This is a genomic window from Pseudomonas sp. SAR267, from assembly GCF_052077595.1.
Classification (GTDB): domain Bacteria; phylum Pseudomonadota; class Gammaproteobacteria; order Pseudomonadales; family Pseudomonadaceae; genus Aquipseudomonas; species Aquipseudomonas vlassakiae.
In genome coordinates this window covers 5,442,006-5,492,183 of sequence record NZ_JBQIHU010000001.1, presented here as the reverse complement: position 1 = coordinate 5,492,183, position 50,178 = coordinate 5,442,006, and the positions used below count along the sequence as shown (strand labels likewise).

Genomic DNA, 50,178 nt, shown 5'->3' with positions numbered 1-50,178 from the left:
CAGCGACTCATCAAGCGTGCCTATCACCTTCATGGCACTGTTTTCCATCACCTGGAAGGCACCGGAGATGGTGGTCTGCGAACGTGCGAACGAGTCGTCGATCGCCCTTGTCTGGTTGAGGATTGCAGCGAACACTTCCTTCGATGTCAGCTTGCCAGCCTCCCCCATCGAGCGAAGCGACTCACGGGCAACGCCAAGGCCGTCGGCAATCGCCTGGGCCAGGCCAGGAGCCTGCTCAAGGACGGAGTTTAACTCCTCCCCACGGAGTACCCCGGATGCAAATGCCTGACCCAGTTGCACCAAGGCGCCCTGGGCCGCTTCAGCAGAAATTCCGCTCGCAGACATCGCTTTACTGATGTTCTGCGTCACCTGGGCTATCTTTTCCTGGTTTGCGCCAAGCTGACCAGAAGACGCCGCGATTCGTTGATAGAGCTCCGCAGTTGCGTCCAGCGACGACTGCGAGTTCTGCGCGATCGAAAAAACTGCCTGAGATTGCTTGGAGAAGTCTTCGAAGGTGTCAGATACCTGCTTGATACGGTTTTGGACACCGACCCATGCCTGCGAGTACTCGACTACCTGTTGGGCCCCCAGATATGCAGCCGCCGCTCCAGCAATAGTCTTGAAAGACGCCATGACCGCCGCAGACGCTCGGTCAGCGTGCTGCTCAACCTGAGCCATGCTGCGCTGAGTTGATCTCGCTGCTTGATCCATGCCCTGCTGAAATCCGCCAATCCTGGCAATTAGATCGAGGGTCAGGGTGCCCAGGGAGCGACTCGCCATGCTTTCCTCCAGGCGAAAAAAAACCCGCCGAAGCGGGTTTCTATGTTGGTTTTTTTTACTGAGATAGCTTCCAGAGGATCAACAACACGGTAACGACAACGAGGATCCCAGCAATAGTTGAGCCAACTTGGTTCTTGTCGTTTTCGATCTTTGCAGCATCGGCAAAGAGTTTGTTGGAGTCCTGCTCCAGCTGGGATGCCCTGGCGTTAACCTCTTCCGTGTAGATGTTGAGGAAGCGCACTTTCTCTTCATCCGAAAGGTGTGCGATCAAGTCGGTCACCTCGTCCTGCTGGTCGAGCGCCTTCTGATGAACGTTACCGCCCTCTTGAGCAAACTCCAGAAGGATCTCACCTTTAATCCGTACGTAGTCTCGGATTTCTGCCCTGGTGGCGATAGCCGGATCCATGTTTAGCCTCCATGTTTTGGCTGCAATCTACCATCATGGAGGCCAGCATTCACACCCATTCCCTCATCGCCTGCTCTAGATCAGCACCCGGCCGGATGTGGTGTGGCAAGAAGTCGTAGAGGTCAGCCCTGCCGCCGCTGCCTCGGTTGACCTGCAGCGCGATCAGTCCGGCAGCAAGCTCGACCCGGCGAACCAGGTTGAGCGATCCATGCTTATCCCGGTAGGCGACCCAGGCCAGCACTTCCGCATAGGACAGCGTGGCCTTGGCCTCTGCGATCGTCGCGCCACCTATGCCGCTCAGCACCAGCTCATGCCACAGCTCGTCGGCCGGGGTCAGCTCTTTGCTGGAGGGTTGTTCACTTCGTTGACGGCATTGAGCAGGACGATGCCCAGGGCCGAGTCGAGGTTGACGGCATCATCGAACGGCAGCTCCTCGGTGCCGTCCTTGCCCAGCATGATCGAGGCGGCCAGGTAGCGGGCGTTCTTGAAGCGCTCGGCCTCGCCGCCGGCGAACATTGCCTCCATGACGCCGAAGGCGTGCCGGCGCACGTGCACGGTGAACTTGTCGGTGATGGGCTTGCCGTTCTTGTCGGCGTGCTTCCACTCGACTTCCTTCGGCACCAGGGCGTCGGCGATGACGCCCCCTTTCTTCTTCAGTTGCGCGAGATCCATGGTTACCCCTTAAGCGGTTTTCGGTACCCAGGCGGAGCCGCCCGAGCGCTGGATGGAAACCGCGGTGCTGACCACGGTGTTGGCGGCGAAGTCGAAGGGGAAGTCAGCGACATAGCCCTGGAACAAGAACCAGGTTCGACTCGCTGGCAACTCGAAGTCATCGCCGTCTGCGTTTACTGTCGGCAGCGCGGTCGGCTTACCTTCAGCATCCCGCGGGCCGTCGGACCAGCCCACTGCCCATTTCAAGGTGGTGTCACCATTTGCCTCGGACAGCTGATGCAGCCGGACATGGCTCGGGCTTTTCGGATCAGCGTTGATGGTCAACGAAGCCTGGCCCGGAGTACGAAGCCCCGGCTTGTAGGTGCGTTCGTCGGAGCTGAGGCAGGTATCCTCGATCTGCTCTTTGGGGGAGCCGCCGGGGTTGAAGGCGGTGGCGCACTCCACCTCCATCACGGTCATCGGGCCGGTACCAGTGGCAGGCGGTACCAGGGCAAAGACCTGGGTGCCTTGGGTCAAAATCGACATGGTGGTCTCCTGTCGGGTAAAAGAAAGCCCGCACTGGGCGGGCTCGGTTGGTTCATCGGGGGACTATCCAGTCCACGTCGAAACTTCGGTGGAAGTCCTTTGTATCCGGGTCGCGGTCAGTGGCTCCCCAGCGGACGACATAGGCGCGCGGCTCGATCGCTGCACACAGCGCCTTGGTGACGGCCAGCACCGGCGCGCCGGTTGCGGCATACACGTCCAACTGCAGGGTGAAGCCGTCGGCGTCAGGCCTGCCGGCCAGGTAGTTCTCAGGGCTGCCGGAAATCACGCTCCAGACGACATATGGCTTGAGCGGTTTTTCCGGGCCTTCCCCGAAGGAATACAGGCGGCAATCGATGCCTGAGCCGATGAGCGCGGCCACCCCGGGGTCTGCCGAGCAAACGGCGAAAATTGGCGCCTCCATGGGTTCCTCACAGTGCTGCGTCGATTTCCTGCCCGAACACCTGCACGAAGCGCTCGGTCACGGCGTTGACGTTCGTGGAGAACGCCGGCCGCATGAACGGGGCCGGCGGGTTGTGCTTGGTGCCGAATTCCAGGTAGCGCCAGTGGCGGGTGTCGCCGCCGGGGTTGCCGCTGGCGTCCTGGCTGTGTTGGTTGGAACTGGCGCCACCGCGAACACCGACCTTCATCACCACGCCGCCTTCGCGCCGCCCCTGGCGGGCAGATTCCTGGGTGATGATGTTTTTCCACACCTTCTCGGCGGTTTCCGGATCGTCGAGCGCCCGCGCCCGCGCCTTGGCGTCGTCCCTGACGATGTTCATGGCCTGCCGGGCAGCCTTGCGCAGGCCGCTTCGCCGCAGCTTGGGCGCCAGGCCGACCATCTTGTCAGTGGCAGCCTTCAGCCCCTGCAGGCGCACGGAGATCTCATCGGCCATCCTTCACCCCTTTTGAAACCAGGATCGTCAGGTACTCCAGACCGGAGTTGGGGTCAGCCAGCGGCGGCCCCTCGATGCTGTAAGCCTCGTTGCGGTAAACGATGCGCATGGTGGGCAGCACGCCGGCCCGGTACCGGATCACCATTCTCGCAGTCGCCTCAGACTGGGCGGCCTGAGCGGCCACCAAATCGCGGGCCGATAGCGGCTCGACACGCGCCGGACACTTAGGCCAGCGGGCCACCCACTGGGGTTCGCCGTACTCACCGGTCACCGGATCTCTGGGAGTGGTCATTTCCTCGATGTCGATGCGGTGCCGGAGCCTGCCGGCCTGCATCACACACCCATCCGGATGCGGTACGGCATCAGCAGGTGCTGGGACGCCAGAGGCAGCTCGACAGCGGTCGTCCCAGTGACCACTTCCTCACGGTTGGCGAACAGATGGCCCAGCTTGAGCAGACAGGCCGCCTGAATCGCAGGGTTGAGCACCATGCCGTAGGCGATGGCGTCGGCCTGATCGTAGGCGTCGGCCAGAGCCTGGCGGGCGTGCTCGAGCAGGCGGCAACGCAGGGTGTGATCCTGCTCGGCTTCCGCAGCAGCAACCGCCGCCGCGTTCGCCTCCCTGGCTTGCTGCATGGAAGCCGGCACGCCGGCGCGGGCCTGGTCGAGGGCCACCTGATCCAGGTAGAAGCGGCGATTGAGGAAACTCATCGCCGCATCTTCCGCTGCACCAAGCTGCGCCTCGACGAGCACCTGGTCTTCTGGCTCTGCCAGCAGGTGATGCATGGCCAGATCGATGGAGATCACGGGCATGGTTTACTCCTTCGACTGCTTCGATGCCGGCGGCTTAGCGGCCTTGTTGGCAGGCTCCGGGGCCTTCTTGTTTTCCGGCTCTTGGGCTTTCTTCAAGTCGTACTCCTCGATGAGGCCGTTGCGAAACAGGTCGCGGGCGCGCTGCTCGTCCACCGTGATGGTCGAGCCGCGCTTCGCGTAAACACCGTCGTTGTTGAAACCCTTGATGGTCTTGACACTGACTTCTGGCATGGCCTGCCGCGCCCCGTTGCCGAGGCGCGCTCCGGTGATGGTTACGGGGCGTCGAATTCGCCGTGAACGAACGACTCTTCGCGGTACACCGCCAGCGCCAGACGCTCCTCGGCGCGAATGGTGACCATGTTGGTGCGGAAGTTGTCGCCGTCTTCGGTGGAGACCTCGACAGCCGCTTCCTCGCGGTCGAACACCTGGGCAGCAATGTTCATCGCGCCGACCAGGAACTCGCCTTCCGGAACGGCATTGCTGTCCACCACCGGCAGTTTCCAGAGGCGCTGTACGCCGCCTTCCTGCACGTTCACCCAGATGTAGGAGCCGTTGGCGTCCTTGGTGAGCTCGATGTCGGCCCAGTCGACCGGGTTGAGCGCGATGGCCGAGGCGCGGTACTCGGCGACGCGAACCTGCAGGATGGCGCGGCGCAGGGTGTCGATCTTGGTATCGCCGGTTTTGCGCAGGGCGTTGTTGAACGCGGTCGCCTGTGGGATCAGGCCAAGCAGGTTCTGACCAGTGCCGTCGCCCGCCAGGATCTGCTCTTCTTCCTTGTACTTCAGGCCGTAGATGGCGCGGCCGTTGATGTAGCTCTGCAGCAGCGGAATGTCCGACAGCACCTGCTTGGAGGCCTTGAACCAGTGGGCGATGGTGCGAACCGGCGTGGTCTTGAGCTCGAAGGACAGGTCCGACTGGGCCTTCAGTGCGCCCTCGCCGGCCTGAGCGGCGGCCATGTTTTGGAAGCCGCTCTCGCGCACATACTCGATGGCGTTGGACGACGTGCGCCCCGGCATGATCAGGTCACGGATGGTGAACTGGCGTTCCGGCTCAGTGATGATCCCTGGCAGGCGGGTCGGCTGGATGGCAACGCCCACGCCGCCGGTGCCAGTGGTGGCGCTGGTGATGTTGGTCACAGCCTTGCGGCCGATACGCGCGATGCCGCGGCCACGGGTTTGCAGAGCCTTGAACTCTTCGGTTTCGGACAGCTCCTCGCCCACCGACTTCACGTCGACAGGATCGTTTGCCGCGAAGCGGCGGGCCATCTTCTGCTCGATTTCCTGCAGGCGATCTTGCAGGCCCAGGCCATCCTTCACCAGGCCGTCGAGCACGGTCTTGGTCTCTTCCAGGATGGTGCCGTGTTCCTTGATCTCGGCGGCCGCCTTGCTGGCGAAGGCCTTGATCTCCTGATCGCGCTCGTCGAGGAGGTCGTTGACCGCCTTCAGCTGGATCTTGTCGTCGGCGTGCTCCTTGCGCTGGAACTGGCGTTGTTCAGAGCGAGCCTGGTTGCTCATGGCGTTATGCATGATGAATCCTCAAAACGATGGGAGAGAAAGTGCCGGGCGCGACTTCAACGCCTCGACGATTTCGATTGCTGCCAGGTCGCCCTCGGACTCGCTCCGGAGCAGGTGCTGCAGGCCACGGTTGGCAATCACCGCGGACTGAGTTTTCGAGAAGCCTGCCTCGCGCAGGAGCAGCTCAAATTCAGGCATCGAAGGCAGGCCGCCATGGGCCAGCTTCGACTTGATGGTGTCGGTTCGCGCCTCGTCGTTGGCCGGCACGGTGACAATGGAGATCTCGATCAGGTCCAGCTTGGTCAGGGTGCGAATGCGGGTCTTCTCGTCGAAGCTCGATTCGCGGACGTAGTAGCCAATCGACAGGCCGGTGATGGAGCGCGTCTGCATGCCGCGATACGCGATACGTGCATAGGGCGCGTCCTCCAGCCAGAGCTCGCCGGCGCCGAACAGCCCTCGCTCGTCTTCCTTCAAGCTGCTGATGTCCCAGCTGCCGATCGGCTCACCGGTACGGTGCTGCCAGAGCACAGGGAAGGTCCGAGACTTGGCCTTGGCGTCCTCGATAGACTCGAGGAAGGCGCCAGGCGCGACCACCTCGTTGTAGCTGTCGACCACGCCGAACACTGATCCGTAGCCAGAAAAAAGGCCGTCGTCACCGACAGCCTTCACGTCATAGTCGAAAGAGCGGTACTTGACTGCCGCTGCTCGATCCTTGTGTCCCGCCTTAACGCCGGGCCCAGACCACCAGCTGGTGGGTGCGGTTTTCATTCAGATTTACCTCTTGGCTGGTCGTTGAGCCAGTCGAGCAACGCTGCCTTGGCCTGGTTGGCGCCACCGGGGTCTTGGCCCAGCTTGTCGATCGGCAGCATGTTGGATTGCACTGTGAGCTTCGCGGCGTTGCCGCCCTGCGGGGGCAGGTTCTCTTTGCGCCGGCAGTCGTCCCGGGTGTAGATCCCGTTCTGCGTCATCGAGCTGTAGAAAGCTGCCCGCGCCGCGCTGTCCATGCGCAGCAGACCTTCAGGGTTGAACTTCACGTAGAAGCGACGGCGCTCATCAGGGCGCAGCAGGCGCCGGTTGGCGCACATCTCGATGCGCTTGATCCAGGGCAGCAGCGTGAAGGACAGGAAGCCGATCATCTGCTGCTCCATGCCGGTGCCCCAGCTAGTGGAGTTCTGCGTGTGCCCGACCATCCACGGCGGCACCCGGAACCAGCGGCAAATTTCCTCCACGTTGAACGCCCTGGTCTGCAACATCTGGGCGTCTTCGGGCGTCATGGATACCTGCTGGTACTTCATGCCCGCCTCTAGAACCATGGTCTTGCCGTGGTTCGTCGCGCCGGAGAACTGCTTGATCATGTCCTCGCGGATGTCCTTCCGCTGGTCCGGCTTGAGGATCTGGTCAGTGGACAGCACTCCACCCAGCTTCATGCCGTTGGCAAACATCTTGGCTGCCGACTCATCAGCGGCCATGGCCGAGCCCAGCACCTGCCGTCCGTAGGCTAGCGGCGACAGGCCGCAAAGCGGGTCCACCCCGAAGGCTCGAACGTGAACCATCTGATCCTCGGTCAGCGTGTGAGGCTTGCCGAAGTTGTCGGTATAGCGGTACTCGATGGAGCCGTCCGCCAGGCGGCGCGGTGGTGACATGTTCTGCGGCAGCAGGAACTCCAGGCTCGTCAGAGTTCGGCCGCTCAGGTGAGGCTCGCAGAATGCGTTTCCCTGCAGCAGCAGGCTGGCCATGACGTTCTCCCAGAACTCCACCGGGGTCTGGTCAGCGTTTGGCTGCTGACTGATAACGGAGTTGACCGGGTGGGAGCTGGCCACCACCGGCGCGCCGTTCTTGTCCTCGTACAAGGCGATCGGCAGCGTCGCGATGGTTTCGGCGATCAAGCGCACGCATGCCCACACCGTCGAGAGCTGAAGCGCCGTTTGCTGGCTGACCACCTTCCCAGATGCCGAGTCGGTGCCGTAGTAGGTGTTCCAGAACGCGGAGTCGGTGAGGCCGATCTTGCGGCCAGCCCAGCCCGCCAGGCTCGATGCCACTCCCGGCTCGGCCGATTTCACCAGGGCCTGGCCGAGGATTTGCGTGAGTGATTTAGCCACCGATCAACCCCTTGCGAATGAAGCCCGCAGCGACCAGTAGCGAACCGGCAGCGGCCAGCAGCGCGTAACCCAGGCCGGCCAGCACGTATACGCCAGCAACGCCCAGCAGCAAGCCGCCGGCGGCAAGCACCAGAAAGATGATCAGGCCAGTTTTCATAGGTTGTTCCGTTAGCCAACCACGATCGGGCTGGCAAGAAAGTCATCGAAGTGGCCGGAGTCGTCGATGCCGAGCTTGATGGCCACGGCGCAGCCGGTGATCAAGCTCACCATGCCGTCGATCTTGTTCTCCGGGCGTTCCTTGTTGGGGTAGATGTTGTCCTTCACGTCCAGCTTCGCCACGACGTTCGAAGCCATCCAGGTCAGTACGGGGCAATCGCCGTGGGCCAGCTTTCGCTGCAGGACCAGAGCTTCTACCTCTTTCATGGGCTCGCTCAGGTTTTGCACCGTCTGGCGCAGCTCAACCATCGGCAGTCCCTCGGCATCCATCTCCTGGGCAAGCTGCGTGGCCTGCCATGGGTCGTAGGCATAGGCTCGAATGTCGAACCGGCCGGCAAACTCGCGCATGTCCTCCTTGATGACTTCGAAGTCGGTGACCTCGCCGTCGGTCAGGGTCAGCAACCCGAGTGCATCGAACTCGCGGTACCGCGCGGTGTTGCTGTCCAGTTCCTCAAGCACACGCGCCTCTGGCAGGTAGTACCTGGCATGGATGTGCCAGTACGGATCGTCGCCATGAGGCGGGAAGATCAGCAGGTTCGCCGCGATGTCGATCTTGCTAGCCAGGTCGAGGCTGCCGTAGCACGGGCGCCCCTCCAGGTCCGCAAGACTCTTCCTGGCCGGAGCCTCTTTCCAGCGCAGCATGTTGAGCCAGGCATTCTTGGCGCCAACCCACTCGTTCAGGTGCTTCGTGCGGAAGGTGGCCTGTTTTGTTGCCGACTGCATCGCGTCACGCTGGCGGGCCAGCAGGAAGTCCTCGCCGACCGAAATCCCGAAGTTCGGATTCGCCTTGCGCAGCGCCAGTTCGCTGGTCCAGTCGTCGCCCTGGTCGATGGTGTATAGCGCGGGCCAGAGATCCGGACGCTCAATGACGCCTTCCAGCATCCGCTCCGAGTCGCGGATCAACTGGTGGCAGGGGCCGCCGATGCTTGAGCCTGCGGTGGTGATCACCAGCATGATGGGCTGCTCGCGAGCGCCCATGCCTGTTTCCATGGTGTCGTATAGCGTCGAATCTTGGTGTTCGTGGTATTCGTCCACCACCGAGCACGACGGCGACGAACCATCCCCAGGTTTGCCAATGACTGGTTCGAAGCGCGAGCCGTCGGCGAGGACAACCATGTTGGAGGCATTCACGTCGACGCCGTAGTGCTCCCGCAGATCATCAGTCCGCTCGACCATCAGTTTCGCCGGCCTAAACACCTCCCACGCCTGCTTCTCGGTAGTAGCGCCCGAGTAGACCTCGGCGCCGAACTCTCCGTCGGCAACGAACATGTACAGGCCGACGCCACCACCGATGATGGACTTGCCGTTCTTCCTGGGAACGAACACCAGGATCGTGCGGTAACGCCGGGTGCCATCCTTCTTGCGGACCCAGCCGAACGGTACGCATACCGAGAAAAGCTGCCAGGGCTCCAGCTTTATCAACTGCTTCTTGCCACCCCATTTGCCCTTGGTGTGCGGCAGCAGCTGAAGGAACTTGGCGACCTTTTCCGCCTTGGCCGGATCGAATTTGTACGGGAAGTCCTTTCGCTTGGACGCGGCCAGGTCGTCGAGGTGACGCTGGGCCAGCAGCATGATCCATTTGCAAACGAGGATTTTCCCAGCGACGACATCCTTGGCGTACTTCTCAGCCGCCTTCATCAGCGGGAATTTCGTCTTTGCCATCACAGCTCCGCGAATGCATTGCCCTTCGGCTTTTCTGACTTACCCCCTCCGACTTTGGATCGGTCGGCCGGCGTCATGCCGAACTTGCCGAGCATGGTTTCCAGCCGCACCAGTTTGGCGGCGGGGAAATCGAGGGGGGCGTTGCGGAACTGAGCCAGCAGGTTGGCGGCCAGTTCCAGGCTGAGTCGGTCGGAGTTGGTGAGCACGTCCCGGGGGGCGTACTTCGCGATCTCCTTCCAGGCGTGGAGCACTGCTCCGTTGATGTGAGCCGGCGGTGCGGTCAGCTCACCCACCGGTTCAGCATCCTCGCGGCGTCGCTGTGGGTCTTTCTTGAACGCACCGGTCAGCTCAAGCACGTTGGTCGGCTTGCGCGGTCGGGCCATTTTGAAAACCTGAATTTTGCGGAAGTGGAAAAAAAGCTGAGGGCGCGGTGTCCGAGCGGAAAGGCCTGAACTTTTGACCCTCCCCCTCCCCGCCAACGATATTTCGTCTCATTTGAGCCGTTTTCGATCATTTTTTGATCGTTTTCGACTCCCGCTGCGTCTTCGCCTTGTGGCAGTCGCGGTTGATCGCCCGAAGGTTGTCGTCATCGTCGGTACCGCCGTGGGCCAGGGCCACGATGTGGTCAACCTCGTGCGCCTCACGGATGCGACCAAGCTGGACGCAGTCATCGCACCGGCAGAGGTACTGGTCTCGCTTCAGGATTCGTTCACGCTTGCGGCGCCAGGGGCGACCACCACGGCCCGACCCCTTACGGGTCGCCCAGGCCTTGGCCTGCTCAGCAGCCAGTTCTGCATGGCCATCGCAGTAGCCGTTGGCATTGCGGTGCAGAGCACGACAGCCCTGGGCCCGGCACGGCCGCTGAGGTCTCAACGGCATGGCGCGCCACTCAGGTAGGTCTGCGGTGGCGCATCAGGATCGGCACCGCCTTCATCCGCCAGGGCTTCGATCAGTGCTAGGTTCTGGCTTGCGATCGTCTCCAGCAGGCCGGCCTGCTTCTGCTGCTGCTCCAGAATCTGCTGGAGCAAAGAGATTACTTGCTCGTTCACGGGCCACCTTCATCCATTTATTGATCCATTCGCGCCGTGCGGCGCATCCACTGCAGCTCATCAGCCTTGGGCCTTACGCGACAGGAACAGGTCGGAGTAGCCGCGCAGCTTCTCCACTCCCATGAAGCCGACCATCCCGCCGGCGAAGGTGGCCATGCCCTGTGGCAGGCCCATCCATTCAAGTAGCGGCACCAGGGCCAGGGTGATGAGGCCGCACAGGGCGCCCTCCAAGAACATCTGTCGACGGGTGCCGCCGCCATACACCACCCGGAGGACGGCGATCGCAACGGACAAGCCGGCGGCACCAAGCTGGGGCTGATGGGCAATCACCCAGGTGAGCACAGCGGCCCACAGGCCAGGATCCTTCTCGGGCATGTTTGGCATCTCGGTTCCTCCCTTTTGGGGAGCGCAATAGGTTCGGCCCCAACAGCACTCCCAGCTCGGAGCGATGGGCGTGGTGGAGCCGAAAACGCAAAAGCCCCGGCGAATGCCGAGGCTCTTGAAGGAGGCTGCTGGTGATGGCGAGTTTGCTCTCGCGCACCTACCGCAAAGTAACATGAAAGATACGGGCGAGGACCGGGGATGTCAAGCGGCCTCGCGACGAATATCCAGCGCACCATCGACCCAGGCCACGCCGGCCTTCCACAGCTGCCGAGTCTTCTCCTCGCCGAAGCCAAGCTTCTTGCCCACATCCCGGAGCGCGGTGTCGCGGGAACTGTAGTACTTGATGATGACCTGGCCGCATTCGGGGTAGCGCTTGTTCAGGCGCCCGACCAGCCCATCGATGAACAGGGCATCGTCGTCGGTGATCATCGGATCGAGAATGGTGTTATCCCGCGATGCGCAGCACGACACGCCTGATCCCAGCACCACCCAGCGGCCCCAGTGCTCCAGCAGGTACTCGGCCGTTTTCTCTAAGTTGCTCATGTCCTTCCCCCTCAATCCCCGGTGTGGTTGGTGCCGCCGGCGCCGCGCCGGTTGCTTCCCTGATATGTCGCCTCAGGCCCGGATGCCTGAGGGTTCTTCAACTGCTCGATCTGCCGGAGCGCTGCCCGAAGCCTCATGCTGAGCTGGGTCACCAGTTCATCCAGGGCCAGAGCCTCGCCGGTCGCGGCCGCCACAAAGCCCGAGGCATGGCAGTGGTCGCATGGCAGTTCGTGAAACAAGCCCTTGGTGACCGCTCTCCCACGGCACAAAGGGCACTCGTCCAGCTCGATCACGGCCTTCTTGAAGGCTGGGCCGTGGCTTTTCCTCATGCAGGCACCTTGAACAAGTGACAAATCTCCTCAGCGTGAAGCTTCGGCGCCTCGTCGCCGCGCAGTGGGCGCAGGTGCTGCGGGTCACAGCCGGCCAAGTTGCTGATCACCTTGCCGCCCTCGGCGTTACGCACCAGGTCTTCGCCGGTGACGATCCAAAGGCCAGGGGCATCCGCGTCGAAGTAACCGTCCTGGCGGAACACGGAGCCGAACGGCGAAACGAACTCCACCAGCTCCACCGAACGACCGATGTTCTCGGTGACGCTGAAGGCTCCGGTGATCAGGGCGAGGTCGCCCGGCTTAAGGTTCTGGGTCATTTCAAATCCTCGCTTATGGTGGATACCGGAAGTCCGTCGAAACCCGCGCGCTCTGCGGTCTTCGAGAGAATCCATGAATCCATTGATCTATCACCGGTCAAGCCGTGAACCGACTCGAAACCCTTCTGGTCAAGGTGTGCGTGCCACTTCTCCAGTGCTTCGCGCTTGCGGGCCATGACGTCGGACTGGATGTACACCTTCACGTTGTGGCCCATGGCATGGTTGATCAGCAGCTCACCCACCAGGTGGTCAACGCCCAGATCCGCCCAGCCGGTGCGGGCCAGCTTGCGCAGGTCGTGACTGGTCCACTCGCCCTGGCCCATGACGGTGAACACGGCAGATGCCTTGGCCTCGCTCATGGGCTTGCCATTGCGGCCCGGGAACACGAACTCGCCCTCGTAGCCCTCTTTGATCTGGATCTCGCGATAGGCCATCAGCAGGAAGCGCACCTGGTCGGTCAGTGGCAGACGGTGCTGTACACCGGTTTTGGTGTGCTCGGCAGGAATGAACCACTCCCGTTCGGCCAGGCTGATATGGCTCCAGCGGGCCATGCGGGTTTCGCCCAACCGGGTTCCGTGGCACAGCATCATCAGGGCCAGCAGGCCATGCTGCGGGTTGTGGGTCAGGGTGCTCTTCATGCGCGCCATCAGGTCTTCAAGGTGCACACCACGGAGCCGAGACGGCTTGACCGTAACCTTGGCCTTGGAGAAGTCGCCGAAGCGGATGCCGGCCATGGGGTTGGAGCTGATCAGGCCCAGCTTGAAAGCCTGGCGGAAGGCCAGGGCCAGCAGCTGGAAAACCAACCGCACATAGTCGATCGACAGCAACTCTTGCAGTGGCCACATCAGCTCGCGGTCGAGCAGTGCCTTGTCGACCTGGGCCAGCGGGATCTGGCCGAGGCGCGGCACCAGGTGCTGCTTGATCGCCGATGCAGCCGTGCTCTTGCGCTTGGCCGACAGGTTGCGGTCGCGGGACATGCGCTCAGCGAACCAGGCCAGCAACTCGCCGGTCAGCACCCAGCTGGACAGGCTAGACCCCTCGCCCGCTTCCAGGCGCAGGCGGATATCCGGCAGCGCCGCGGCCACCCTGGCAGCGCTCAGCTCAGGGTATGAGCCGATCAGGTTCCACTTGCCCTTGTGAATCAGGTACCAAGACCCGCGCTCTCGGGAACGGTGAAACCGGAAGTACAGACCGTGGTTGCCCAGGGCGCGCAGGTCACGCACCTGGCCGGCGGCCTGCCGGCGAATTTCTGCATCGCTGATTTTCACAGCGGCGGTATTGGTCATGCTGCGACCTCCGTTTTGGGTAGGGCCATGTACGCCCTGAGGCACTCCATGGCGTCGAAATGCCCCCGGCACACAACGGCCAGGTAGCCTTGCTCGTTCAGGCGGCCAATGCAGGCCAGCTGCTCTAGCGACACCGGCGCAGGCTTCACCGTGGCCTTGAATTCAATGAACAGCCCGAAGTACCCGCCGCGCGCCATGGTCAGCTGCAGGTCAGGGATGCCGGCCTTGGTACCTTGAGCCTTGAGCCGGCCAGCCTCGGCCTTGCTCCGGAGCCCACCGTTCGGGGTGTGATGCAGGTGCGCGAACACATCGGGATAGCGCAGTTCGATCTCTTTCATCAGCGCGGCCTGCTCCTGCCCCTCGCGATCAACGCGTTTGGCTCTAGGCTTTTTGGGCTGCACCGGCTTCATGATCGCGGGCTTCACTGCGCTGCCTTCCCAAGCTGGCCCTGGATCTTTGCGAGGCCTTCAGGCGAGACGAACGCCCGGCCTCCGAGCATGATCATCGTGTCGCAGTGGACTTCCTTCGCACGCTGGCGGTAACGAAGGGCCGGAGCGTTCTTCCAGTGGCACCACTTCCGCTCTGTCTGCCAGCGAACGGTCTTCGCCTTGGGCAGGCACTCGCTGACATAGATCGGGATACCGCTGAACATCATGGCTGGACTGGTCATGCGGCCACCTTCCCTTCGCTCACGAGGATGTCGAGCGTTCGCACCACGCCTTCCAGGTGCATGAGCCGCAGCTCTTCGTGACTGAACGTGGTTTTACTGCGCGAATCGACGGCGTCATGACAGGCGCTGCAAGACCAGGCGCCTTGCAGGTCGTTCGGCTTGATGCCCACGCCGCAGGTGCCCGCCAGGCGGTAGTGCGCCAAGACCGTGGTCTCGGGATTGCCGTTGCACACTCCAGGAATGCGCACCTGGCACTCCCGGCCGCGCGCGGCTTTGGTCAATTTGGTCTGCCGCATCTTCACAGATCCTCCTTGCCACGCTGCGACTCCCAGGTGAACGGCAGAACGATCACCCCACCCTCGCGGAGTCGATCGGCAGAGCGCTCACCCATCGCCGCGGGCAGTTCCTTGACGCCCAAGTTGGAGATCACGATGGTGGGCAGCATCTTCTCGTAGCGGCCGTTGATGATCGAAAACAGGCGGCTCAGCTCGAATTCGCTTGGGGTCTCTTTGCTCGCCCCAACCTCATCCAGCACCAGAAGCGTGGGCTTGATCAGACCATCGAGAATGCTGCCCTCGGATTGGCCGGAACTCCCGTCGAACGTCGCACGGATGGACTGCAGGATGCCGCCAAGGGTGCGGTACACCGCCGTGTGGCCGGTTGAAGCCATGACTGCCTGGGCAATGGATACACCGAGGTGGGTTTTACCAGTGCCGGGGTTGCCAACCAGGATCATGCAACGCCCAGCCTCCAGGTTCTGCTCGAACTCTTCGGCGTACAGATGGCATCGGGCCTTGGCCTTGATCTGACCGGGGTTGTTGGCCTGGTAGGCCGCGAAGGTTTTGTCCTTGAACCGCTTCGGGATCAAAGCGTCACCAAGTTTCCAGGCCAGCTCATGACGCTGACGCTCGACCGCCAGCGCAGTTTCTTTCTGCGTTTGCAGCCGCTTGCACTCCGGGCATGGCGAACGAAACGTGCGGCTCAGGACATGGGTAACGGTGGCCAGATATTCACCGTGGTCTTCGCACATGGCCATCGAAGTGGTTTGCGGCGTAGCCATGCTGGACAAATGAACAACCTTCTCAGAACGCATAGGAACCATCCTCCCGAGGGATCAAGCCGTCGGTGTAATCGCGGCCAGCGAAGCCGTGGTGGTTAGATTTGGCAGGGGGAGCCTTGCGGCGGTTGTCGTTCACGCGGTTGATCACCCAATCGGCCTTGAATCCCTGCCAGCCGGCGGATAGGGCCTCGGTGATAGCGGTAACCGCCGTGATCCCGGCCTCGGCGCACTTGGCCAACTCTTCGTTCACGGTCGCCCAGACTGTTTCGGAAACAGCGGCGCGCTTGGCTTTGCGCAGAGCAAGCCAGTCGACCAGGAGTTGCTTGGGGACCTGATGCGGGTTGTCGGCCATCAGCTGGGTGAGGCCGAATGGCGTCTTGCGATCAGGTTTCGCCTCCGGCTCGGGATCTGACTCGACCAACCCTCTGGGGGGGCATGTAATATCTTCCGAAGGAAGATTTACATAGGGGGTTTCTTTCTTAGAATAAAGAAGGGACTCGTCGGTTTTGGTCTGTTTCGACTCTTCGCCGATTCGGACCACTTTAGCCGAGTCGGCTGTTTTGGTCTGATTCGGATCGATGACATAGACCCAGTCTTTCGGGTCATTCACACCGATGTCGCCACGGGCACCGCCCTCGCGGAACAGTACGCGCCGACGCAACAGGCTGGAAATGGCCTTCGACACGGTGTCAGGGTGAGCGTGAATCGCCTTCGCGATGTCGGTAGCCGGGATGCGCTGGGCGCCCGCACCGAAGTTGATGGTGGCCTTGGCCACGTACAGCACAATCTTCATCTCCCGAGCAGGGAGATCGATAGCCAGCAGGCCATCCATGAGCTGGTTGTCCATCCGGGTGAACCCCCTGGACTTGTCAAGTGGGACGATGTTTGTCATGCTTAAACCCGTTATGAAGCTGTAGAGAAAGCCGCCCTGCCAGGCGGTTTTTTTTCGTCTGCGATTTGGGTACTGGATGAATTCGCAGGTGTTTTGGTCATCTACTGGCGCAATGCCAGACCGCTGATAATTCACTCACTTGCAAAGAGTCTGTATCTCAGGCCGCTCGGTTCTCGGCCTCGACTTCCTGCTCGCGCTGCTCCAGTAGTTTTTCGATCGCCTTGCCCAGCTCGTACCGAACTGCGGCGCCGTTCGAAGCGCGAGAAATAGTGGGTTGAGTAGTGCGGCAACGCTTGGCCACGTCCGCCTGCGACAGCCCAAGCTGGAACAAACGGCTCAACATCTCTTGAACTGTCATGGGAATTTCCTATGAGTTTCTGCATGAGTGATCATACGAACAAGCATAGATCTATGCAATAGAATTACCTACATACGTCTACGCATATTGGGAATGGTTATGAGCGTTGCCGACCGGCTTCGGACCAAAATGAAAGAGCTGAACCTCAGCGAAAGCGAGCTAAGCAGGCAGTCCAAGGTTCCTCAGCCCACGATCAACCGAATCCTTTCGGGCGAAAGCTCAAGCCCGCGCCGCGGGACGATCGAGGGGCTTGGGAAAGCCCTCAGCGTGTCCCCTGATTGGCTGATGTTCGGCACCAACACCCCTGACGAGTCCAACATCACTGCTGCACTGCAACCCAATAGATCGTTTGCCTATCCAGAGATCAGCTGGGTGCAGGCTGGAAACGCAAGAGAGGCTGGTGAAGTGGGCAATATTTCCGCGTGCCCTAGGCATACGTCCGACGTGTGGGCGGGCGAGGATGCATTTTGGTTGCGGGTGGTTGGCAGCTCTATGACCAGCGCCAGCGGGCATTCCTTTCCGGAGGGCTTCTTGATCCTTGTGGCTCCTGACATTGAGCCCCGACCAGGTCAATTCGTGGTAGCCCGTATGATTGACACCAATGAAGCCACGTTCAAACAGCTAGTCAGGGATGCGGGGGAGCTCTTCCTCAAACCTCTGAATCCCGCCTATCCCATGAAGCCGATTGATGACGCCTGGGAAATCGTAGGAACGGTGGTCGACGGCAAAATGCCTAAGTCGATATTCATGGTCTGACCTCTCGCTGGCTTCAAAGCACGCCCGCCTATGCGGGCTTTTTTGTGCCTTGCATAAATTTATGCGGAATCGTATTGACTGGAATTATGAGGATTCGTATAGTTCATCCATCGAAACGCATAGCGCTCGATGAAACACCGCTCTTTAACAACCAGCAGATGAGCCACCAGGCGCCGAGTGAATCCGGCCGTTGAGCCCTGGTGGACAGTACGCAACACAGCAAGCTTCCTCGCTCGACATGTCGGCCCGCAGGTTTGCTGAGCAACACCGATTTCACTGGCTGGCCTTGGCGACAGGGCCAGACGGGAAATCAACCCCACGGAGCAACACCCCATGCTTGGAAAACTGTTCGGCAAGAAAGGTCGTGAAGCCCGCGCTGCGATGCAGGTGGTTCAGAACCGCGACCTGATGCAGGCGATCGTCTACGGCGCCTTCTACGTCGCAGCCGCCGACGGCGAGATCGGCGAGGACGAGATCAAGAAGACCGAGAAGCTGATCGCCAACACGCCTCAGCTCAAAGGCTTCGGGCCGGAGCTGTCCAACACCATGGACCGCGCCGAGAAGGACTTCCACGACGGCGGCCATCGCATCCTGCGCATGAACGCCGAGAAGGAACTGAAGGACCTGGCCCACTCGCCCGAGGAAGCGGCCATCGTTATCAACGTCATGCTGACCATCGCCGAAGCCTCGGGCGACATCGACGACAAGGAAATGGCCGTCCTTGAGAAGTCGGCGAAGCTGATGGGCCTCAGCCTGAAGGACTATCTGTGATCCGAATCGGATCGTTCGCGATCATGACCGTCGCCGTTGCGTGGCTGGTCATGCGCGGAATCGACTATGGGACCTGCGCCTGGTACGGCCATCAGACCGAGCGCGACACCCGCTACGCCGCATTCGTCGGCTGCATGGTAAAGACCAGCAGCGGATGGGTGCCCCGCAATGAACTGCGCACCCAGCAGTAGCACCGCGTCAGCCTGACGAAAACTGCCCGATCTACCTGGTTCCCCATCACCAGGCTGCATCGGTCGTGGCGCTCGCCCTCCCTTGATCCGGGAGGTTCACGGCAGCGAGTGTCACGACCAATGCAGCCCACCGAGGACACTTCATGGAAACGATCACTTGCGGCTCATGGATTGGCCAGCTCGGTAAGGCACTGGCTCCCCGTGAGCTCGAAGCACTGTTGTGGGTGGCTCAAGGCCTCACCACCAAAGAAATCGCCCGCCAAATGGCGGTCAGCCCAGGCACCGTTGCCAACCGCATCGAGAATGCCCTTTTCAAGCTGGAAGCCGGCCGCCGCATAGAGGCGGTCACCAAGGCCATGCGCCAACAGATCATCAGCCCGCTCTGCATCATGCTCGCCAGCCTCATCGCCATGCATGCAGTGATCGACGACGGCGACCCGATGCGGCGCGACCGCCGCGCCCCTGAGCGCCGCACCGCCCAAGTTCGAATCGTTCGCAAGGCCGAGGCCTTCGAATACCAAGCCTGACCCTACCGAGGATCCCCCCATGCAGACAGCAATGCACCCTGCTTTCGAGCAGAAGATTGCCGTGCTCGCGGCCCTGCTCGAGCGCAGCAAGTCAGTGAGGGCCGAGGCGCACGCCAAGGTCGGCCAGCCAGCTCCGCGCTACCAGGCTTCCGGCAAGGCTGGCACTTGGGATGTGGTCGAGATCGCCACCGGCGCGGTCCAGGGCTTTGCCTTCAGCTACCGGGCCGCGCTGCGGTTCGTGGATGCGATGGAGGCCGGTGCGGCGAGTAAGCGAGGTGGCCTGCAGTGAGCGAAGCACCGACCCAAGACCAGCGCGCAGCAGTGCTGACCCAGCTCAATGCGAGCATCGAGAGCTTCTTCGGCAATGGAGGATCGGTTCAAACGCTGCCAGGTGCTGGATACGTGCCGCCCCGGCCACGCCGTGAGCCAGAAACTAGAGCGGGAACCAACTTCATTGCTGAGCCGATCGGTAAAAGGGAAACGGCGCGCCAGAAACGCATCGCGGAAATTCGCGAGCTGGCAAAGACCATGACCTACAAAGAGGCCATGGCCCACACCGGCCACGCCCAATCGACTCTCGTCCGGGCTGCCAAACAAGGCAACTTCAAGTTTCAACGCGACCCGAATTACGGCATGAACAACCTGGGCAAGAAGTTCAGCGACCCAGTCGAAGACAGGGAAAAGGCTGAACGGATCATTGCCTGTCGCAATGTGGGGATGACCAGGGCGGACGTGGTCCGAACCTTGGAGATCTCCTACAAGCAGCTCGGCCGGATTCTTCGGGATTTCGGGATCGACTTCCCCACTACCGCAGAAAAACGAGCGAAACGCAGAGCATGAAACGCATCACCGCGCGCGTCCGGCACGGCCGGCGCCAGCAGCACATCAATCTGCCGCCCAGCGGCCTGGGAGGTACCGGCCATGGCCGAGGAGAAGACCGCAGCCGCGAAGCACTCAGCGGACTATCGCGACCGCGAGAAGAAGAAGGCCGAGAAGCTGGGTATCGAGAAGGTGTTCTTCAACATGCCAGCCGGGATCAAGTCGGCCATGGCTGCAGAGATCGAGCGCCACGGTTACGACCAGGTGCAGGAGCTGTGGCAGGACCTGGCTCTATCGTGGATTGCCCAAGAGCCAGAAGAGCGGGCGCGTCGACTTGAGCGACCTGACGCGCCAGCTTTTTACATCTCGCCAAAACTAGCGCGTCAGTTTGAGGAGGCCAGCTTGGCCGAGCTTAAGCGCGAGCCTGGTGACGATGTCTATCGAAACCAATTACCTGGCTGACGGTTTGTTGTTGGTGCAGAAGTCCACCCAGGCAAGCGATGCTGTGGTCGCCGCGTTGTAAAACTTCCAATACTCCTCGAACGCGCCTTCGGCGGAAAGTTCTGGGTCGTTTTCAAGAAGCTCTTTTGCTGCTCTCGAATTCTTGCCGACCTCGTCAGAGAAGGCACGGCACTTATCGTAATACTCGCGGTTGGTCATCAATGAAATTCTCTCGTGTGTCCGGCCCATGCCGGTCGCCCTTAATACCCCACCCCTAACTGAATTTCCACCATGCCGCATCCGGCCACGGAGGGCGGCGCATGCATGGAGAACGCCATGGCGAAGTTCTACTACCAGATCAAGGGACGCCGCCCGGCAAAAAGCGCATACGGCGAGGCTGAGTGGGCCTGGCCACCAGTGTTCAGCGGAATGGTCGAGGCGCCGGACCGAAAGGCGGCTAAGGCAGTGGTCGAGGAACAGTACGAACGCCAGTTCCCATCGCGTGTGCTGCGCAAGGACATGAACGCGCACGAGTATTTGCTGCACATCCAGCCGATCGACGAGAACGACAGCTACCTGCTGGGTCGCTTCGAGAACAGACCGTGCAAGGAGTGCGGCACCGTTTTCAAATTGATCGACAAGTACAACGACCCGCACACCGAAACGAAAAGCCACGACTACTGCACCGAGAAGTGCCAGGCGGCCGCAAAGTTTCGTGACCTTTCGGAGTTCCGCCTGGCCAGCGAAGGACGGTCGCCGCCAGTGATTTACCAAGTGCGGCAGAAGTCCAGCGGTCGGGTCTACGTCGGCCAGACTACCCAGCCGTTCACGCTGCGTTGGTGGCAACACCTGAGCAATCCAACCAGCTGCAAATTCCACGCAGCGCTCGGCGGCTCCGACATCACTGACTGGGAGTTCTCCGTGCTCGAGGTGATCGCCCACCCGGAGGGTTGCACCAATCGAGCGGCCTACATCACCCAGCGAGAAAGTCACTGGATCGAAAACCTGGCGGCGGTTGAGACAGGCTTCAACACTGTTCGCCCTGCCGGCGCCGCCGATCAGGCCCAGGTGCCGCTGCCTCTCGCCGATCCAGCCTGATCCTCCTGCGCTGCCCGTCAGCGCCTTCCCCTATTCAACGATAACGCCTCCCCGGCGAGGGCGGCGCCTGCACGCTAGGACAAAGACATGACCGAACAACAGCACGACGAAAGCAAGCTCGAGCGGGTCATCCGCAAGATCAAGCGCTGCCTGGCCCTTTCCAAAAGCTCGAACGAGAACGAGGCCGCGACAGCTATGCGCCAGGCCCAAGCGCTGATGCGCGAGTATCGCCTGAGCGAGCTGGATGTGCGCCTGAGCGATGTGGATGAGGTTCAGTCGGACAAATCCAGAGCGAACCGCCGGCCAACCTGGGATCGGCAACTGAGCGGGATCGTGGCCAGAGTGTTTGGTTGTCGACCTCTCTCGTATCGCCACTGGTGCGACACCTCCGGACGCATGGTGGAGCGGGCCTTGTTTGTCGGCGTCACGCCAGCACCCCAGATCGCGATGTACGCCTACGAAACCCTGCTTGCCAAGCTGACGCAGGCCCGGCGCGACTATGTGGCACGGGTACGATGCGGCAAGAGCCGCAGCGCCTACTCGCCAGAGACGGCCGGCGACCACTTCGCAATCGCCTGGGTTTCAGTGGTGCACGGCAAGCTCCATGAGCTGGTGCCTCGCGGCGAGGAAGATCAGGCCATAGAGCAATGCTCCAATGGGCGCGACCTCGTCGCCGTAGAGAGCCAGGACAATGCACTGATCGAGCAGTACCTGGCCGGCAAGGAGATCGGCAAGCAACGCAAGGCTCGCCCGATTGAACTCGACATGGCCGCCCAGATTGCAGGGATGCTGGCCGGCCAGAAAGTCAAATTGAACCCGGGCCTGGCCACAGGCGAAGAAGCACAGCTGCAGCTGTCAGGAGCGAGAGGCTAAACCATGCCCACAGAAAACCGATCCAGCAACACCGAGATGGTCAGCGAACTACTGCCCTGCCCCTTCTGCGCCCAGCAGGACTTCCTCATCGAGCGCCTAGACAGCGACGCTTCAGTGGTGATCTGCCAAGGCCTGACCGGTCCGCATGAGGCCTGCCTGGCCCGCGGCCCAGTGGGCGTAGCTCAGAGCGAAGGCGAGGAGCAGCCAGGTCGCGACAAGGCGGTCGAGCTTTGGAATTCGAGAGCCCCGCAGCCCCACGCCGAGCCGATAGCGTGGATGGTTGGTACTGCCTTCTGGTGGACCAAAGAAGAGGCTGAGCGGGATGCGGCGGCGATGGGCCTGCCGGTGGTTGGCCTGGGGCCGATGATAAGCGCAGTATCTGCCGAGCAGTACCAGGGCGAGCCGGCCGCCATAGTAGCTATCGGCGCAAACGACACGGCAGTAATTGAGTTTCTGTCGCATGACCTGAAAGTCGGGACCGAGCTCTACGCCCACGCCGATCCTGGCGAGGTTGAGCGTCTTTCCCAGATCATCCGCGACCTTAACGATGAGCGTGACGAGATTGGCGCCGAGGCTGGAAGACTTCGCACTCAGCTGGCCGAGCAGCGCGGGCTGCTAAAACAGGCCGACGAGTTCATGTACATCATGACCGGCCACGACAGCCATGGCCGCCTTGCCCATAAGTACGGCGAGAAGTGGTGGGACGCTATCGACAAGCTCCGCGGTAAGGTCTGCACCGCCATCTCCAGCGCAGCGGCGCAGGTGGAGTCGTGAAGACGCACTTCGCACCATTCACCGACCTGGAAGACCTTGAGCAAGCGCCGTGCGGCACCTGGCTAGGGGAATCCTCCGAGCTGTCGGGCGACTGGGCCATGGTCGATTGCCGACTGTGCCAGAAACGCAAGGAAAGGATCATCGCTGCCGCAGCTGATGAAGAGCGCTTCATAGTCGAGCAAATGGGAGACATGGCGGCCTTCATGCGCGTGGAAGACTCCCCCGCGAAAGAGCACATCTGTACCCCTACGCTGTAACCCCTCGCCCCTCTATTCACTGCCGCGATATGGGGCCAGATCGGAATGATATTGGCTGACGGAGGCTCTATTTCGGTAGGCTGAGCTAGCCTATGAGGCCAGGGAGACGTAACCACGGAGTGCTGATGGGTAGTAAAGATAAGCTGATCACCGTACCGCTCGACGTGCTGGAAGCAGCGCTGGAGGAACTACCGGAAGGAAGCGCAGCAGCGGTACGAATACTGAAAGCGCTAGAAGAAACACCGTCGAAGGAGCCAGTGGCGTACCTCGCCCAACGCCGAGACGGGAAGCAAGGCGGCAGGTTTTTTGCCACGCAGCCTGGGCGTCATTACGATCCCAAGTTCTATCGAGGTCCTATCCCAGTGTACGAAGGGCCTGTCAGGTGACGGGGCGGGTTGGTCCGTCGCTTCGGGCCAACCCTTGTAACATCTCACCCGGATGACACCGTCGTTCTCGCTGCAGACACACCGTCAACTGCGATTTTCCGCGCCCGCCCTACTCCCCAAGCCATCGCACGAGTCATCGACTCACCTGGTCGAGAATCGAAAGCCTCCTCATGGATGGCCATGCCGCTGGGTGCGTACACACCGATGAACATCTGGGTCATACCAGTTCGCGACAGGCGCACCTGCACGTCAATGAAGGTGCCGTCACTGAGCGTTTCGTCGTGAGTGCGATGGTGCAAGGTGGGGTCTGCCCAAGCCCAGAAAACATCCCCGCGAATTCTCATGCCGCCCTCCTACGACTTTAGTTGTAGTTAATGCTGTATTGCCACCATAGCTAACACCCATTTTTACGCAAACCTGCCGACCACGTCTGTGAGCTGAATCGGACAATCGGCAATCCCCTTCTCCCCTCTATTCACTGCCGCGATATGGCGGCCAGAGGATCAGCTGCGCACGCGCTTCACTGCGCCTGCAGCCATGAGGGCGGCGCCGGGTATCCAGAGGCCCGGCATTGAGGTGCCCAAGCCGACAGCAAGCAGCGCGATACCAACAGCAAACATAGCGTTCTCCTAAACAGAAAGATCCATTTCGAAACCCCGCCAATTTAAGCACAAGCAGGTCGCAGGAGCGGCCAAGGAATCGTCATGCCTGAAGAAATCAAGCTGATCCAGCCGGCGCCAGTCGTGCGCGACGAATACGGGATGTTCGAACATCCTGACCTGCCCGACTTCGACGAAGGCGACGGCGAGAAGTGCAAAGCCTGGATCGCGCAGCAGGGCCTGCAGCTCGTCATGGTCCATCTGGAGACGGACGCCCCGGAAGAGATCGCTGATCGCTACTTCCAGTCCGATGAGCCGCACTGCGGCTACTGGGAACCGGGCAAACCTGAAGGCGAAGGCTGGTTCTGCCTGGCCATCCACAACACCGACGACGGCCCTGTGTGCTGGTGGGCGCGCCGCGAGGTGAAGCCATGAGCCGCAGCGGATACAGCGACGACTGCAGTGGTTGGGGCCTCATCTGCTGGCGGGGCGCTGTCGCGGCAGCCATCCGGGGCAAGCGTGGCCAAGCCTTCTTGGTCGAGCTGCGCGACGCTTTGGACGCCATGCCCGACAAGCGCCTGGTCACCGACACCCTGGAGGCCGGCGGCGAGTTCTGCACCCTGGGCGCGCTCGGCGCCAAGCGCGGGCTCGACATGAGCCTGATCGACGCCCACGACCGCGAGAGCGTGGCACAGGCCTTCGGCATCGCTGAGGCTCTGGCGGCCGAGATCGTCTACGAGAACGACGAGAGCCCAGGCCAGTTTGTGCAGGACGATGTGGGTCGTTGGGTGTTGATTCGGGACACACCCGAAAGCCGATGGCAGCGCATGCGCAACTGGGTCGAATCCAACATTCAGCAGGTGCAGCCATGACCCGCCTCGCCCTCTGCCTCCTGCTGCTGGCCACCGGCGCCAGCGCAGAGCCCCTGCCATGGGGCGTCGAAACCTTCCACGACGACGAGCGTGGCGTCACCTGCTGGTACACCGCAACGGGGCTGAGCTGCATCCCTGACAGCCAGCTCAAGCGCAAGACCAGACAACAGGCCGGCTACGAGCGCCAGCTCTCCCCGCACGAAACACAACCCGAACCTACACCCGCACTGGCGCCTGGGCGCTGGATTGATGAGAGGTATGAGCTGTGAAAGCACTTTCAATTCGACAGCCATGGGCCTGGCTGATCATCAGCGGCGGTAAGGACATCGAGAATCGAACCTGGCACACGAAGTTTCGAGGTCGTTTCTTGGTACACGCCTCCACCGGCATGACCCGTCGTGAGTTTCTATCGGCCTTTGAGTTCATGGCCCGACAAGGGATCAAGCCGCCCTTCCCGGTGCCGCCTGACAATCTGTTGCGAGGCGGGATCATTGGCTCAGTCGAGCTTATCGACAGCGTCGATCACAGCGAATCGCCCTGGTACATGGGCGAGAAGGGGTTCGTGCTGCGCGATCCAAAGCCGCTCCCGTTTGTCCCGATGAAGGGGCGCCTAGGATTCTTTGATGTGCCCGACGAGGTGCTGGTATGACCGACCTGATCGAAGTGAAGACGGCCAGGCTGATCGGCGCGCAGCTGGACTGGGCGGTGGCCATGGCCGAAGGCTACAGGCAGGACACCGAGAATCACCTGACGATCATCAGCCCCCGGGGCGTCTTCACCAGTGTCAGCATCCGTGGGGCAGACGAGGGGTTCGGGTTCCGCCCATCCAGCAGCTGGGAGCATGGCGGGCCTCTGATCGACAAACACCACGGGAGCGCTCAGCACTCACCGGGCCTTGCTGGTGGCGTCTGCTACAGCGGCGGCCCGGCGGGCGCGGGCATCTTCTGCTACGGCCCCACAGCGCTGATCGCGTTCTGCAGGGGCTTCGTCAACTACAAGCTCGGCGATACCGTCCAGGTGCCCAAGGAGCTGATGCCATGAAAGCCCGCATGACCTACTGGAACGGCTTTTGGTGGTGCCGGCGGATGGGATGCACGGGCCAGGGCGCCACCATGAAAGAAGCTTGGGACGACATGTGGAAGCTGTACTTCGAAGCCGTCCTCCCGCCTCGCCCGCAGACCTTCCAGTCGCCGCGCGTCCGCTGCGGCTGATCCAAGCCTAACCCCTCCCTCCAATCACTCAAGCCCGCCAACATGCGCGGGCGAGGATGAACCGTGTCCGATATCACAGTGAAGTGCTCCCGGTGCCGAAACCAGCACAAGGAGAGCGAGCGCGTGCTTGCGCCCTGCAAGTGGCTCAAAGGCGCGAGCACCATGGTGTGTCCGCGCTGCAAGTGCACCAGCTACTACATCGTCAGCCCTGCGCCAGCAGCCTGACCACCAACCTGCCGCCACCGGCGGCGTGGAGACCATCATGCAAGACGAAGAACGCCAGCCGGTGGCCTATGTATCCGACAAGGTCCCGGAGGACAAAATGGCCGAGCTGGTCGGTACGACCAAGCGGGCCTTGGAAGGCAGGCGAAGCCGCGGTGTGATCCCTGAGGGGGTCTGGAAGAAGATCGACGGCCGGATTTTTTACAGCATCAGGAGATACGAAGCGTGGCTGGAAGGAAGCTGGGGCTACCCACTGGAGTCGAGTTCATCGGCAAATCAATCCGGATCCGTTTTACTTGGAACGGTGAGCGTCGATCCGAAACGCTCGCATATCCCCAAACCGCCAAGGGGATCAAGGCGGCAGCCGATCTACGCGCTCAAGTAGTCAGCCTGGCCAAGCACGGCGTGCTGGATGAAAAAAGGTACGCCGAGCTGTTCCCCGCCTCCAGCTACACAGCGCCAGCAAACGAGCTGATGTTTGGCGAGTACGCGCAGAGCTGGCTGAACAGCCTGGAGGTGGTGCACGACACCCGCGTCAACTACAAGGGATTGATGAACAACTACTGGATGCCCCATCTGGCGACGCTGCCTATGAAGGCGGTAACGCCGATGGTGCTGAGAGAGGTGGTCGCAAGGACCGAGTGGAAGAGCTCGACAGTCAAGCGCGCCGCGATTGCCCGGGTCAAGGCAATGTTTCGGGCTGCGGTGTATGACGAGGTAGTGGACAGGAACCCGGCGGCATCGATCCAATTGCCGCAGAAAAACAAAAAACAGGTTGATCCATTCACCGTCGAAGAGGCGGACGCCTTGATCGAATGGATGTACAAGAATTTCTCACGCTCTAGCCAGGTGTTCGCAGCCTTCTACGAGTTCGCCTTCTACACCGGCATGCGCACAGGGGAAATCATGGCGCTACGCTGGGATGAGGTCGATTTGGAGAAGAAGACAGCCCACATCTGCCGCATCGTGGTGGAAAAGCAGGTGGTTGAAAGGACGAAGACCAAGTACACCCGCACAGTGATGTTGAACAGCCGAGCGCTGGGTGCGCTGGCCAGGGCAAGGGAGATCGCGCACTACCGGTCCAAGCAGAAACGGCGTGTGTCGACCGAATCCCCATTTGTGTTCCAGCCGTCCGGGTCATCGCCACACATCTCGGTACCGGACACGGCGGGCAATCACTTCAACCAGGCAATCGAAGCAATGGGCTTCAGACACCGCCCCCAGTACAACTGCAGGCACACTTATGCCACGATGTGCCTCATGTCAGGGATGAACCCGGCCTTCATCGCCGGGCAGCTTGGGCACTCTGTCCAGGTGCTGCTGACAACCTATGCGAAGTGGTTGAATTCGGCCAACGATTGGTCCGAATTGGCGAAGCTGGAAAAGCAGGTAATTGGTACGAAATTGGTACAGGATTAAATTTCCTTCACGTTGCGCCCTTTGGATATAAGGCATTCGACAGCACTTCGGCCATACTCCACAATGCAGCGGTTTTTTGGGGGAAAACCCTTGCACAGCCAACGACATACCAACTTTTAGTGAGCCTCAACGTGAAAACATCCCTGTCCATCCTCAGCCTGCTGCTGTTGCTCACAGGTACTGCGACCCTTCCGTCGACCGCTGCTGCACAACCCCCGGCCCAGGTCCAGCGCGACCCGTCCAAGCTGCACCTGGCGTCTGGCAGCGCCCTGCTGATCGACCTGAACACCAACCAGGAACTGTATGCGAGCCACGCCGACCGCGTGGTGCCCATTGCCTCGGTGACCAAACTGATGACGGCGATGGTGGTGCTGGATGCCAAGCTGCCCATGGATGAGATGCTCACCATGACCATCGCCAACAACCCGGACATGAAAGGCGTGTATTCGCGCGTACGCCTGGGGAGCGAGCTGAATCGCCGGGAAACCCTGCTGATCACATTGATGTCGTCGGAAAACCGTGCCGCGACCACCCTGGCCAACCACTACCCAGGGGGCTACCCGGCCTTCATCAAGGCGATGAACGCCAAGGCCCGCAGCCTGGGCATGGCGCACACCCGCTATGTCGAACCTACCGGCCTGTCGACCCAGAACGTCTCCACCGCCCGTGACCTGTCCAAGCTGTTGATGGCCGCACGCAAGTACCCGATGCTGAGCGAGCTGTCGACCACCCGCGAGAAGACCGTGGCCTTCCGCAAGCCCAACTACACCTTGGGGTTCCGCAACACCGACCACCTGGTGAACAAGAGCAACTGGGACATCAAGCTGACCAAGACCGGTTTCACCAATGAAGCCGGCCATTGCCTGGTGCTGCTGACCAGGATGGACAACCGCCCGGTGGCCATGGTGATTCTCGATGCCTTCGGCAAGTACACCCACTTCGCCGACGCCACCCGCATGCGTCAGTGGCTGGAGACCGGCGCGACCAAGCCGGCACCGGCAGTGGCCATGCAATACAAGACCGACAAGCACGGCAAGGGGCGCCTGGCGTCGGAGTGACCTGTGGGAGCGGGCATGCCCGCGAACACCGGCGCAGCCGGTGCCATGTACCGCGTTGTATTCTTCGCGGGCGCTCCCGCTCCTACAGGATCGAGCCAGCCTTACGGCTGATCTCAGGCCTGGGTGTCGACCATCCCGCCGGCACTGCTGCCGCCTGACTTCTGCAACGCTTCCAGCAGTTGCGCGGTAGCCGTCATGATCTCGCCACTGAGGGTGGCGATGCTGGCCTGCTTGGCCGTGACTGCAGCCAACTTGCTGGTTTCGTCGGTTTTCTGCGCCATCAGGATGGCCAGCTGTTTCTGCTCGTCGGCCAACTGCTTCTGCAGTTTCTTGATCATCTCGCGCAACTGCTTGATGTGTGAGGGCTCGTCACTGCCACTGCTGCCTTGCGCACCCTCGGCACCTTTGGCCTGGCCATCGCCACGCAGCTTCGAGGTGTCGACCTGCAGCGTCGAGCTGCCCGATTCAGTCTTTTCCGTGTCGCTGGCCTGCGAAGCGCTGCCGGCCTGGGTCGAGGTGTTGCTGATGCTGACTGCCGCGATACCTACCATGTGTTTCTCCTTGCCTTGCAAAGGGTCCTTGAGTTGACCTGCGTATCGGCCGAAAGCGGCAAGCCTTTAGGCCCGGCTGGCCGCAGGCACGCTTGCGGGCAGTAAATTTACCCGACGCTGGCTCGTTCCACCCATGTACAAACGCCGGAGCCCCGGCATGCGCCCACATTCGACCCATTATGGAACCGCAGCCATGAGCCAGTCTGCACACCCGGACACTATCAAGGACCTGATCGGCGTAGGCTTCGGCCCGTCCAACCTGGCCCTGGCCATCGCCCTGGAAGAACTTGCCCAGAGCCAGGGCCACGCCCTCGATGCGCTGTTCATCGACAAGCAGAAGGAATACCGCTGGCACGGCGAAACCCTCGCCACCCAGAGCGAGTTGCAGATCTCGTTCCTCAAGGACCTGGTCTCGCTGCGCAACCCGACCAGCCCATACAGCTTCGTCAACTACCTGCACCAGAAGCAGCGCCTGGCCGACTTCATCAACCTGGGCACCTTCTACCCCTGCCGCCTGGAGTACAACGACTACCTGCGCTGGGCCGCAGAGCACTTCGCCACCCAGGCGGTGTATGGCGAAGAAGTGCTGCGCATCGAACCTGAAGTGAAGGCAGGCCGTGTCGAGCACCTGCGCCTGGTCTCACATGATGGCCAAGGCCGCGAATTCAGCCGAAGGACGCGCTCGGTGGTGGTGGGCAGCGGCGGTACACCGAAAATCCCCGAGAAATTCAGCGCGTTCAAGGATGATCCACGGGTTTTCCACCATTCCCAGTACCTCAGCAGCCTGAACAAGCTACCCTGCACGGCCGGCAAGCCGATGCGCATTGCCGTGATCGGCTCAGGCCAGAGCGCCGCCGAGGCCTTCATCGACCTCAATGACAGCTACCCGTCGGTCAAGGTCGACATGGTGCTGCGCGGCTCCGCCCTCAAGCCGGCCGACGACAGCCCGTTCGTCAACGAGATCTTCGCCCCCGACTACACCGACCTGGTCTACAACGAGCCGGCCGATCAACGCGCCAAGCTGCTCGGCGAATACCACAACACCAACTACTCGGTGGTCGACCTCGACCTGATCGAGCGCATCTACGGCATCCTCTACCGGCAGAAAGTCGCCCACCAGTTCCGCCACAACGTGCTGTGCCGCCGCCAGGTGGAAGCCGTGGTGGCGACCCGCGACGGCATTGAACTGACCCTGCGCGACCTGGCCACCGCCCAGCAGCAGACCCACCGCTACGACGCGGTAATACTCGCCACCGGCTACGAACGCCGCTCACACCGCGACCTCCTCGCCCCGCTGGCCGACTACCTGGAAGACTTCAGCGTCGATCGCAACTACCGGGTATTGGCCAGCCCCGACCTGCAGGCCTCGGTCTACCTGCAAGGCTTCTGCGAGAACAGCCATGGCCTCAGCGACACCTTGCTGTCGGTGCTGCCCTCCCGTGCCGCCGAGATCGGCCAGGCGCTGTACCACGATCTGGCGCGCCAGCAGGGCAAGGCACAACCTGCCGTTGTCCTGACCAGCGCCTGATTGGCGTAGCTACCACCCCGACAGGGCGCCACCAGCACCCTGTCGGCGCGCGCCCTCCGAAACATTTGCTTGCATTTAATTCTTCAGGATTTTCATTCTCATTCGTCTTTTGAACAACAGCCCTTTTTTGGTTGGGCCTGTGCTCGCCCCTTTTTTCAGAAGACTGACCGATGGCCAAATCACCGAAAAAATCCAAGTCCAGGCTGTGGTTCCTGGTCCACAGCTGGCTCGCCCTGCCGATCTGGTTCTTCGTGCTGATCGTCTGCTTTACCGGCATGCTGGCCGTGGTCAGCCAGGAAATCGTCTGGCTGGCCAACCCCGACGTGCGTGCCAGCAAGCCTGATGACAACGCCGAACGCCTGAGTTTCCAGCAAGTGCTCCATGCCCTGCACAAAGCCGAACCAGACATGGCCGTCAACTCGCTCAGCCAGCCCGATGGCGCGCACTTCGCGCTGACTGCGCAGGTCACTTACGCCGATGGCTCCAGCCCGATGCTCTACGTCAACCCCTATACCGGGGCCATTCAGGGCAAGATGCCGGACTTCAACTTCGAAGCCTTCACCCGGGCCCTGCACGGCTGGTGGCTGGTGCCGTTCACAAATGGCTTCAGCTGGGGCTGGTACCTGGTGTCGCTGCTCGGCCTGCCAATGCTCGCGTCGCTGGTAACGGGCCTGGTGGTGTACAAGAAATTCTGGAAAGGGTTCTTCAAGCCGGTACGCACCGGCCATGGCTCGCGCATCTTCTGGGGCGACCTGCACCGCCTGGCCGGGGTCTGGTCGATCTGGTTCATCGCTGTCATTTCCATTACCAGCATCTGGTTCCTGATCCGGGCGATCCTGTTCGACAACCAGATCACTATTTCCAGCGAGCCCATCGGGCCGGTGATCGCCCGCGAGCAGGTGCCACAGACCGTCGACGGCAGCCCGGCGCCACGCATCGACCTGGACGAGGCCGCACGCATTGCCGGCCTGGCCATCCCCAGCCTGGAGATCACCTCCGTCTCGCTGCCGGCTACCGCCTACAGCCACATCGAAATGGGCGGGCGTGGCTGGTACCCGCTGATGTTCCAGAGTGCCTCGGTCAACCCGTATACACGCCAGGTCGACAGCCAGTTCCTGCTCAGCGACCGCTCGGCCTTGGAGTTCGTCACCGAGTCCATGCGCCCGCTGCACACGGGCGACTTCGGTGGCCTGCCGATCAAGCTGATCTGGTTCTTCTTCGGCCTGATCCTGACCCTGATGGTGTTCAGCGGGCTGCTGATCTGGACCAAACGCACCGCCCAGGCCACCGCCGCCGCGCTCAAGCGCAGCGAGCGCACGGCGCACAGCACACGCCGCGAAACCACCCTGGAGGTGCGCCCATGAGCCGTGCCCTAACCCTGCCTGGCCGGCCACTCAAGCAATGGTGGCTGAAGTGGCGCTTTCACCTGAACATCCTGCTGATCCTCATTCCCCTGGGTTTCATGCCCAAGTACTTCGCCGACGTCAGGTTGTTCCGTGGTGACGCCGGGCTCGGTGCCAACCCGATCCACGGCATACAGGTCGGCCCGTACAGCCTGGACCTCGCCGAGCTGCGCAACGAAGCCCCGCGCGCCGATGGCCCCGCAGGCCACTTCAAGCTGTTCAACGCGGCGCTGTGCAAGGCCTGTGTGAATGACGTCAAGGCGGTCTACCTGCGCATCGGCAAGCCGCGCAGCCTGCGCGCCGCCGGCACCATTTTCTTCGGCGCGCCATACCGCATGGTCACCAACCTGCCCATACCGCCGCGCACCAGCGCCGACGCACAGGTCTGGATCACCCTCGAAGGCTGGGACGGCAGCCTGCACCAGGCCTCGGTCCCCCTGGCCAAGGCTTCGCCAGCCACCGTGGCCTGGCTCGAAAAACAAGGAGGCAAACCATGAAACACCTGATGCGCAGGCTCGCGCTGCCCTGGCTGGTACTGGCTGCATGCCCGGCCCTGGCCCACAACCCGATGTGCGAATGCGAGGAAGTGGCCGGTGGCCAGGTGAAATGCACCGGCGGGTTTTCCGATGGCAGCGGCGCGCCTGGGGTGACCCTTGACGTGATTGGCTACGACGAGCAGGTGCTGGTCGGTGGCAAGCTCGGTGACGATTCGAGCCTGACCTTCAAACGCCCCGACGGCGAGTTCTACGTGCTGTTCGACGCAGGGCCTGGCCACGTCGTGGAAGTCGACCACGCCGACATCGCGCAACCATGAGCCGCCCAACCATGAGCCAGGCCCATGTGGTGCGCCCGGCCGGCGCCGGGCACGAAACCCTCCATGTGCTGCTGGCCAGCCTGTTGATCGTTGCCCTCGCCGCCAGCGTCGTGCTGCTGCGCGGCGAGCGCGAGGACAAGCAGGCCATCGCCAGCCACCAGATCGACGCCCGCCGCGACCTGAGTGCTGCCGAACAAGGCATCTACACCGACCTGCGCGTGGCGTTCGACGAAATACAGCTGCTTCGACAGGAAAGCGCCGCCACGCCCAGCGTGGCGGCCCTGGCCGAGCAAGGCCTGCCACCGTTCGTGGCCGATGCCGGCAGCCTGCGCCGTGGCAACCACCAGTGGCAGTGGCTGGCGACTGGCGCCTACCTGGGCCGCAGCCAGGCGCCGCAGGTGGCCGGCAGTTTCCTGCTGATCCTGCCCGACGCTGACAGCACCGAGGTTGACGTGTGGCTGCGCCGCGACAGCACCGCCCTGCTCCCCGACGACCTCGGCCAGGCCGCACTGATCGCCGCCGGCTGGCAGCAGGTGGTCAGCCACTACGACGCCGGGGTCACCCGCGAACACCGTCATTGAACCCAAGGATTCCCCATGTTCCGCAAAGCCCTCGCCCTGCTCCTGGCCTGCGCCCTGCCGGCGCTGGCCCTGGCCGATACCGGCAAGCCCCTGCGCATCGGCATCACCCTGCACCCCTACTACAGCTACGTCAGCAACATCGTCGGCGACAAGGCCGAAGTGGTGCCGCTGATTCCGGCTGGTTTCAACCCGCATGCCTATGAACCCCGCGCCGAAGACATCAAGCGCATCGGCACGCTGGACGTGGTGGTGCTAAATGGCGTGGGCCATGACGACTTCGCCGACCGCATGATCGCCGCCAGCGAAAAGCCCGGCATCCAGACCATCGAAGCCAACCAGAACGTACCGCTGCTGGCCGCCACCGGGATCGCCGCGCGGGGCGCCGGCAAGGTGGTCAACCCGCATACCTTCCTGTCGATCAGCACCACCATCGCCCAGGTCAACAACATCGCCCGGGCGCTCGGCAAGCTCGACCCGGACAACGCCAGGCTCTACACGCAGAACGCCCGTGCCTATGCCAAGCGCCTGCGCGCCTTGCGTGCCGAAGCCCTGGCCAAGGTCAGCGAAGCCCCCAGCGCCACCTTCCGTGTGGCCACCATCCATGCCGCCTACGACTACCTGGTGCGTGACTTCGGCCTGGAAGTGACCGCCGTGGTCGAGCCCGCCCACGGCATCGAACCAAGCCCGGCGCAGCTGAAAAAGACCATCGACCAGCTCAAGGCGCTGGATGTGAAGGTGATTTTCTCGGAGATGGACTTCCCTTCGGCCTATGTCGAGACCATCCAGCGTGAAGCCGGCGTGCGCCTGTACCCGCTGACGCACATTTCCTATGGCGAATACACCCAGGACAAGTACGAAGTGGAAATGAAGCGCAACCTCGACACCGTGGTCCGCGCCATCCAGGAGAACCGCGCATGACCGCTGCCGCGCACCTCACCGCACCCGCCGGGCCGCGCATCGAGTTTGCCGGCATCGGCCTGACCCTGGGCCGCACGCGCATTCTCGACCAGGTGCAGTTCAGCGTGGCCGCCGGCAGCGTACACGCTATCGTCGGGCCAAACGGCGGCGGCAAGAGTTCGCTGATCAAGACCTTGCTTGGGCAGATGCCGCACCAGGGCCAGCTGACCCTGCACTGGCCAGGCGCGCAGCAAGTGATCGGCTATGTGCCGCAGGCGCTGGAGTTCGACCGCGGGCTGCCGATGACCGTGGACGACTTCATGGCTGCCCTGTGCCAACGGCGCCCGGCGTTCCTTGGCTTGTCGCGGCACGTGCAGCCTGCGATCGATGCGGCGCTGGCGCGGGTCGGCATGCTCGCCAAGCGCAAGCGGCGCATGGGCGCGTTGTCCGGTGGCGAGCGGCAGCGCGTGCTGCTCGCCCAGGGGTTGATACCGGAACCGCAGTTGCTGGTGCTCGACGAGCCGATGTCGGCGCTCGACGAAGCCGGCATCCAGGTGTTCGAACAACTGCTGCAAGGCTGGCGCCAGGCCGGCACCACCGTGTTGTGGATCGAGCATGATCTGGAGGCCGTGCTGCGCCTGGCCGACCGGGTCACCGGCCTGAACCGCCAGGTGCTGTTCGACGCCCCGCCGGCCCAGGCGCTGACGCCGGAGCGCCTGCTTGGCCTGTTCTCTGTCCACCCTCGCAGCGAGAGCCTTGCCTGATGAGCTTCGAAGCCTTCCGCCAGCTGGTCCAGGCCTGGGCCGACGCTGGCTACCTGCCGCAGGCGCTGGCCTACGGTTTCGTGATCAATGCCTTGTTGGCCGGCCTGATGATCGGCCCAGTGCTGGGCGGCCTCGGCACCCTGGTGGTGGTCAAGCGCTTTGCCTTCTTCTCGGAAGCGGTCGGCCATGCCGCGCTTACCGGGGTCGCCATCGGCATCCTGCTCGGCGAGCCCTATACCGGCCCCTATGGCAGCCTGTTCGGCTATTGCCTGCTGTTCGGCATCCTGCTCAACTTCCTGCGCAACCGCACCGGGCTGGCACCGGACACGCTGATCGGCGTGTTCCTTTCCGTGTCGCTGGCCCTTGGCGCCAGCCTGCTGCTGATGCTCGCCGGCAAGATCAACGTGCATATCCTCGAGAATGTGCTGTTCGGCTCGGTACTGACCGTCAGCTCCCAGGACCTGCTGGTGCTGGGCATCGTCGCGATGCTGGTGCTGGCACTGGCCCTGCCGCTGTACAACCGCATCATGCTGGCCAGCTTCAACCCGCAACTGGCGGCGGTGCGTGGGGTGGCGGTGAAGGTGCTGGACTACCTGTTCGTGGTGCTGGTGACTTTGGTCACAGTGGCTTCGGTGAAGGTGATCGGGGCGATTCTGGTCGGCGCCCTGCTGGTGATCCCGGCAGCAGCGGCGCGCCTGGTCAGCCAGTCGCTGAAGGGTTTTTTCTTCGTGGCGGTGCTGATTGCCAGCCTGAGCACGCTGCTCGGCATCCTGCTGCCCATCATGCTTGACCTGCCAGTGCCTTCGGGCGCCGCAATCATTCTGGTGGCAGGTATCTGCTTCGCCCTCGCCGCGCTGGCCCGCGCCCTCGTCCCACGTCTGCAAGGAAACCCGGCATGAAACTCAAACACCTGGCCCTGGCCATCGCCCTGGCCAGCCTGCCTGCGCTCGCCTCGGCCAGCCAAGTGCTGACCTCCCTACCCGTGACCCACAGCCTGGCCAGCGCCCTGCTCGACGGCACCCGCGTGCAGCTCACGCGCGCCGCGCCCGCCAACCTGCCGGCCAGCCGCCAGCCGTCGTACTTCAGCAGCCGTGGCAGTGCCAGCCTGGCCAAGGCCGCCCAGCAGGCCGACGCAGTGATCGGTGTGCGTTCGATCTGGCGTGACGACCCGCTCTACCCGCTGGCGCGACGCAGCAACATCCGTATCGTCGAGATCGATGCGGCGCGGCCGCTCGATGGCGCGCTGCCGGGCATCGCCGTGAGCGGCGATGACGCCCATGCCGCCTATCCCTGGCTGAACCCGACCAACCTGGGGCGCATGGCCGATATTCTGGCCAACGACCTGGAGCGCCTGGTGCCCGCCGACAAGCAGAGGATCCAGGGCAACCTGGCGAGGCTCAAGCGCCAGTTGCTGGAGCTGACTGCCAGCAGCCAGGTGCAGCTGGCCAAGGTCGACAACCTGAGCGTGGTCAGCCTGTCGGAGCGCCTGGGCTATCTGGCCAGCGGCTTGAACCTGGATGTGGTGGAACAGCCACTGCCAGCGGATGGGAAATGGGATGAGGCGGCGCTGAAAGCGCTGGGCGAGAACCTCACGGGGCAGGATGTGGCGCTGGTGCTGCACCATCGGCAGCCGGATGCAGCGGTGGCCAAGGTGATCGAGGCGGCCGGGGCAAGGTTGCTGGTGGTGGACAGTGACCCCGAAAATGCGCTGGCCGGGCTCAAGGCCAGTGTCGAGCAGGTGATCGGGGCACTGAGCGAAGGCGGATGAGGCCGTTACCGGTCAGGGCCGGCCCGCCTGCATCCCGGCCAGCAAAAAGCCCATGAAGCGGCGCACGTCCTGGCGATGCACCACCAGGTCCAGCAGAGCGCCGGGCATGAGGCGATATTTGTCAGCGCCGGGGTGGCGGTGGTGCTGGGTGTTGTGCTCAAGTGTATGGCCAGGGTGGTGCCACGTCGGGCCAACCCCTTTCCACACTGACCGCCAGGGCCGACCACCATGCGCATTGCCATTCCCGATGACTACCAGGACGTCATTCGCTCGCTCGAATGCTTCAAACGCCTCGCTGGGCATGACGTTCGCGTGTTTCACGACAAGCCACCGGCCTCCCTGGATGAGCTGGCCGCCCGCTTCGCCGATGCCGACGCCCTGGTCCTCACCCGCGAACGCACGCGCATCGATGCAGCCCTGCTCGACCGGCTGCCCAACCTCAAGCTGATCAGCCAGACCGGCAAGGTCGCCGGCCATCTGGACCTGGAAGCCTGCACCGCCCGCGGCATCGTCGTCAGCGAAGGCCGCGGCTCGCCGGTGGCGCCGGCGGAGCTTGCCTGGGCGCTGCTGCTCAACGCCCGGCGCCAGCTGGTGCCCGCGATCGAAGCGTTCAAGCAAGGCCACTGGCAGGTCAACCTGGGCCAGGCGGTGGCCGGGCAGCTGCTGGGCATCTGGGGCTACGGCAAGATCGGCCAGCGGCTCGCCCGCTACGCCCAGGCTTTCGACATGCCCGTGCTGGTGTGGGGCAGCGAAAGCAGCCGGGCGGCGGCCGAGGCCGATGGGCACCGGGCGGCGACATCGCGCGAGGCTTTTTTTGCCGAGGCGGACATTGTCAGCCTGAACCTGCGGCTGTCGGAGACAACGCGCCATCGGGTGACCTTCAGCGACCTGTCGCGGATGAAAGCGGATGCCTTGCTGCTGAATATCAGCCGCGCCGAGCTGATTGAACCCGGGGCCCTGCTGCAGGCGCTCGACGCCGGCAGGCCGGGCTTCGCTGCGGTGGATGTGTTCGAACAGGAGCCGATACTCGAGCCGAACCACCCCCTGCTCACCCACCCGCGGGTGCTGAGCACGCCGCACCTGGGCTATGTGGAGAAGAACGGCTACGAGCTGTATTTCGGCGATGCCTTCGACAACGTGGTGGCGTTTGCCCAAGGCGCGGCGCAGAACGTCGCCAATCCGCAGGCGCTGACTGTGCGGCGCTGACCTGCAGGCTCAGGGTTATGGCTTACGCCGGGTCAGGCAAGGCCATGTGCAACAAAGGAAACGGCCGGCCTTCGCCGTCCAGCGGCGAACGCCCGGTCTGCACGAAGCCGTAGTGAAGGTAGAACCCCACCGCCTGCGGATTCTGCTCGTTCACGTCGACACTCAAGGTACCGCGCGGGTTGCGGCAGAAGTCCAGCAACGCCCGGCCAATCCCCTGCCCACGCCGATCAGGGTCGACGAAGAGCATCTCCACATGGTGCTGGTTGAGCCCGATGAAGCCGAGCGGCTGGTCCTCGGTGTCGACGGCCAGCCACAGCTCGACGGCATGCAGGTAGACATCGCGCAGCTGCGGCAGCAAGGCGTCGATGTCGGACGCTTGTAAAAAGTGATGTGTGGCGCGCACGGCGCGCAGCCAGATGTCGAGCAGCCGAGGGTGATCGGCAGCGATAGCTTGGCGAATGATCATGAAATCATCCTGATTTTCTGATGACGGATTATCGGTGCGCCTTGGCCAGGCGCCCGTACTCATGTCGGCATCATGTATGCCCGCTTCGCGAATCAACGCCTGGGCGGTGCACGGCAGAACAGCCGGAAAGGAAGGAGGCGCCAATGCTACCCAGCCTGGCCGGCGAGGTAAAGGCACTTACGGCACCGTGGCCTGCTCCTGGGCCGTCGCAGCAAACGACACGTAGTACGCCAGGCCGACGAAGATCGCCCCGCCCACCGCATTGCCGAGGAACACCGCGAGCAGGTTCTCGGCCAGCGCGCCCCAGCTCAGGTAACCGGCAAAAATCGCCGCCGGGATCAGGAACATGTTGGCCACAACGTGCTGGAAGCCGATGGCGACGAAGGCCATGATCGGGAACCAGATGCCGAGGATCTTGCCGCTCATCTCACGGCTGGCAAAAGCCAGCCACACCGCCAGGCACACCAGCCAGTTGCAGCCGATACCCGAGACGAAGGCATGAACGAAGTCGGCGCTGGCCTTGCTGGTGGCGGCGGCCACGGTCTTGGTCAGGTAGGCGCCCTCGGTCAGGCCAAGCAGGTGGCCGAAGAAGTACGCCACGAACAGCGCGCCGAGCAAGTTGGCCAGGGTCACCAGCAACCAGTTGCGTGCCACCGCCGCCAGGCGAATGCGCCCGGCGAACATGGCCAGCGGCAGGCTCATCATGTTGCCGGTAAGCAGTTCGCCGCCCGCCAGGATCACCAGGATCAGGCCAATCGGGAACACAGCAGCACCCAGCAGGTTACCCAGCGAAGCCCATTGCCCGGGAATCATCGCGCTGACATGGATAGCCAGGATAAAGCCCATCGAGATGAATCCACCGGCAAGAAAGCCGAGGATGAGCAGTGCGCGGGTAGGCAAATGGGCTTTCTTGGTACCGGCCTCGATGACGAGTTCGGTGATTCGGGAGGGGGCATTGACAGACATTTCGGAAACTCGAACGCAGGGACGACAGGCATGCCCAGAGGCATGCCGGCAGTCAGGAATTTACGGGTGGCGAAGTGATGCGAGGTGCTTCAGGGGGAAGGCAAAACAGGTGGTCTCTGGCGCTGCAACGAAGAGCCGCGCACGTTACTGAGGCAGAATGTCGCAGTCAAATTGATAGGGTGGATGGCTTGATAGACCGGGTCGATGAGGGGGCTGGCGTGCCCCCCCTTCGGCATCTGACGCCCTCCCTGTGGGAGCGGGCGCGCCCGCGAACACCGGCAGAGCCGGTGCCATCCACCGAGTCGCCTCTTTCGCGGGCTCGCCCGCTCACAGGATACCGACCGCCACCGCAAGCGCTCAACGAGGTTCCGGGTGTTCGCTGGACACCGAGTTGTTGGCATCCACATCCTGCATGTCTTCCTCGACCGGGGCCTCGTCGTCCGCCGGCAGCGGAACTTCGACATCCTCGTTCGTGCGCGCAGTGCCATTCTCCCGCTGCTGCTGTGCGTCCTGATCGGAGCCTGGATTGCCTGGCGGCGGGTTCCAGTCTTCCGGTCGCCTCTGCGACCAGGCTTCACCCACATCCTGCTTTTTCGGGGTATCTGTCGTCATGGTGGGTCTCCGGTCTGCGGTGCAGCGGATCTGCACCTTTAACTCAGAAGAAATGCGAAGGGCTGGAGTGCCAGCGCCTCGACCAGTGGCGCAAAAAGCCAGCGCCTACGACCACTTGCGCAAATCAAGTACACTGGCCGCCGTCACGGAAGCCGACAGGACAAGGAATGCTCCGCTCTTTTACCGCACGATGCGATGTGCGCCGTGCATGGGTACGCTGGCTGCAAGCCGCAGCGCTGATGCACTTACTGATTGGCCTGGGCCTTACCTGGGCCGGCCATAGCGCGTTACTGGGCACATACCAACTGAGCATCGAGCAGGCGTTCTGGGGCCAGGCAGCGCCTGCGCCTGCCCGCGAGCAGCAGGTGTGGTGGCTCGCACTGTTCGGCGCCACCTTGCAAAGCTACTCGCTGTACATGCTCGGCCTGATCCAGCTGGGCGACCGCCTGCGCAGCCACAGCGCCTGGGCCTGGCTGGCATGCGGCATCGTGCTGTGGGCACCGCAGGACATGCTGGTGTCGTTGCAGGCCGGCATGTGGTCGCATCTGGTCATCGATGGCCTGGCCCTGCTCGCCCTGCTGCCACCGTTGCTGTGGCTGTATCGCTGCGACCGCCCCACCACCACTTTGAAAGGACTTGAACGTGGCTGAACTGCCGATCCTCACCTGGGCCCTCAACCTGCTGCTGATCCAAGGACTGCTGGGCGCGCTGGACACTATCTACCACCATGAACTGACCGTTGCCCTGCCCCAGCGCTACAGTGCGCGGCTGGAGCTGGCGATCCACGCAGTGCGCTCGTGCTGCTACGGCATCCTGTTCCTGGGTATCGCCCATGTAGCGTTCCAGGGCGTCTGGGCGATTATCGTGGCGGTGGTCTTCACCCTGGAGATCGGCCTGACCCTGTGGGATTTCGTGGTCGAGGACCGCAGCCGCAAGCTGCCGGCCATCGAGCGCATCATGCACACCGTGCTGGCGATCAACGCCGGCGCCTTCTTCGCGCTGTACGGCCTGCAGTTGCTGCAGTGGTCGAGCCTGCCCAGCGGCCTGGTGGCCATCGACCTCGGCTGGCGCGGCTGGCTGCTGACCCTGTTCGCCCTTGGCGTGACCGCGTCGGGGATTCGTGATGCGCTGGCGACGCTGCGCCTGCACCGCCAGGGGCCGCCGACCAACCCTTTCGCCGGCAGCGCCCACAAGCAGGTGCTGGTCACTGGCGGCACCGGCTTCATCGGCGAAACCCTGGTCAACCAGTTGCTCGATGCCGGTCACAGCGTCAGCGTTCTGGCCCGCGACCCGCTGCGCGCCGCCTACCTGTTCGACGGCCGCGCCCGCTGCCTGCGCAGCCTCGACAAACTCAGCCATGACGAGCGCTTCGACGTGGTCATCAACCTGGCTGGGGCACCCGTCGCCGGGCCACGCTGGACACCGCGCCGCCAGGCGCAGCTGCTGGCCAGCCGGGTCGGCACCACCGAGGCCTTGCTGCGCTGGACGCGACAGGCCCGGCACAAGCCGGCGCTATGGATCCAGGCCTCGGCCATCGGTTACTACGGTGTACGCGACGCTAGCCAGCCACTGGACGAAAGCGCCAGCAAAGGCGACGGCTTCATGGCCGAGCTGTGCGACCGCTGGGAAGCTTCCGCCAGCCCGGCCAGCGCCCTCGGCGTTCGCCAGGTGGTGCTGCGCCTGGGCGTGGTGTTCGGCCCTGGCGGTGCCCTGCCCCCCCTGCTGATGCCTTTCCGCCTGGGCCTGGGTGGGCGCATGGGCGATGGCCGGCAAATCATGAGCTGGGTACACCGTGACGACGTGCTGGCGGTGATGGCGCGCAGCATGGTCGACAGCGAGATGCAGGGCAACTACAACCTGGTCGCCCCCGAGCCGGTCAGCCAGGCCACCTTCGCCCAAGCTGTCGGCCGACTGCTCAAGCGCCCGGTGTGGCTGCATGTTCCGGCCGCACCGGTTCGGGCGCTTGCCGGGGAAATGGCCGAGCTGTTCTTCGACGGCCAGCGCGTGCTGCCGAGCCGCCTGGAGCAGGCCGGCTACCGCTTCCGGTACCCGACCCTGGACAGCGCCTTGCGCGACCTGGCCTGAGGAGCAGCGATGAGCAAGCCCCTGCTGTACCTGCTTGCCGGCAACGGCAGCGCCGCCGACTGGTGGGACGATGCCGTGCCGCACTTCCGGCACTACCGGGTGCAGGCCCTGGAGCTGCCCGGCTTCGGCGACAACTCCGCGCCGCCCTGCGCGGACCTGGACGAGTACGCGCAAGCCCTACTAAGCCTGAGCGAACGCGGACACGCCATCATGGCCGTTGGCGTCAGCGCGCTGATCGTACTGCATGCGCTGCAGCGCAGCCCCGGCCATTTCAGCCGCAGCGTGCTGCTGGCCCCGGTCGGCGCCTTCCTCTGGCAACGCCGCCTGCCCGCGCTGATGTCGCCGCTGCCTCTGCGCAAGGCCATCCACTGGCTGCTCAGCCATAAGCCGCACTGGTTCGCCACTAAGTTTTCCAGCCAGCGCTGGACGCCCGCACAGTACCGGCGCATGGGTGCCGGCTATGCCCGCTGCCGCGCCTTCGTGCCCTCCTGGGCACAACTGCGCGCCGATACCGCGCTGCCGCTACTGGAGTGGGTCACCGCCCCTGTCGAGCTGGTATGGGGCGACCACGACCGCCTGCTGGGGATCGCCCAGGCCGCCGCCTGGTCGGCGATCCTCGCCCGCGCCGACCTGCGCATCAGCCTGCAGCCCGGCTGGGGCCACTACCCGTGGATCGATGCACCAGCCGAATTTGCCGCCTGGCTGGAGTCGGGTACCCAAGGCTTCGTCGCCCATACCAAGGGTGGCCGCCTGCAACTGGCGGCGCTTGCAGGGCAAGCCGTGCCCGAAGCCCTCAGCCTCGACGATAGCAACGACCCGCGCCTGGCCAGGCTGCTTGCCTCGGCCCCGGATGCCCTGTGGGCCGTGCGTTCCTCCAGCTATGCCGAGGACCAGGCCGATGCCGCCAATGCCGGCCTGAGCACCACCTACCTGCGCGTGCCTGGACACGCCGTCGCCGACCGTGTCAGGGCACTGCGTGACGCCGGCGTCGAGGAAGTGGTGGTGCAGCGTTTCATCCAGCCGACGGTGTCCGGCATCGCCTTCGTGCGCCACCTCTCGGTGGAACTGGAGTGGCTCGAAGGCCATCTGGAAGCGCTGGCCGACGGCCAGGCCAGTCCCCGGCGCGCAACGCTGTCGCGCCTGGGCGCTGCCTGGCAAAGCGGCCACTTCGCCAACGTGCATGGCCTGACAGCAAACGCTCTCTGGGACTTCCTGCAAGGCGTGCTGAAAGTGTTCCACTACGTGCCAGGCGATATCGAATGGGCGTGGGACGGCCACCAACTGTGGCTGCTGCAGTATCGCCCGATCAGCGAGCACGGCTGGCGCCGCCACCTGACCTCGGCCAACATCGCCGAAATCCTGCCGCCGCAACCCAGCCGCTTCGTCGAATACGCCCAGCGCCGCGCCGCCGCCAGCATTCCGGCGATCATGGCGCGCTGGGACAGCCGGGTGCTGCAGAACAACGAACCCTTCACCGCCGTGTTTGGCGGTGCCTCCTACATCAACAACGACCTGTTCCTTGCCCGCCTGGCCGACTGGGGCATCTCCGCTGCCAGCTACGCGGGCGAAGTCGGCGGCGCCACCCCCGCCCTGCCCTGGCGCCCGCTGCGCTTGCTGTGCGCTGTGCCGCGCCTGTGGCGCATGCAGCTCGCTGCACGCAGCCACCTGCAAGCCCTGGCCCCGGGCCTGCAACGCTTCGACGCAGAACTGGCGCAACTGCAGGCCGCCGGCGCTGACGGCCAGCAACTGGCAGACTGGTTCAGCCGCTTCTATGTCTTCGTGGTGCAGGGCAACCTGTGCATCGCCACGGCCCTGGCCAGCAGCGGCGGTGCCTGGCTGGGCCAGCCAGCGACCGCCTACAACGATCTGCAGCACAGCCCCCACCGTCTGCCGTGGGAAACCGACCCCGGCACACCGCGGCCGGCGCCGACAGAACTGCCCCTGCAGCCGCTGCCCGCCTGGCCATCCGTCGTAACCTTGGCCCATCGCCTCGGCCTGCCCGGCTTGCGGGGTTACTACCTGCAAGTGCGCGAGTGGTACCGGGACAACCTGATGCGGATCTTCTTCCGCGTGCACCACGCCATGCCTGAGGCTCAGCGTGCCGATTGGTTCGGCCCGCATCCTGACGTGCGCACGCGCGACGGCAGCTTCTGGCAAGACGGCAGCCAGGGCAGCGAACAGGCCACCGGTTTCATGATCTACCCTGGCCAGGTGCAAGGCATCCTGGGCCAGGACATCCTCCTCGAGGACAGCCTCGACCCCGGCCGCCACGCCCACTATCAGGCCGCACGGGCCGTGATTGCGCGCATGGGTGGGCGGTTGTCCCATGGTTCGACCTTGCTGCGCGAACTGCGAAAACCCTCGGCAGTGCTGCCGCAGGTGAGCAGCGAATGGCTGGGGCGCGAAGTGCAGTATCGGGATGGGGAGCTGCGGCTGGTTGAGGGGCAACAAGAATGAACGACAAGGAACGTGTGACAACACTTATGAAAAGGATTGCCAAGTGCCTGGTGCTCACCCTGCCGCTGATGGTGAGTGGCTGCTGGAGTACGCTCACTCACCTCGATGGCGAACGCTGTGTGTATCCAGGCACACGCTTTGGTTGGAACTTTGCCACGCGCAACGGCCCCGGCGGCCTGGTGGGCCTGATCGACGTGCCCTTCTCCCTCGCGCTGGATACAGTGCTACTGCCTTATGACCTGACCGGTTTTCTCCCTGAGGACATGGGTGGAGATCGTCGGGAATGCGATCTGGATGGCTCGTTCAACGTGCTGGTGATGTAGCTCACTGCGCTCTGCACCTAGCGCTTGCCCAGCGCCAGCCGAGCCGCGAACAACATGAATACCAGGCCGGTCGCACGGTCCATCCACTGGATGACCTTGTCCCGTCGCAGCAGGCCCGCCAACGGCCGGGTCGCGCCAATCAGCAGCATCGCCCACAGCAGGCCTAGTACCACGTGAATGCTGACCAGGCCAAAGGTCCAGGCCACCAGAGGCTGGCCCTGGGGAATGAACTGGGGCAGGAACGACACATAGAAGATGCCGACCTTGGGATTGAGCAGGTTGCCCATCAAGCCCTTGAGAAACCAGCTGCCAGCACGCTGGCCATCTTCCCCGGCAGGTGCCAGCGATTGTCGTGGGCGCAAGAGCATGTTGAGGCCAAGCCAGGCCAGGTAGGCAGCCCCACAGTACTTGAGAATGTTGTAGGCAAGCTCCGATACCGCGATCAATGCGCCAAGGCCGAAAGCAACGGCTGCGCCCCACAGCAGGCAGCCAGCGTTGATGCCCAAAGCTGCGCGCACGCCCTCCTTGCGGCCCTCTACCGTAGCGGTCCTGAGAATCAGCGCCGTATCCAGGCCTGGGGTCAGGGTCAGCAGCGTGGCTGCCAGGGTAAATGCAATGAGATTGTCGGCAATCGGCATGCGAATTCGGGCCTTGATTGAACTCGGGCGCAGATTAGCATGGCGTTGGCCTATGATGGTGGCTGGTCCCCGCCTTTCTCAGGACAGCCCATGCCCTACCCCATCGAACAGAAACTCGTCGTCGGCGTCGCCTCCAGCGCCCTGTTCGACCTGACCGTCTCCGATAACATCTACCAGCGCGAGGGCGTCGAAGCGTATCGCCTGCACCAGGAAGAAAACCTCGACGTGCCCTTCCCCAAGGGCGTCGCCTTCCCGTTCATCCGCCGCTTCCTGAGCATCAACAAGGCCTTCCCCGAACAACTGCCGGTGGAAGTGGTGCTGCTCTCGCGCAATTCGCCGGAAACCGGTTTGCGGGTGTTCCGCTCGATCAACCATTACAACCTGGACATCACCCGCGCCGCGTTCATGTCCGGCCGTTCCCCCTACGAATACATCCCGGCGTTCAATGCCTCGCTGTTCCTCAGCGCCCATGAAGGCGACGTGCAGTGTGCAATCGACGCCGACTACCCGGCGGGCCTGGTGCTGCCGACGAAGATCTACGACGACGAGATCGATACCGAGCTGCGAGTGGCCTTCGACTTCGATGGCGTGATTGCCGATGACGAGGCGGAGAGCGTGTACAAGCAGCGCCTGAACCTGGATGAGTTCCAGGCCCATGAGCAAGATCGCAAGGCTATACCGCATCAGCCAGGGCCGCTGGCAGATCTGTACCGCAAGCTTTCATTGATTCGCAAACTCGAAGACCGCAAGTTGGCGCAGGACCCTGCGTACCAGCGCATCCTGCGCATCGCCATCGTCACGGCACGCAATGCGCCGGCCCATGAACGGGTGGTGACGACCCTGAAGAACTGGGGCGTTTCGCCGGATGAGTCGTTCTTCCTTGGCGGGATGGAGAAGGACCGGGTGCTGTCGATCCTCAAGCCGCACATGTTCTTCGACGACCAGCGCAGTCACCTGACTTCAGCGGCGGGGGATCTGCCGATGGTGCATGTGCCCTTCGGTGTGGCGAACAAAGAGAAGCAACAAAATAGTGCCGAACAACTGCCATCGGAGCGTCCAGCCACGCCGCCAGCCCATCTTCGCCCGGCGTGAACCGCGACCATGCACTCACGGCGACTGCCGAGGCATGCACTTCTCGACCAGCGTATCGCGGTTGGCATTATTGGGGAGCGTCTTCAAACGATCGGGCTGACAGTGTTCATCGGAGACCGCGTAGTGGGAGGAATCGTCGCCACAGGCCGCCAGCAAGATAGCGATGGCAATCACAAGAAGGGATTTGCGAATCATCTGCTCACTCACTCCATTGACGGGCGGAGGTTTGGCAAAAGGAAAGACGCCTGCCAAAAGCGTAGCGCGTCACAGGGCGAGTTCAATGCCAGACTGCTACTCAATTCACTCGCGTGAGGTGCCGCATGAGCCTGATACCCAACTTCAATGGCCAGGCCAATGTCCTGGTAGCCGGCGCAAGCCGTGGCATCGGCCTGGCGCTGTGTACGGCCTTGCTGGGGCGTGACGAGGTGGCCAGGCTATGGGCGGTCTCGCGCAACGCCAAGGGCAGCGACGACCTCGCCGCACTCGCCAGGCAATACGGCGAGCGCCTGGTGCTGATGGATTGCGACGCGCGTGACGAGCGAGCACTCGCGGCGCTGGCAGCAGAACTCGGGCGTACCTGCGAGCACCTGCACCTGGTCATCAGCACCTTGGGCATCCTCCATCAGGACGGCGCCAAGGCAGAGAAATCACTGGCACAGCTGGACCTGGCCGCCCTGCAGGCAAGCTTCGCGAGCAATGCTTTCGCACCGATCCTGCTGCTCAAGCACCTGCTGCCCTTGCTGCGCAAGGCGCCCTCCACCTTTGCCGCGCTGTCAGCCAGGGTGGGGTCGATCGGCGATAACCGCCTGGGTGGCTGGTACAGCTATCGAGCCAGCAAGGCCGCGCTAAACCAGTTGCTGCACACGGCGAGCATCGAACTGAGGCGCCTGAATCCGGCCTCCACCGTGCTGGCGTTGCATCCCGGGACCACGGACACAGCGCTGTCGCGGCCGTTTCAAGGGAATGTGCCAGCGGGCAAGCTGTTTGACCCTGCTTTCGCCGCGCAGTGTGTCATCGAGCAGGTCGGACGGTTGGGGCCTGCGGACAGCGGAGGGTTCTGGGCGTGGGATGGACGAGCCATTGAATGGTGATAGCCCCAGCGCCTAGCCCTCGCCAACCTCATCCATGAAATCTGCAAGAAATGCTTCAAGCCGCGCATGGCGTTCGGCAGCCAGTCGAGCGCCTTCACCGGTTGTGAAACCGGAGGCGAGTTTCAGCAGTTTGGTGTGGAAGTGCTCGATCGCATACACCGTATCCCGGTACTCCCTGCCCTGCGCAACGGGATTCTCGAAATCGTACAACCCAGACCCCATTCGCCCAGCCGTGTAAAAACACCGGGCAATGCCTACCGCACCCAAAGCGTCCAGCCGATCGCTGTCCCGAAGGATCCTGGCCTCAAGCGTCTGCGGCGCGAAACCTGCCGAATAGCTGTGGGTTTTGACGGCATGCGCCACCTGCTCGACGCGCTGCGAAGGCCAGCCCAGATCAGCCAGGATTGACGCCGCCTTGTCCGCCGACAGCGACGACGCCTGGTCACGCAGTGGCGAGTTCTTTTCTACCGCGACACAGTCATGCAGCACCGTCGCTGCAAGCAGCACTTGCAGATCACCGCCTTCCACCCGCTGTATCCGCTGCACGTTGACCCAAACGCGATGGATATGGGACAGGTCGTGGGAGCCATCTTGCTGGCTCGCTGGCAGGTATTTCAGCAACTCGGCGGCGAGATGCTGGAACGGGGTAAACACTTCACCAGTCATCTCAGTTTCTCCATCGGCTGATAGACCAGCCCGGCGAACTCGCCCACTTCCCCGGCCAAAACGAAACCGTAGCGCTGGTATGCAGGCACGGAGCTCAACGAAGCCCTGACGGTCAGGACCTGGCTCCTTACGTGCGCCAGGACCTCATTCATCAGGCGCGCCCCCACACCCCGGCGTTGCCATGCAGGCGCCACGAACAGCATCGCTACATGACGGCCTTGCTTGAGCTCAACCAGGCCACAGAGGTTGCCATCCACTTCGCAGACCAGGATCAGGTTATCGCCTTGCATGCGTTCGGCGAACGCTTGCTCGGCAGCAACCTTGGCGAACGTCTCCACCCCCTGCTCGGACAGCGAGGGTGCCACCGCCAGCGTGAATGCCTCCAGGCACAGGGCGCTGGCGATGGGTAAATCGGCGCAGGTCAGCTTGCGTATGTGCATGTCAAAAAAGTTATCCATAACCACCGTGCCTTCACGTGACATTCCATGGCAGACAGCCGAACCTTATCCGAACAACGTGTGCACAGCCATCTGACCATCCGCTTTCGACACATTGACCTGTCATCCACCTGAACCATACTGGCTCAGGTGCTGGCACCTGCCCCTTCCACACCCAGACGATCGAGACCTGTTCATGGCCCGCCTGTTCAACCCATCGCCAGGCCTGCGTGAGGTAGCGCCCAACCGCTGGGACTGGATCCTTCTGCCACTGGTGCTGGTGGTCCTGGTGCTGGCCGCCTACGGCGCCATGCAGATGAGCCGGCCGTTCGTGGTCGGCGAGGCGCTGCCGATTGCCCTCGACCCGGTCAACCTGCCCTACTACCTGATGCGCACCATCCTGCGGATGTTCATCGCGCTGGGTTTCTCGCTGCTGTTTGCCTTTGTCTTCGCTGCGCTGGCGGCCAAGTATCGCGCCGCCGAAAAAGCCATGATCCCGCTACTGGACGTACTCCAGTCGGTACCCATCCTGGGTTTCCAGGCCATCGCCATCGCGCCGTTCATCGCGCTGTTCCCGGGCAACCTGCTGGGGGTGGAATGCGCGGCGATCTTTGCCATCTTCACCTCCCAGGCGTGGAACATGGCGCTGAGCCTGTACCAGTCGTTGCGCACCGTGCCGCCGGAGCTGAACGAGGCTGCGCGGATCTTCCGTCTCTCGGCCTGGCAGCGCTTCTGGCGCCTGGAGCTGCCATTCGCGATGCCTGGCCTGCTGTGGAACATGATGATGTCGATGTCGGGTGGCTGGTTCTTCCTGGTCGCTGCCGAGGCCATCTCGGTGGCTGGGCAGGACATCAAGTTGCCCGGCATCGGCTCCTATATCGCCGTGGCCATCGACCAGCGCAACCTCGGTGCCATCGCCTGGGCCATCGGTGCGATGCTCACCGGCATCCTGCTCTACGACCAGCTGTTCTTCCGCCCGCTGCTGGCCTGGGCTGACCGCTTCCGCTTCGAAGACACCCAAGGCGACACCGCGCAACGCTCCTGGGTGCTTGACTGGGGGCGCCGCAGCCGCTGGCTGAGCGCCTTCAGTGCGC

Annotated in this window: 76 protein-coding genes (2 of these 76 running past the window's edge); 37 read left to right on the top strand and 39 right to left on the bottom strand. The window is 63.0% G+C overall.

Annotation, left to right across the window (positions count from 1 at the left end; translation table 11 throughout):
• From ACTORR_RS26060 to ACTORR_RS25920, 29 genes are all read right to left on the bottom strand, one after another.
• Positions 1-780 carry the beginning of a phage tail tape measure protein gene (locus ACTORR_RS26060; protein ID WP_441344060.1) on the bottom strand. It extends 2,625 nt beyond the left edge of the window, so the window shows 780 of its 3,405 coding nt (coding positions 1-780); its start codon is at positions 778-780; the stop codon falls past the left edge of the window.
• Between the two features lie 55 nt (positions 781-835).
• A complete protein-coding gene (locus ACTORR_RS26055) occupies positions 836-1,186 on the bottom strand; it encodes a hypothetical protein (protein ID WP_441344059.1) in 351 nt (116 codons plus the stop codon).
• Between the two features lie 49 nt (positions 1,187-1,235).
• Complete coding sequence (locus tag ACTORR_RS26050) at positions 1,236-1,490, bottom strand: hypothetical protein (RefSeq protein ID WP_441344058.1); 255 nt, start codon at positions 1,488-1,490, stop codon at positions 1,236-1,238.
• A 29-nt stretch (positions 1,491-1,519) separates the two neighbouring features.
• The gene (locus tag ACTORR_RS26045) at positions 1,520-1,858 is read right to left on the bottom strand and encodes a phage tail assembly chaperone family protein, TAC (RefSeq protein WP_054886651.1); all 339 of its coding nucleotides are present in this window, start codon (positions 1,856-1,858) and stop codon (positions 1,520-1,522) included.
• A 9-nt stretch (positions 1,859-1,867) separates the two neighbouring features.
• Complete coding sequence (locus tag ACTORR_RS26040) at positions 1,868-2,383, bottom strand: phage tail tube protein (RefSeq protein ID WP_103446290.1); 516 nt, start codon at positions 2,381-2,383, stop codon at positions 1,868-1,870.
• Between the two features lie 52 nt (positions 2,384-2,435).
• Positions 2,436-2,804 carry a DUF3168 domain-containing protein gene (locus ACTORR_RS26035; RefSeq protein WP_225785769.1) on the bottom strand — a complete coding sequence of 123 codons (369 nt, stop codon included), beginning with the start codon at positions 2,802-2,804 and terminating at the stop codon, positions 2,436-2,438.
• A 7-nt stretch (positions 2,805-2,811) separates the two neighbouring features.
• Positions 2,812-3,276 carry an HK97-gp10 family putative phage morphogenesis protein gene (locus tag ACTORR_RS26030; protein WP_441344057.1) on the bottom strand — a complete coding sequence of 155 codons (465 nt, stop codon included), beginning with the start codon at positions 3,274-3,276 and terminating at the stop codon, positions 2,812-2,814.
• Positions 3,266-3,610, bottom strand: coding sequence for a phage head closure protein (locus ACTORR_RS26025; protein ID WP_441344136.1), 345 nt, complete (start codon positions 3,608-3,610; stop codon positions 3,266-3,268). The genes ACTORR_RS26030 and ACTORR_RS26025 overlap by 11 nt, the downstream gene beginning before the upstream one ends.
• Entirely contained in the window at positions 3,610-4,086 is a 477-nt protein-coding gene (locus ACTORR_RS26020) for a head-tail connector protein (protein WP_441344056.1), read from the bottom strand. Before ACTORR_RS26020 ends, ACTORR_RS26025 begins: the two co-directional genes overlap by 1 nt.
• 3 nt (positions 4,087-4,089) lie before the next feature.
• Positions 4,090-4,317, bottom strand: a complete 228-nt coding sequence (locus tag ACTORR_RS26015; RefSeq protein ID WP_441344055.1) for a hypothetical protein — start codon at positions 4,315-4,317, stop codon at positions 4,090-4,092.
• A 41-nt stretch (positions 4,318-4,358) separates the two neighbouring features.
• Positions 4,359-5,612: a phage major capsid protein gene (locus ACTORR_RS26010; protein ID WP_033738946.1), complete on the bottom strand. Its 1,254-nt coding sequence runs from the start codon at positions 5,610-5,612 to the stop codon at positions 4,359-4,361.
• 9 nt (positions 5,613-5,621) lie between these two features.
• Positions 5,622-6,368, bottom strand: a complete 747-nt coding sequence (locus tag ACTORR_RS26005; RefSeq protein WP_441344054.1) for an HK97 family phage prohead protease — start codon at positions 6,366-6,368, stop codon at positions 5,622-5,624.
• Positions 6,365-7,699 carry a phage portal protein gene (locus ACTORR_RS26000; protein ID WP_441344053.1) on the bottom strand — a complete coding sequence of 445 codons (1,335 nt, stop codon included), beginning with the start codon at positions 7,697-7,699 and terminating at the stop codon, positions 6,365-6,367. Before ACTORR_RS26000 ends, ACTORR_RS26005 begins: the two co-directional genes overlap by 4 nt.
• The gene (locus ACTORR_RS25995; protein ID WP_010952648.1) at positions 7,692-7,856 is read right to left on the bottom strand and encodes a hypothetical protein; all 165 of its coding nucleotides are present in this window, start codon (positions 7,854-7,856) and stop codon (positions 7,692-7,694) included. Before ACTORR_RS25995 ends, ACTORR_RS26000 begins: the two co-directional genes overlap by 8 nt.
• Positions 7,857-7,867: 11 nt before the next feature.
• Positions 7,868-9,577 carry a terminase large subunit gene (locus tag ACTORR_RS25990; protein WP_441344052.1) on the bottom strand — a complete coding sequence of 570 codons (1,710 nt, stop codon included), beginning with the start codon at positions 9,575-9,577 and terminating at the stop codon, positions 7,868-7,870.
• Positions 9,577-9,960, bottom strand: coding sequence for a hypothetical protein (locus tag ACTORR_RS25985; RefSeq protein WP_441344051.1), 384 nt, complete (start codon positions 9,958-9,960; stop codon positions 9,577-9,579). Before ACTORR_RS25985 ends, ACTORR_RS25990 begins: the two co-directional genes overlap by 1 nt.
• Before the next feature lie 127 nt (positions 9,961-10,087).
• The gene (locus ACTORR_RS25980; RefSeq protein ID WP_441344050.1) at positions 10,088-10,456 is read right to left on the bottom strand and encodes an HNH endonuclease; all 369 of its coding nucleotides are present in this window, start codon (positions 10,454-10,456) and stop codon (positions 10,088-10,090) included.
• Positions 10,447-10,626, bottom strand: coding sequence for a hypothetical protein (locus tag ACTORR_RS25975; protein WP_441344049.1), 180 nt, complete (start codon positions 10,624-10,626; stop codon positions 10,447-10,449). Before ACTORR_RS25975 ends, ACTORR_RS25980 begins: the two co-directional genes overlap by 10 nt.
• Before the next feature lie 60 nt (positions 10,627-10,686).
• Positions 10,687-11,010, bottom strand: coding sequence for a phage holin, lambda family (locus ACTORR_RS25970; protein ID WP_174142188.1), 324 nt, complete (start codon positions 11,008-11,010; stop codon positions 10,687-10,689).
• 201 nt (positions 11,011-11,211) lie between these two features.
• Positions 11,212-11,553 carry an antiterminator Q family protein gene (locus tag ACTORR_RS25965; RefSeq protein ID WP_441344048.1) on the bottom strand — a complete coding sequence of 114 codons (342 nt, stop codon included), beginning with the start codon at positions 11,551-11,553 and terminating at the stop codon, positions 11,212-11,214.
• An 11-nt stretch (positions 11,554-11,564) separates the two neighbouring features.
• Complete coding sequence (locus ACTORR_RS25960) at positions 11,565-11,882, bottom strand: hypothetical protein (protein WP_441344047.1); 318 nt, start codon at positions 11,880-11,882, stop codon at positions 11,565-11,567.
• Positions 11,879-12,199, bottom strand: a complete 321-nt coding sequence (locus ACTORR_RS25955; RefSeq protein WP_441344046.1) for a hypothetical protein — start codon at positions 12,197-12,199, stop codon at positions 11,879-11,881. The genes ACTORR_RS25960 and ACTORR_RS25955 overlap by 4 nt, the downstream gene beginning before the upstream one ends.
• Positions 12,196-13,485 (bottom strand): tyrosine-type recombinase/integrase, encoded by a 1,290-nt coding sequence (locus ACTORR_RS25950; protein ID WP_441344045.1) that lies wholly within the window; start codon positions 13,483-13,485, stop codon positions 12,196-12,198. The genes ACTORR_RS25955 and ACTORR_RS25950 overlap by 4 nt, the downstream gene beginning before the upstream one ends.
• Entirely contained in the window at positions 13,482-13,910 is a 429-nt protein-coding gene (locus ACTORR_RS25945; protein WP_441344044.1) for a VRR-NUC domain-containing protein, read from the bottom strand. Before ACTORR_RS25945 ends, ACTORR_RS25950 begins: the two co-directional genes overlap by 4 nt.
• Positions 13,907-14,155 (bottom strand): hypothetical protein, encoded by a 249-nt coding sequence (locus tag ACTORR_RS25940; protein ID WP_441344043.1) that lies wholly within the window; start codon positions 14,153-14,155, stop codon positions 13,907-13,909. Before ACTORR_RS25940 ends, ACTORR_RS25945 begins: the two co-directional genes overlap by 4 nt.
• Complete coding sequence (locus ACTORR_RS25935) at positions 14,152-14,451, bottom strand: DUF1364 domain-containing protein (protein WP_241799499.1); 300 nt, start codon at positions 14,449-14,451, stop codon at positions 14,152-14,154. Before ACTORR_RS25935 ends, ACTORR_RS25940 begins: the two co-directional genes overlap by 4 nt.
• Before the next feature lie 2 nt (positions 14,452-14,453).
• Positions 14,454-15,248, bottom strand: a complete 795-nt coding sequence (locus ACTORR_RS25930; RefSeq protein ID WP_441344042.1) for an ATP-binding protein — start codon at positions 15,246-15,248, stop codon at positions 14,454-14,456.
• On the bottom strand, positions 15,238-16,062 hold the full coding sequence (locus tag ACTORR_RS25925; RefSeq protein ID WP_441344041.1) for a replication protein: 825 nt from the start codon (positions 16,060-16,062) through the stop codon (positions 15,238-15,240). Before ACTORR_RS25925 ends, ACTORR_RS25930 begins: the two co-directional genes overlap by 11 nt.
• Before the next feature lie 202 nt (positions 16,063-16,264).
• Positions 16,265-16,465, bottom strand: a complete 201-nt coding sequence (locus ACTORR_RS25920; protein ID WP_441344040.1) for a helix-turn-helix domain-containing protein — start codon at positions 16,463-16,465, stop codon at positions 16,265-16,267.
• A 99-nt stretch (positions 16,466-16,564) separates the two neighbouring features.
• Here ACTORR_RS25920 and ACTORR_RS25915 point away from each other — a divergent pair, with 99 nt between their 5' ends.
• The 7 genes from ACTORR_RS25915 (at position 16,565) to ACTORR_RS25885 (ending at position 19,991) form a co-directional block, all read left to right on the top strand.
• On the top strand, positions 16,565-17,221 hold the full coding sequence (locus ACTORR_RS25915) for a LexA family protein (RefSeq protein WP_441344039.1): 657 nt from the start codon (positions 16,565-16,567) through the stop codon (positions 17,219-17,221).
• Positions 17,222-17,554: 333 nt separating this feature from the next.
• Positions 17,555-17,992 carry a tellurite resistance TerB family protein gene (locus tag ACTORR_RS25910; RefSeq protein ID WP_103469392.1) on the top strand — a complete coding sequence of 146 codons (438 nt, stop codon included), beginning with the start codon at positions 17,555-17,557 and terminating at the stop codon, positions 17,990-17,992.
• Complete coding sequence (locus ACTORR_RS25905; protein WP_441344038.1) at positions 17,989-18,183, top strand: hypothetical protein; 195 nt, start codon at positions 17,989-17,991, stop codon at positions 18,181-18,183. Before ACTORR_RS25910 ends, ACTORR_RS25905 begins: the two co-directional genes overlap by 4 nt.
• A 143-nt stretch (positions 18,184-18,326) precedes the next feature.
• On the top strand, positions 18,327-18,710 hold the full coding sequence (locus tag ACTORR_RS25900; protein ID WP_441344037.1) for a response regulator transcription factor: 384 nt from the start codon (positions 18,327-18,329) through the stop codon (positions 18,708-18,710).
• 19 nt (positions 18,711-18,729) lie between these two features.
• The gene (locus ACTORR_RS25895; protein WP_441344036.1) at positions 18,730-18,999 is read left to right on the top strand and encodes a hypothetical protein; all 270 of its coding nucleotides are present in this window, start codon (positions 18,730-18,732) and stop codon (positions 18,997-18,999) included.
• Complete coding sequence (locus ACTORR_RS25890; RefSeq protein ID WP_441344035.1) at positions 18,996-19,550, top strand: hypothetical protein; 555 nt, start codon at positions 18,996-18,998, stop codon at positions 19,548-19,550. Before ACTORR_RS25895 ends, ACTORR_RS25890 begins: the two co-directional genes overlap by 4 nt.
• Before the next feature lie 81 nt (positions 19,551-19,631).
• A complete protein-coding gene (locus ACTORR_RS25885) occupies positions 19,632-19,991 on the top strand; it encodes a hypothetical protein (RefSeq protein WP_441344034.1) in 360 nt (119 codons plus the stop codon).
• Here ACTORR_RS25885 and ACTORR_RS25880 read toward each other — a convergent pair.
• The gene (locus tag ACTORR_RS25880; RefSeq protein WP_441344033.1) at positions 19,980-20,189 is read right to left on the bottom strand and encodes a hypothetical protein; all 210 of its coding nucleotides are present in this window, start codon (positions 20,187-20,189) and stop codon (positions 19,980-19,982) included. The genes ACTORR_RS25885 and ACTORR_RS25880 overlap by 12 nt on opposite strands.
• A gap of 117 nt (positions 20,190-20,306) precedes the next feature.
• Between ACTORR_RS25880 and ACTORR_RS25875 the strand changes: the two genes are divergently transcribed.
• The 4 genes from ACTORR_RS25875 (at position 20,307) to ACTORR_RS25860 (ending at position 22,972) form a co-directional block, all read left to right on the top strand.
• Complete coding sequence (locus tag ACTORR_RS25875) at positions 20,307-21,068, top strand: GIY-YIG nuclease family protein (RefSeq protein WP_441344032.1); 762 nt, start codon at positions 20,307-20,309, stop codon at positions 21,066-21,068.
• An 87-nt stretch (positions 21,069-21,155) separates the two neighbouring features.
• On the top strand, positions 21,156-21,941 hold the full coding sequence (locus ACTORR_RS25870; RefSeq protein WP_441344031.1) for a DUF2786 domain-containing protein: 786 nt from the start codon (positions 21,156-21,158) through the stop codon (positions 21,939-21,941).
• A 3-nt stretch (positions 21,942-21,944) separates the two neighbouring features.
• The gene (locus ACTORR_RS25865) at positions 21,945-22,715 is read left to right on the top strand and encodes a Lar family restriction alleviation protein (protein WP_441344030.1); all 771 of its coding nucleotides are present in this window, start codon (positions 21,945-21,947) and stop codon (positions 22,713-22,715) included.
• Positions 22,712-22,972, top strand: coding sequence for a hypothetical protein (locus ACTORR_RS25860; RefSeq protein ID WP_441344029.1), 261 nt, complete (start codon positions 22,712-22,714; stop codon positions 22,970-22,972). Before ACTORR_RS25865 ends, ACTORR_RS25860 begins: the two co-directional genes overlap by 4 nt.
• Positions 22,973-23,402: 430 nt before the next feature.
• On the opposite strand, the gene ACTORR_RS25855 is transcribed toward ACTORR_RS25860, so the two are convergent.
• Positions 23,403-23,702 carry a hypothetical protein gene (locus tag ACTORR_RS25855; RefSeq protein WP_441344028.1) on the bottom strand — a complete coding sequence of 100 codons (300 nt, stop codon included), beginning with the start codon at positions 23,700-23,702 and terminating at the stop codon, positions 23,403-23,405.
• Between the two features lie 360 nt (positions 23,703-24,062).
• On the opposite strand from ACTORR_RS25855, the gene ACTORR_RS25850 reads away from it, so the two are divergent.
• The 9 genes from ACTORR_RS25850 (at position 24,063) to pbpG (ending at position 28,739) form a co-directional block, all read left to right on the top strand.
• Complete coding sequence (locus ACTORR_RS25850) at positions 24,063-24,392, top strand: hypothetical protein (RefSeq protein ID WP_441344027.1); 330 nt, start codon at positions 24,063-24,065, stop codon at positions 24,390-24,392.
• On the top strand, positions 24,389-24,829 hold the full coding sequence (locus ACTORR_RS25845) for a hypothetical protein (protein ID WP_441344026.1): 441 nt from the start codon (positions 24,389-24,391) through the stop codon (positions 24,827-24,829). Before ACTORR_RS25850 ends, ACTORR_RS25845 begins: the two co-directional genes overlap by 4 nt.
• On the top strand, positions 24,826-25,098 hold the full coding sequence (locus ACTORR_RS25840) for a hypothetical protein (RefSeq protein WP_441344025.1): 273 nt from the start codon (positions 24,826-24,828) through the stop codon (positions 25,096-25,098). The genes ACTORR_RS25845 and ACTORR_RS25840 overlap by 4 nt, the downstream gene beginning before the upstream one ends.
• Positions 25,095-25,478 carry an ASCH domain-containing protein gene (locus tag ACTORR_RS25835; RefSeq protein ID WP_441344024.1) on the top strand — a complete coding sequence of 128 codons (384 nt, stop codon included), beginning with the start codon at positions 25,095-25,097 and terminating at the stop codon, positions 25,476-25,478. The genes ACTORR_RS25840 and ACTORR_RS25835 overlap by 4 nt, the downstream gene beginning before the upstream one ends.
• Complete coding sequence (locus ACTORR_RS25830) at positions 25,475-25,870, top strand: phage protein NinX family protein (RefSeq protein WP_441344023.1); 396 nt, start codon at positions 25,475-25,477, stop codon at positions 25,868-25,870. Before ACTORR_RS25835 ends, ACTORR_RS25830 begins: the two co-directional genes overlap by 4 nt.
• Entirely contained in the window at positions 25,867-26,040 is a 174-nt protein-coding gene (locus tag ACTORR_RS25825; RefSeq protein ID WP_441344022.1) for a hypothetical protein, read from the top strand. Before ACTORR_RS25830 ends, ACTORR_RS25825 begins: the two co-directional genes overlap by 4 nt.
• Before the next feature lie 262 nt (positions 26,041-26,302).
• Complete coding sequence (locus ACTORR_RS25820; RefSeq protein WP_441344021.1) at positions 26,303-26,647, top strand: hypothetical protein; 345 nt, start codon at positions 26,303-26,305, stop codon at positions 26,645-26,647.
• Positions 26,530-27,681 carry a tyrosine-type recombinase/integrase gene (locus tag ACTORR_RS25815; protein WP_441344135.1) on the top strand — a complete coding sequence of 384 codons (1,152 nt, stop codon included), beginning with the start codon at positions 26,530-26,532 and terminating at the stop codon, positions 27,679-27,681. Before ACTORR_RS25820 ends, ACTORR_RS25815 begins: the two co-directional genes overlap by 118 nt.
• 131 nt (positions 27,682-27,812) lie before the next feature.
• Positions 27,813-28,739 (top strand): D-alanyl-D-alanine endopeptidase, encoded by a 927-nt coding sequence (gene pbpG, locus ACTORR_RS25810; RefSeq protein ID WP_054883287.1) that lies wholly within the window; start codon positions 27,813-27,815, stop codon positions 28,737-28,739.
• A 113-nt stretch (positions 28,740-28,852) separates the two neighbouring features.
• Here the strand turns inward: pbpG and ACTORR_RS25805 are convergent, their stop codons facing one another.
• Positions 28,853-29,290, bottom strand: coding sequence for a hypothetical protein (locus ACTORR_RS25805; RefSeq protein ID WP_054883289.1), 438 nt, complete (start codon positions 29,288-29,290; stop codon positions 28,853-28,855).
• A gap of 193 nt (positions 29,291-29,483) precedes the next feature.
• On the opposite strand from ACTORR_RS25805, the gene ACTORR_RS25800 reads away from it, so the two are divergent.
• The 10 genes from ACTORR_RS25800 to ACTORR_RS25755 all read left to right on the top strand — a co-directional run bounded on the left by ACTORR_RS25800 (position 29,484) and on the right by ACTORR_RS25755 (position 38,251).
• Positions 29,484-30,818, top strand: a complete 1,335-nt coding sequence (locus tag ACTORR_RS25800) for a lysine N(6)-hydroxylase/L-ornithine N(5)-oxygenase family protein (RefSeq protein WP_313364817.1) — start codon at positions 29,484-29,486, stop codon at positions 30,816-30,818.
• A gap of 170 nt (positions 30,819-30,988) precedes the next feature.
• Positions 30,989-32,182, top strand: a complete 1,194-nt coding sequence (locus ACTORR_RS25795) for a PepSY-associated TM helix domain-containing protein (RefSeq protein WP_313364816.1) — start codon at positions 30,989-30,991, stop codon at positions 32,180-32,182.
• Positions 32,179-32,718 (top strand): hypothetical protein, encoded by a 540-nt coding sequence (locus tag ACTORR_RS25790; RefSeq protein WP_054883292.1) that lies wholly within the window; start codon positions 32,179-32,181, stop codon positions 32,716-32,718. The genes ACTORR_RS25795 and ACTORR_RS25790 overlap by 4 nt, the downstream gene beginning before the upstream one ends.
• Positions 32,715-33,035: a hypothetical protein gene (locus ACTORR_RS25785; RefSeq protein WP_313364815.1), complete on the top strand. Its 321-nt coding sequence runs from the start codon at positions 32,715-32,717 to the stop codon at positions 33,033-33,035. Before ACTORR_RS25790 ends, ACTORR_RS25785 begins: the two co-directional genes overlap by 4 nt.
• Before the next feature lie 11 nt (positions 33,036-33,046).
• The gene (locus ACTORR_RS25780; RefSeq protein ID WP_313364822.1) at positions 33,047-33,616 is read left to right on the top strand and encodes a DUF6162 family protein; all 570 of its coding nucleotides are present in this window, start codon (positions 33,047-33,049) and stop codon (positions 33,614-33,616) included.
• Between the two features lie 15 nt (positions 33,617-33,631).
• A complete protein-coding gene (locus tag ACTORR_RS25775) occupies positions 33,632-34,534 on the top strand; it encodes a metal ABC transporter substrate-binding protein (protein ID WP_054883295.1) in 903 nt (300 codons plus the stop codon).
• Complete coding sequence (locus ACTORR_RS25770; protein ID WP_313364814.1) at positions 34,531-35,277, top strand: metal ABC transporter ATP-binding protein; 747 nt, start codon at positions 34,531-34,533, stop codon at positions 35,275-35,277. Before ACTORR_RS25775 ends, ACTORR_RS25770 begins: the two co-directional genes overlap by 4 nt.
• Positions 35,277-36,176, top strand: coding sequence for a metal ABC transporter permease (locus tag ACTORR_RS25765; RefSeq protein ID WP_054883297.1), 900 nt, complete (start codon positions 35,277-35,279; stop codon positions 36,174-36,176). The genes ACTORR_RS25770 and ACTORR_RS25765 overlap by 1 nt, the downstream gene beginning before the upstream one ends.
• Positions 36,173-37,045 (top strand): metal ABC transporter substrate-binding protein, encoded by an 873-nt coding sequence (locus ACTORR_RS25760; RefSeq protein ID WP_313365425.1) that lies wholly within the window; start codon positions 36,173-36,175, stop codon positions 37,043-37,045. The genes ACTORR_RS25765 and ACTORR_RS25760 overlap by 4 nt, the downstream gene beginning before the upstream one ends.
• A 228-nt stretch (positions 37,046-37,273) precedes the next feature.
• On the top strand, positions 37,274-38,251 hold the full coding sequence (locus ACTORR_RS25755) for a D-2-hydroxyacid dehydrogenase family protein (RefSeq protein ID WP_313365424.1): 978 nt from the start codon (positions 37,274-37,276) through the stop codon (positions 38,249-38,251).
• Positions 38,252-38,273: 22 nt separating this feature from the next.
• Here the strand turns inward: ACTORR_RS25755 and ACTORR_RS25750 are convergent, their stop codons facing one another.
• From ACTORR_RS25750 to ACTORR_RS25740, 3 genes are all read right to left on the bottom strand, one after another.
• Positions 38,274-38,717 carry an acetyltransferase gene (locus ACTORR_RS25750; protein WP_313365423.1) on the bottom strand — a complete coding sequence of 148 codons (444 nt, stop codon included), beginning with the start codon at positions 38,715-38,717 and terminating at the stop codon, positions 38,274-38,276.
• A gap of 177 nt (positions 38,718-38,894) precedes the next feature.
• Positions 38,895-39,683, bottom strand: coding sequence for a formate/nitrite transporter family protein (locus ACTORR_RS25745; protein ID WP_054883303.1), 789 nt, complete (start codon positions 39,681-39,683; stop codon positions 38,895-38,897).
• A 357-nt stretch (positions 39,684-40,040) separates the two neighbouring features.
• A complete protein-coding gene (locus ACTORR_RS25740; protein ID WP_099814547.1) occupies positions 40,041-40,295 on the bottom strand; it encodes a hypothetical protein in 255 nt (84 codons plus the stop codon).
• A gap of 167 nt (positions 40,296-40,462) precedes the next feature.
• Between ACTORR_RS25740 and ACTORR_RS25735 the strand changes: the two genes are divergently transcribed.
• The 4 genes from ACTORR_RS25735 to ACTORR_RS25720 are packed head-to-tail and all read left to right on the top strand — an operon-like array spanning position 40,463 to position 45,160.
• Positions 40,463-40,945, top strand: coding sequence for a cell division protein (locus ACTORR_RS25735; protein WP_099814546.1), 483 nt, complete (start codon positions 40,463-40,465; stop codon positions 40,943-40,945).
• Positions 40,938-42,380 (top strand): TIGR01777 family oxidoreductase, encoded by a 1,443-nt coding sequence (locus tag ACTORR_RS25730; protein WP_099814545.1) that lies wholly within the window; start codon positions 40,938-40,940, stop codon positions 42,378-42,380. The genes ACTORR_RS25735 and ACTORR_RS25730 overlap by 8 nt, the downstream gene beginning before the upstream one ends.
• Before the next feature lie 9 nt (positions 42,381-42,389).
• Complete coding sequence (locus tag ACTORR_RS25725; protein ID WP_313365421.1) at positions 42,390-44,837, top strand: alpha/beta fold hydrolase; 2,448 nt, start codon at positions 42,390-42,392, stop codon at positions 44,835-44,837.
• Complete coding sequence (locus tag ACTORR_RS25720; protein WP_249341955.1) at positions 44,834-45,160, top strand: YceK/YidQ family lipoprotein; 327 nt, start codon at positions 44,834-44,836, stop codon at positions 45,158-45,160. The genes ACTORR_RS25725 and ACTORR_RS25720 overlap by 4 nt, the downstream gene beginning before the upstream one ends.
• A gap of 17 nt (positions 45,161-45,177) precedes the next feature.
• Here the strand turns inward: ACTORR_RS25720 and ACTORR_RS25715 are convergent, their stop codons facing one another.
• A complete protein-coding gene (locus tag ACTORR_RS25715; protein WP_054883309.1) occupies positions 45,178-45,798 on the bottom strand; it encodes a LysE family translocator in 621 nt (206 codons plus the stop codon).
• 90 nt (positions 45,799-45,888) lie between these two features.
• On the opposite strand from ACTORR_RS25715, the gene ACTORR_RS25710 reads away from it, so the two are divergent.
• A complete protein-coding gene (locus ACTORR_RS25710; RefSeq protein ID WP_313365420.1) occupies positions 45,889-46,890 on the top strand; it encodes a 5'-nucleotidase in 1,002 nt (333 codons plus the stop codon).
• Between the two features lie 15 nt (positions 46,891-46,905).
• Here ACTORR_RS25710 and trbK read toward each other — a convergent pair whose 3' ends face one another.
• Positions 46,906-47,085: an entry exclusion lipoprotein TrbK gene (gene trbK / locus ACTORR_RS25705; RefSeq protein WP_054883311.1), complete on the bottom strand. Its 180-nt coding sequence runs from the start codon at positions 47,083-47,085 to the stop codon at positions 46,906-46,908.
• Between the two features lie 125 nt (positions 47,086-47,210).
• Between trbK and ACTORR_RS25700 the strand changes: the two genes are divergently transcribed.
• Entirely contained in the window at positions 47,211-47,981 is a 771-nt protein-coding gene (locus ACTORR_RS25700) for an SDR family NAD(P)-dependent oxidoreductase (RefSeq protein WP_054883312.1), read from the top strand.
• Positions 47,982-47,993: 12 nt separating this feature from the next.
• On the opposite strand, the gene ACTORR_RS25695 is transcribed toward ACTORR_RS25700, so the two are convergent.
• Together ACTORR_RS25695 and ACTORR_RS25690 are read right to left on the bottom strand one after the other, a co-directional pair.
• Positions 47,994-48,647 (bottom strand): HD domain-containing protein, encoded by a 654-nt coding sequence (locus ACTORR_RS25695; protein WP_441344020.1) that lies wholly within the window; start codon positions 48,645-48,647, stop codon positions 47,994-47,996.
• Positions 48,644-49,087 (bottom strand): GNAT family N-acetyltransferase, encoded by a 444-nt coding sequence (locus ACTORR_RS25690; RefSeq protein WP_441344134.1) that lies wholly within the window; start codon positions 49,085-49,087, stop codon positions 48,644-48,646. Before ACTORR_RS25690 ends, ACTORR_RS25695 begins: the two co-directional genes overlap by 4 nt.
• Before the next feature lie 193 nt (positions 49,088-49,280).
• Here ACTORR_RS25690 and ACTORR_RS25685 point away from each other — a divergent pair, with 193 nt between their 5' ends.
• Positions 49,281-50,178, top strand: the 5' portion of a protein-coding gene (locus ACTORR_RS25685; RefSeq protein WP_313364241.1) for an ABC transporter permease. The gene runs 824 nt beyond the window's last position; only the first 898 of its 1,722 coding nucleotides appear in the window; the start codon lies at positions 49,281-49,283; its stop codon lies off the right edge, out of view.

Excerpts from the sequence above, each read along its gene's own strand:
- ACTORR_RS25940 (WP_441344043.1), bottom strand. The coding sequence starts at position 14,155 with ATGACCAGTCCAGCCATGATGTTCAGCGGTATCCCGATCTATGTCAGC.
- trbK (WP_054883311.1), bottom strand. The coding sequence starts at position 47,085 with ATGATTCGCAAATCCCTTCTTGTGATTGCCATCGCTATCTTGCTGGCG.
- ACTORR_RS25935 (WP_241799499.1), bottom strand. The coding sequence starts at position 14,451 with ATGCGGCAGACCAAATTGACCAAAGCCGCGCGCGGCCGGGAGTGCCAG.
- ACTORR_RS25865 (WP_441344030.1), top strand. The coding sequence starts at position 21,945 with ATGCCCACAGAAAACCGATCCAGCAACACCGAGATGGTCAGCGAACTA.
- ACTORR_RS25925 (WP_441344041.1), bottom strand. The coding sequence starts at position 16,062 with ATGGACAACCAGCTCATGGATGGCCTGCTGGCTATCGATCTCCCTGCT.
- ACTORR_RS25770 (WP_313364814.1), top strand. The coding sequence starts at position 34,531 with ATGACCGCTGCCGCGCACCTCACCGCACCCGCCGGGCCGCGCATCGAG.
- ACTORR_RS25920 (WP_441344040.1), bottom strand. The coding sequence starts at position 16,465 with ATGACAGTTCAAGAGATGTTGAGCCGTTTGTTCCAGCTTGGGCTGTCG.
- ACTORR_RS25965 (WP_441344048.1), bottom strand. The coding sequence starts at position 11,553 with ATGAGCAACTTAGAGAAAACGGCCGAGTACCTGCTGGAGCACTGGGGC.
- ACTORR_RS25995 (WP_010952648.1), bottom strand. The coding sequence starts at position 7,856 with ATGAAAACTGGCCTGATCATCTTTCTGGTGCTTGCCGCCGGCGGCTTG.
- ACTORR_RS25710 (WP_313365420.1), top strand. The coding sequence starts at position 45,889 with ATGCCCTACCCCATCGAACAGAAACTCGTCGTCGGCGTCGCCTCCAGC.
- ACTORR_RS25990 (WP_441344052.1), bottom strand. The coding sequence starts at position 9,577 with ATGGCAAAGACGAAATTCCCGCTGATGAAGGCGGCTGAGAAGTACGCC.
- ACTORR_RS25790 (WP_054883292.1), top strand. The coding sequence starts at position 32,179 with ATGAGCCGTGCCCTAACCCTGCCTGGCCGGCCACTCAAGCAATGGTGG.
- ACTORR_RS25750 (WP_313365423.1), bottom strand. The coding sequence starts at position 38,717 with ATGATCATTCGCCAAGCTATCGCTGCCGATCACCCTCGGCTGCTCGAC.
- ACTORR_RS25980 (WP_441344050.1), bottom strand. The coding sequence starts at position 10,456 with ATGCCGTTGAGACCTCAGCGGCCGTGCCGGGCCCAGGGCTGTCGTGCT.
- ACTORR_RS25805 (WP_054883289.1), bottom strand. The coding sequence starts at position 29,290 with ATGGTAGGTATCGCGGCAGTCAGCATCAGCAACACCTCGACCCAGGCC.
- ACTORR_RS25840 (WP_441344025.1), top strand. The coding sequence starts at position 24,826 with ATGACCCGCCTCGCCCTCTGCCTCCTGCTGCTGGCCACCGGCGCCAGC.
- ACTORR_RS25780 (WP_313364822.1), top strand. The coding sequence starts at position 33,047 with ATGAGCCAGGCCCATGTGGTGCGCCCGGCCGGCGCCGGGCACGAAACC.
- ACTORR_RS26030 (WP_441344057.1), bottom strand. The coding sequence starts at position 3,276 with ATGGCCGATGAGATCTCCGTGCGCCTGCAGGGGCTGAAGGCTGCCACT.
- ACTORR_RS25955 (WP_441344046.1), bottom strand. The coding sequence starts at position 12,199 with ATGACCCAGAACCTTAAGCCGGGCGACCTCGCCCTGATCACCGGAGCC.
- ACTORR_RS25700 (WP_054883312.1), top strand. The coding sequence starts at position 47,211 with ATGAGCCTGATACCCAACTTCAATGGCCAGGCCAATGTCCTGGTAGCC.
- ACTORR_RS25825 (WP_441344022.1), top strand. The coding sequence starts at position 25,867 with ATGAAAGCCCGCATGACCTACTGGAACGGCTTTTGGTGGTGCCGGCGG.
- ACTORR_RS25895 (WP_441344036.1), top strand. The coding sequence starts at position 18,730 with ATGCAGACAGCAATGCACCCTGCTTTCGAGCAGAAGATTGCCGTGCTC.
- ACTORR_RS25695 (WP_441344020.1), bottom strand. The coding sequence starts at position 48,647 with ATGACTGGTGAAGTGTTTACCCCGTTCCAGCATCTCGCCGCCGAGTTG.
- ACTORR_RS25715 (WP_054883309.1), bottom strand. The coding sequence starts at position 45,798 with ATGCCGATTGCCGACAATCTCATTGCATTTACCCTGGCAGCCACGCTG.
- ACTORR_RS25850 (WP_441344027.1), top strand. The coding sequence starts at position 24,063 with ATGCCTGAAGAAATCAAGCTGATCCAGCCGGCGCCAGTCGTGCGCGAC.
- ACTORR_RS25900 (WP_441344037.1), top strand. The coding sequence starts at position 18,327 with ATGGAAACGATCACTTGCGGCTCATGGATTGGCCAGCTCGGTAAGGCA.
- ACTORR_RS25985 (WP_441344051.1), bottom strand. The coding sequence starts at position 9,960 with ATGGCCCGACCGCGCAAGCCGACCAACGTGCTTGAGCTGACCGGTGCG.
- ACTORR_RS25875 (WP_441344032.1), top strand. The coding sequence starts at position 20,307 with ATGGCGAAGTTCTACTACCAGATCAAGGGACGCCGCCCGGCAAAAAGC.
- ACTORR_RS25855 (WP_441344028.1), bottom strand. The coding sequence starts at position 23,702 with ATGAGAATTCGCGGGGATGTTTTCTGGGCTTGGGCAGACCCCACCTTG.
- ACTORR_RS25910 (WP_103469392.1), top strand. The coding sequence starts at position 17,555 with ATGCTTGGAAAACTGTTCGGCAAGAAAGGTCGTGAAGCCCGCGCTGCG.
- ACTORR_RS26040 (WP_103446290.1), bottom strand. The coding sequence starts at position 2,383 with ATGTCGATTTTGACCCAAGGCACCCAGGTCTTTGCCCTGGTACCGCCT.
- ACTORR_RS25690 (WP_441344134.1), bottom strand. The coding sequence starts at position 49,087 with ATGCACATACGCAAGCTGACCTGCGCCGATTTACCCATCGCCAGCGCC.
- ACTORR_RS25870 (WP_441344031.1), top strand. The coding sequence starts at position 21,156 with ATGACCGAACAACAGCACGACGAAAGCAAGCTCGAGCGGGTCATCCGC.
- ACTORR_RS25760 (WP_313365425.1), top strand. The coding sequence starts at position 36,173 with ATGAAACTCAAACACCTGGCCCTGGCCATCGCCCTGGCCAGCCTGCCT.
- ACTORR_RS25755 (WP_313365424.1), top strand. The coding sequence starts at position 37,274 with ATGCGCATTGCCATTCCCGATGACTACCAGGACGTCATTCGCTCGCTC.
- ACTORR_RS26010 (WP_033738946.1), bottom strand. The coding sequence starts at position 5,612 with ATGCATAACGCCATGAGCAACCAGGCTCGCTCTGAACAACGCCAGTTC.
- ACTORR_RS26035 (WP_225785769.1), bottom strand. The coding sequence starts at position 2,804 with ATGGAGGCGCCAATTTTCGCCGTTTGCTCGGCAGACCCCGGGGTGGCC.
- ACTORR_RS25960 (WP_441344047.1), bottom strand. The coding sequence starts at position 11,882 with ATGAGGAAAAGCCACGGCCCAGCCTTCAAGAAGGCCGTGATCGAGCTG.
- ACTORR_RS26025 (WP_441344136.1), bottom strand. The coding sequence starts at position 3,610 with ATGCAGGCCGGCAGGCTCCGGCACCGCATCGACATCGAGGAAATGACC.
- ACTORR_RS25845 (WP_441344026.1), top strand. The coding sequence starts at position 24,389 with ATGAGCCGCAGCGGATACAGCGACGACTGCAGTGGTTGGGGCCTCATC.
- ACTORR_RS25795 (WP_313364816.1), top strand. The coding sequence starts at position 30,989 with ATGGCCAAATCACCGAAAAAATCCAAGTCCAGGCTGTGGTTCCTGGTC.
- ACTORR_RS25830 (WP_441344023.1), top strand. The coding sequence starts at position 25,475 with ATGACCGACCTGATCGAAGTGAAGACGGCCAGGCTGATCGGCGCGCAG.
- ACTORR_RS25740 (WP_099814547.1), bottom strand. The coding sequence starts at position 40,295 with ATGACGACAGATACCCCGAAAAAGCAGGATGTGGGTGAAGCCTGGTCG.
- ACTORR_RS25775 (WP_054883295.1), top strand. The coding sequence starts at position 33,632 with ATGTTCCGCAAAGCCCTCGCCCTGCTCCTGGCCTGCGCCCTGCCGGCG.
- ACTORR_RS26055 (WP_441344059.1), bottom strand. The coding sequence starts at position 1,186 with ATGGATCCGGCTATCGCCACCAGGGCAGAAATCCGAGACTACGTACGG.
- ACTORR_RS25820 (WP_441344021.1), top strand. The coding sequence starts at position 26,303 with ATGCAAGACGAAGAACGCCAGCCGGTGGCCTATGTATCCGACAAGGTC.
- ACTORR_RS26045 (WP_054886651.1), bottom strand. The coding sequence starts at position 1,858 with ATGGATCTCGCGCAACTGAAGAAGAAAGGGGGCGTCATCGCCGACGCC.
- ACTORR_RS25930 (WP_441344042.1), bottom strand. The coding sequence starts at position 15,248 with ATGCGTTCTGAGAAGGTTGTTCATTTGTCCAGCATGGCTACGCCGCAA.
- ACTORR_RS25735 (WP_099814546.1), top strand. The coding sequence starts at position 40,463 with ATGCTCCGCTCTTTTACCGCACGATGCGATGTGCGCCGTGCATGGGTA.
- ACTORR_RS25720 (WP_249341955.1), top strand. The coding sequence starts at position 44,834 with ATGAACGACAAGGAACGTGTGACAACACTTATGAAAAGGATTGCCAAG.
- ACTORR_RS25885 (WP_441344034.1), top strand. The coding sequence starts at position 19,632 with ATGGCCGAGGAGAAGACCGCAGCCGCGAAGCACTCAGCGGACTATCGC.
- ACTORR_RS26015 (WP_441344055.1), bottom strand. The coding sequence starts at position 4,317 with ATGCCAGAAGTCAGTGTCAAGACCATCAAGGGTTTCAACAACGACGGT.
- ACTORR_RS25880 (WP_441344033.1), bottom strand. The coding sequence starts at position 20,189 with ATGACCAACCGCGAGTATTACGATAAGTGCCGTGCCTTCTCTGACGAG.
- ACTORR_RS25765 (WP_054883297.1), top strand. The coding sequence starts at position 35,277 with ATGAGCTTCGAAGCCTTCCGCCAGCTGGTCCAGGCCTGGGCCGACGCT.
- ACTORR_RS25970 (WP_174142188.1), bottom strand. The coding sequence starts at position 11,010 with ATGCCAAACATGCCCGAGAAGGATCCTGGCCTGTGGGCCGCTGTGCTC.
- ACTORR_RS25950 (WP_441344045.1), bottom strand. The coding sequence starts at position 13,485 with ATGACCAATACCGCCGCTGTGAAAATCAGCGATGCAGAAATTCGCCGG.
- ACTORR_RS26005 (WP_441344054.1), bottom strand. The coding sequence starts at position 6,368 with ATGAAAACCGCACCCACCAGCTGGTGGTCTGGGCCCGGCGTTAAGGCG.
- ACTORR_RS26020 (WP_441344056.1), bottom strand. The coding sequence starts at position 4,086 with ATGCCCGTGATCTCCATCGATCTGGCCATGCATCACCTGCTGGCAGAG.
- ACTORR_RS25785 (WP_313364815.1), top strand. The coding sequence starts at position 32,715 with ATGAAACACCTGATGCGCAGGCTCGCGCTGCCCTGGCTGGTACTGGCT.
- ACTORR_RS25745 (WP_054883303.1), bottom strand. The coding sequence starts at position 39,683 with ATGTCTGTCAATGCCCCCTCCCGAATCACCGAACTCGTCATCGAGGCC.
- ACTORR_RS25725 (WP_313365421.1), top strand. The coding sequence starts at position 42,390 with ATGAGCAAGCCCCTGCTGTACCTGCTTGCCGGCAACGGCAGCGCCGCC.
- ACTORR_RS25800 (WP_313364817.1), top strand. The coding sequence starts at position 29,484 with ATGAGCCAGTCTGCACACCCGGACACTATCAAGGACCTGATCGGCGTA.
- ACTORR_RS25915 (WP_441344039.1), top strand. The coding sequence starts at position 16,565 with ATGAGCGTTGCCGACCGGCTTCGGACCAAAATGAAAGAGCTGAACCTC.